Source organism: Rhodoferax ferrireducens, from assembly GCF_049302455.1.
Taxonomy (GTDB): Bacteria; Pseudomonadota; Gammaproteobacteria; order Burkholderiales; family Burkholderiaceae_C; genus Rhodoferax; species Rhodoferax ferrireducens_B.
The window spans coordinates 1-48,450 of record NZ_JBAQMD010000083.1 but is presented as its reverse complement, the minus strand read 5'-3'; the positions used below and the strand labels follow the sequence as shown (position 1 = coordinate 48,450).

Annotated in this window: 47 protein-coding genes and 1 rRNA gene; 29 read left to right on the top strand and 19 right to left on the bottom strand. The window is 61.2% G+C overall.

Annotated features, from left to right (window positions below):
* A 16S ribosomal RNA gene (locus WA157_RS14585) occupies positions 1–771 on the bottom strand; the annotation flags it as partial.
* Positions 772–1,430: 659 nt separating this feature from the next.
* On the opposite strand from WA157_RS14585, the gene WA157_RS14580 reads away from it, so the two are divergent.
* Positions 1,431–2,705, top strand: coding sequence for an acyl-CoA dehydrogenase family protein (locus WA157_RS14580; protein WP_422621654.1), 1,275 nt, complete (start codon positions 1,431–1,433; stop codon positions 2,703–2,705).
* A gap of 99 nt (positions 2,706–2,804) precedes the next feature.
* Here WA157_RS14580 and WA157_RS14575 read toward each other — a convergent pair whose 3' ends face one another.
* The 10 genes from WA157_RS14575 to WA157_RS14530 all read right to left on the bottom strand — a co-directional run bounded on the left by WA157_RS14575 (position 2,805) and on the right by WA157_RS14530 (position 14,460).
* On the bottom strand, positions 2,805–3,998 hold the full coding sequence (locus WA157_RS14575; RefSeq protein ID WP_422621653.1) for a phosphoglycerate kinase: 1,194 nt from the start codon (positions 3,996–3,998) through the stop codon (positions 2,805–2,807).
* Positions 3,999–4,109: 111 nt separating this feature from the next.
* Positions 4,110–5,237, bottom strand: a complete 1,128-nt coding sequence (locus WA157_RS14570; protein WP_422621652.1) for an alanine--glyoxylate aminotransferase family protein — start codon at positions 5,235–5,237, stop codon at positions 4,110–4,112.
* A 133-nt stretch (positions 5,238–5,370) separates the two neighbouring features.
* Positions 5,371–6,315 (bottom strand): M48 family metallopeptidase, encoded by a 945-nt coding sequence (locus tag WA157_RS14565; RefSeq protein WP_422621651.1) that lies wholly within the window; start codon positions 6,313–6,315, stop codon positions 5,371–5,373.
* A 10-nt stretch (positions 6,316–6,325) separates the two neighbouring features.
* A complete protein-coding gene (locus WA157_RS14560; RefSeq protein ID WP_422621650.1) occupies positions 6,326–7,060 on the bottom strand; it encodes a lysophospholipid acyltransferase family protein in 735 nt (244 codons plus the stop codon).
* A gap of 48 nt (positions 7,061–7,108) precedes the next feature.
* The gene (gmhB, locus tag WA157_RS14555; protein WP_422621649.1) at positions 7,109–7,696 is read right to left on the bottom strand and encodes a D-glycero-beta-D-manno-heptose 1,7-bisphosphate 7-phosphatase; all 588 of its coding nucleotides are present in this window, start codon (positions 7,694–7,696) and stop codon (positions 7,109–7,111) included.
* A gap of 33 nt (positions 7,697–7,729) precedes the next feature.
* A complete protein-coding gene (gene glyS, locus WA157_RS14550; RefSeq protein WP_422621648.1) occupies positions 7,730–9,976 on the bottom strand; it encodes a glycine--tRNA ligase subunit beta in 2,247 nt (748 codons plus the stop codon).
* 112 nt (positions 9,977–10,088) lie between these two features.
* Positions 10,089–10,994 (bottom strand): glycine--tRNA ligase subunit alpha, encoded by a 906-nt coding sequence (glyQ, locus tag WA157_RS14545; RefSeq protein WP_422621655.1) that lies wholly within the window; start codon positions 10,992–10,994, stop codon positions 10,089–10,091.
* A 68-nt stretch (positions 10,995–11,062) separates the two neighbouring features.
* A complete protein-coding gene (gene lnt, locus WA157_RS14540; protein WP_422621647.1) occupies positions 11,063–12,787 on the bottom strand; it encodes an apolipoprotein N-acyltransferase in 1,725 nt (574 codons plus the stop codon).
* Positions 12,774–13,640: an HlyC/CorC family transporter gene (locus WA157_RS14535; RefSeq protein WP_422621646.1), complete on the bottom strand. Its 867-nt coding sequence runs from the start codon at positions 13,638–13,640 to the stop codon at positions 12,774–12,776. The genes lnt and WA157_RS14535 overlap by 14 nt, the downstream gene beginning before the upstream one ends.
* Before the next feature lie 88 nt (positions 13,641–13,728).
* Entirely contained in the window at positions 13,729–14,460 is a 732-nt protein-coding gene (locus WA157_RS14530) for a GNAT family N-acetyltransferase (protein WP_422621645.1), read from the bottom strand.
* A 312-nt stretch (positions 14,461–14,772) separates the two neighbouring features.
* On the opposite strand from WA157_RS14530, the gene flhD reads away from it, so the two are divergent.
* From flhD to WA157_RS14475, 11 genes are all read left to right on the top strand, one after another.
* Positions 14,773–15,099: a flagellar transcriptional regulator FlhD gene (flhD, locus tag WA157_RS14525; protein ID WP_011465963.1), complete on the top strand. Its 327-nt coding sequence runs from the start codon at positions 14,773–14,775 to the stop codon at positions 15,097–15,099.
* A 12-nt stretch (positions 15,100–15,111) separates the two neighbouring features.
* A complete protein-coding gene (flhC, locus tag WA157_RS14520; RefSeq protein ID WP_011465964.1) occupies positions 15,112–15,657 on the top strand; it encodes a flagellar transcriptional regulator FlhC in 546 nt (181 codons plus the stop codon).
* A gap of 149 nt (positions 15,658–15,806) precedes the next feature.
* The gene (gene motA / locus WA157_RS14515) at positions 15,807–16,667 is read left to right on the top strand and encodes a flagellar motor stator protein MotA (RefSeq protein WP_041790986.1); all 861 of its coding nucleotides are present in this window, start codon (positions 15,807–15,809) and stop codon (positions 16,665–16,667) included.
* 17 nt (positions 16,668–16,684) lie between these two features.
* Positions 16,685–17,629 (top strand): flagellar motor protein MotB, encoded by a 945-nt coding sequence (gene motB, locus WA157_RS14510; protein WP_422621644.1) that lies wholly within the window; start codon positions 16,685–16,687, stop codon positions 17,627–17,629.
* Positions 17,630–17,690: 61 nt separating this feature from the next.
* Positions 17,691–18,080 (top strand): chemotaxis response regulator CheY, encoded by a 390-nt coding sequence (cheY, locus tag WA157_RS14505; protein ID WP_011465967.1) that lies wholly within the window; start codon positions 17,691–17,693, stop codon positions 18,078–18,080.
* A gap of 4 nt (positions 18,081–18,084) precedes the next feature.
* Positions 18,085–18,732 carry a protein phosphatase CheZ gene (locus WA157_RS14500; protein WP_422621643.1) on the top strand — a complete coding sequence of 216 codons (648 nt, stop codon included), beginning with the start codon at positions 18,085–18,087 and terminating at the stop codon, positions 18,730–18,732.
* Between the two features lie 95 nt (positions 18,733–18,827).
* Complete coding sequence (locus WA157_RS14495) at positions 18,828–19,985, top strand: EscU/YscU/HrcU family type III secretion system export apparatus switch protein (RefSeq protein ID WP_422621642.1); 1,158 nt, start codon at positions 18,828–18,830, stop codon at positions 19,983–19,985.
* Positions 19,982–22,063, top strand: coding sequence for a flagellar biosynthesis protein FlhA (gene flhA, locus WA157_RS14490; RefSeq protein WP_422621641.1), 2,082 nt, complete (start codon positions 19,982–19,984; stop codon positions 22,061–22,063). Before WA157_RS14495 ends, flhA begins: the two co-directional genes overlap by 4 nt.
* Entirely contained in the window at positions 22,060–23,499 is a 1,440-nt protein-coding gene (gene flhF / locus WA157_RS14485) for a flagellar biosynthesis protein FlhF (RefSeq protein WP_422621640.1), read from the top strand. Before flhA ends, flhF begins: the two co-directional genes overlap by 4 nt.
* Positions 23,492–24,247, top strand: coding sequence for a hypothetical protein (locus tag WA157_RS14480; protein ID WP_422621639.1), 756 nt, complete (start codon positions 23,492–23,494; stop codon positions 24,245–24,247). The genes flhF and WA157_RS14480 overlap by 8 nt, the downstream gene beginning before the upstream one ends.
* On the top strand, positions 24,247–24,963 hold the full coding sequence (locus tag WA157_RS14475; RefSeq protein WP_422621638.1) for an RNA polymerase sigma factor FliA: 717 nt from the start codon (positions 24,247–24,249) through the stop codon (positions 24,961–24,963). Before WA157_RS14480 ends, WA157_RS14475 begins: the two co-directional genes overlap by 1 nt.
* A 103-nt stretch (positions 24,964–25,066) precedes the next feature.
* On the opposite strand, the gene WA157_RS14470 is transcribed toward WA157_RS14475, so the two are convergent.
* From WA157_RS14470 to flgA, 3 genes are all read right to left on the bottom strand, one after another.
* Positions 25,067–25,447: a hypothetical protein gene (locus tag WA157_RS14470; protein ID WP_422621637.1), complete on the bottom strand. Its 381-nt coding sequence runs from the start codon at positions 25,445–25,447 to the stop codon at positions 25,067–25,069.
* A gap of 33 nt (positions 25,448–25,480) precedes the next feature.
* On the bottom strand, positions 25,481–25,807 hold the full coding sequence (flgM, locus tag WA157_RS14465; RefSeq protein WP_422621636.1) for a flagellar biosynthesis anti-sigma factor FlgM: 327 nt from the start codon (positions 25,805–25,807) through the stop codon (positions 25,481–25,483).
* Positions 25,808–25,903: 96 nt separating this feature from the next.
* On the bottom strand, positions 25,904–26,644 hold the full coding sequence (gene flgA, locus WA157_RS14460; protein ID WP_422621635.1) for a flagellar basal body P-ring formation chaperone FlgA: 741 nt from the start codon (positions 26,642–26,644) through the stop codon (positions 25,904–25,906).
* Positions 26,645–26,825: 181 nt separating this feature from the next.
* Here flgA and flgB point away from each other — a divergent pair, with 181 nt between their 5' ends.
* The 11 genes from flgB to flgL are packed head-to-tail and all read left to right on the top strand — an operon-like array spanning position 26,826 to position 37,270.
* Positions 26,826–27,278, top strand: coding sequence for a flagellar basal body rod protein FlgB (gene flgB, locus WA157_RS14455; RefSeq protein WP_422621634.1), 453 nt, complete (start codon positions 26,826–26,828; stop codon positions 27,276–27,278).
* A 27-nt stretch (positions 27,279–27,305) separates the two neighbouring features.
* Positions 27,306–27,710: a flagellar basal body rod protein FlgC gene (flgC, locus tag WA157_RS14450; protein WP_422621633.1), complete on the top strand. Its 405-nt coding sequence runs from the start codon at positions 27,306–27,308 to the stop codon at positions 27,708–27,710.
* A gap of 21 nt (positions 27,711–27,731) precedes the next feature.
* Complete coding sequence (locus tag WA157_RS14445) at positions 27,732–28,385, top strand: flagellar hook assembly protein FlgD (RefSeq protein ID WP_422621632.1); 654 nt, start codon at positions 27,732–27,734, stop codon at positions 28,383–28,385.
* Positions 28,386–28,415: 30 nt separating this feature from the next.
* On the top strand, positions 28,416–29,633 hold the full coding sequence (flgE, locus tag WA157_RS14440; RefSeq protein WP_422621631.1) for a flagellar hook protein FlgE: 1,218 nt from the start codon (positions 28,416–28,418) through the stop codon (positions 29,631–29,633).
* Between the two features lie 40 nt (positions 29,634–29,673).
* Complete coding sequence (flgF, locus tag WA157_RS14435) at positions 29,674–30,414, top strand: flagellar basal-body rod protein FlgF (RefSeq protein WP_422621630.1); 741 nt, start codon at positions 29,674–29,676, stop codon at positions 30,412–30,414.
* Positions 30,415–30,448: 34 nt separating this feature from the next.
* Positions 30,449–31,231 (top strand): flagellar basal-body rod protein FlgG, encoded by a 783-nt coding sequence (flgG, locus tag WA157_RS14430; protein ID WP_422621629.1) that lies wholly within the window; start codon positions 30,449–30,451, stop codon positions 31,229–31,231.
* 8 nt (positions 31,232–31,239) lie between these two features.
* On the top strand, positions 31,240–31,971 hold the full coding sequence (locus WA157_RS14425; protein ID WP_422621628.1) for a flagellar basal body L-ring protein FlgH: 732 nt from the start codon (positions 31,240–31,242) through the stop codon (positions 31,969–31,971).
* Between the two features lie 34 nt (positions 31,972–32,005).
* Complete coding sequence (locus tag WA157_RS14420; protein ID WP_422621627.1) at positions 32,006–33,151, top strand: flagellar basal body P-ring protein FlgI; 1,146 nt, start codon at positions 32,006–32,008, stop codon at positions 33,149–33,151.
* The gene (gene flgJ / locus WA157_RS14415) at positions 33,151–34,077 is read left to right on the top strand and encodes a flagellar assembly peptidoglycan hydrolase FlgJ (protein WP_422621626.1); all 927 of its coding nucleotides are present in this window, start codon (positions 33,151–33,153) and stop codon (positions 34,075–34,077) included. Before WA157_RS14420 ends, flgJ begins: the two co-directional genes overlap by 1 nt.
* Positions 34,074–36,011 carry a flagellar hook-associated protein FlgK gene (gene flgK / locus WA157_RS14410; RefSeq protein WP_422621625.1) on the top strand — a complete coding sequence of 646 codons (1,938 nt, stop codon included), beginning with the start codon at positions 34,074–34,076 and terminating at the stop codon, positions 36,009–36,011. Before flgJ ends, flgK begins: the two co-directional genes overlap by 4 nt.
* A gap of 26 nt (positions 36,012–36,037) precedes the next feature.
* The gene (gene flgL, locus WA157_RS14405) at positions 36,038–37,270 is read left to right on the top strand and encodes a flagellar hook-associated protein FlgL (protein ID WP_422621624.1); all 1,233 of its coding nucleotides are present in this window, start codon (positions 36,038–36,040) and stop codon (positions 37,268–37,270) included.
* A 42-nt stretch (positions 37,271–37,312) separates the two neighbouring features.
* Here flgL and WA157_RS14400 read toward each other — a convergent pair whose 3' ends face one another.
* Complete coding sequence (locus WA157_RS14400; RefSeq protein ID WP_422621623.1) at positions 37,313–38,758, bottom strand: PLP-dependent aminotransferase family protein; 1,446 nt, start codon at positions 38,756–38,758, stop codon at positions 37,313–37,315.
* A 133-nt stretch (positions 38,759–38,891) separates the two neighbouring features.
* Here WA157_RS14400 and WA157_RS14395 point away from each other — a divergent pair, with 133 nt between their 5' ends.
* From WA157_RS14395 to WA157_RS14370, 6 genes are all read left to right on the top strand, one after another.
* Positions 38,892–39,503, top strand: coding sequence for a LysE family translocator (locus WA157_RS14395; RefSeq protein WP_422621622.1), 612 nt, complete (start codon positions 38,892–38,894; stop codon positions 39,501–39,503).
* Positions 39,504–39,525: 22 nt separating this feature from the next.
* Positions 39,526–40,257, top strand: a complete 732-nt coding sequence (locus tag WA157_RS14390) for an aspartate/glutamate racemase family protein (protein ID WP_422621621.1) — start codon at positions 39,526–39,528, stop codon at positions 40,255–40,257.
* A complete protein-coding gene (locus WA157_RS14385; protein WP_422621620.1) occupies positions 40,254–41,204 on the top strand; it encodes a DMT family transporter in 951 nt (316 codons plus the stop codon). Before WA157_RS14390 ends, WA157_RS14385 begins: the two co-directional genes overlap by 4 nt.
* Entirely contained in the window at positions 41,201–42,469 is a 1,269-nt protein-coding gene (locus WA157_RS14380) for a PLP-dependent aminotransferase family protein (RefSeq protein WP_422621619.1), read from the top strand. Before WA157_RS14385 ends, WA157_RS14380 begins: the two co-directional genes overlap by 4 nt.
* Positions 42,466–43,401 (top strand): PhzF family phenazine biosynthesis protein, encoded by a 936-nt coding sequence (locus WA157_RS14375; protein WP_422621618.1) that lies wholly within the window; start codon positions 42,466–42,468, stop codon positions 43,399–43,401. The genes WA157_RS14380 and WA157_RS14375 overlap by 4 nt, the downstream gene beginning before the upstream one ends.
* A 72-nt stretch (positions 43,402–43,473) precedes the next feature.
* Complete coding sequence (locus WA157_RS14370; RefSeq protein WP_422621617.1) at positions 43,474–44,142, top strand: histidine phosphatase family protein; 669 nt, start codon at positions 43,474–43,476, stop codon at positions 44,140–44,142.
* 114 nt (positions 44,143–44,256) lie between these two features.
* Here WA157_RS14370 and WA157_RS14365 read toward each other — a convergent pair whose 3' ends face one another.
* From WA157_RS14365 to WA157_RS14350, 4 genes are all read right to left on the bottom strand, one after another.
* A complete protein-coding gene (locus WA157_RS14365) occupies positions 44,257–44,793 on the bottom strand; it encodes a flavin reductase family protein (protein ID WP_422621616.1) in 537 nt (178 codons plus the stop codon).
* A gap of 129 nt (positions 44,794–44,922) precedes the next feature.
* Positions 44,923–45,345: a histone protein gene (locus tag WA157_RS14360; protein ID WP_422621615.1), complete on the bottom strand. Its 423-nt coding sequence runs from the start codon at positions 45,343–45,345 to the stop codon at positions 44,923–44,925.
* Between the two features lie 220 nt (positions 45,346–45,565).
* A complete protein-coding gene (locus WA157_RS14355) occupies positions 45,566–47,710 on the bottom strand; it encodes a phosphocholine-specific phospholipase C (protein ID WP_422621614.1) in 2,145 nt (714 codons plus the stop codon).
* Positions 47,711–47,771: 61 nt separating this feature from the next.
* Positions 47,772–48,450 (bottom strand): phospholipase domain-containing protein (locus tag WA157_RS14350; RefSeq protein ID WP_422621613.1); only part of this gene is annotated, 679 nt, incomplete at its 5' end.

Sequence of the window (48,450 nt, the reverse complement as noted above, 5' to 3'; positions counted from 1 at the left end):
CCCACGCTTTCGTGCATGAGCGTCAGTACAGGTCCAGGGGATTGCCTTCGCCATCGGTGTTCCTCCGCATATCTACGCATTTCACTGCTACACGCGGAATTCCATCCCCCTCTACCGTACTCTAGCTATACAGTCACAAATGCAGGTCCCAGGTTGAGCCCGGGGATTTCACATCTGTCTTATATAACCGCCTGCGCACGCTTTACGCCCAGTAATTCCGATTAACGCTCGCACCCTACGTATTACCGCGGCTGCTGGCACGTAGTTAGCCGGTGCTTATTCTTACGGTACCGTCAGTAGCCCACCGTATTAGGGCAGACCGTTTCGTTCCGTACAAAAGCAGTGTACAACCCGAAGGCCTTCATCCTGCACGCGGCATTGCTGGATCAGGCTTGCGCCCATTGTCCAAAATTCCCCACTGCTGCCTCCCGTAGGAGTCTGGACCGTGTCTCAGTTCCAGTGTGGCTGGTCGTCCTCTCAGACCAGCTACAGATCGTCGCCTTGGTGGGCTTTTACCCCACCAACTAGCTAATCTGATATCGGCCGCTCCAATCGCGCGAGGCCCTTGCGAGTCCCCCGCTTTCATCCAGAGATCGTATGCGGTATTAGCACAGCTTTCGCTGCGTTATCCCCCACGACTGGGCACGTTCCGATATATTACTCACCCGTTCGCCACTCGCCACCAGGATTGCTCCCGTGCTGCCGTTCGACTTGCATGTGTAAGGCATGCCGCCAGCGTTCAATCTGAGCCAGGATCAAACTCTATAGTTCGATCTTGAATTTTTTGCCCGATTGCTCAGGCTACTCATAAATTGGAATCAACGTGAACTTCATTTCTGAATTTCACATCTTTTTTACTTCATGAGCGTTTGTAAGTCAGTTAAGACTTAGTTCCGAAGAACTTGGCTTTTCGCCTCAAACGCCCACACTTATCGGCTGTATGTTTTTAATGATCTCTCGCGCCACTCAACTTGCGTCTTGCTTTGCTTTCTTTGCTCTTCACTGTGATCAGCGGAGCCTCAAATTATAGTACGCTTTTTTGCGTTTTTCTCAGAAATTTTTAAATTTCTGATTTTATTTTTCTTCCTGACTTAGTTGGAAGTTGATGCCAGACCGCATCTAACTCCGTTGCGGCTAGGTAACAAGTACCAACCCCGTTTAATTCAGCGAAGCCTTGAACTATAGCATCTATTTGTTCATTGCGGTTCCTTTTTTGAGTGGCTTACCGTGTCACCATCAAACTTGCCGAGGCTTGCGCGAACCACCTATGCCTTTGCTTCACGTGCACCGCCTGCAAATCAGTACCGAGGTGACAGCCAATTCAGCCCACTTTGGGCAAACTTCGTTCTTCAGATGCCCCCTTAGCCCCAGCACGCAGCACCCAGCCAAATCGCAACGCCTAAGTCATTGCTCAATCAGAAAGGTCCACCATGGATTTTGACTACTCACCACAGGTGCAGGCCTTGCGCCAGCGCCTGGACGACTTCATGGAGCGTTACGTGCTGCCCTACAACGGCGCGTGGCATCGCTCTGTGGCACAGGGCATCTTTCCGCCACCGTTTGTGGATGATCTCAAGGCACTGGCGCGGTCGGAGGGTTTATGGAATCTTTTTTTGCCCAGCCTGCATGACGACGAACCCGGACAACGATTGAGCAACCTGGCCTATGCGCCATTGGCCGAGATCATGGGGCGGCTGCCGTGGGCCTCGGAGGTATTCAATTGCAGCGCACCTGACACCGGCAACATGGAGCTGTTGCACCTGTTTGCCACCCCGGAGCAAAACCAGCGCTGGTTGCTCCCCTTGCTGAACGGTGAAATGCGCTCTGCTTTTGCGATGTCCGAGCCAGACGTCGCTTCATCTGACCCCACCAACCTGCAGACCTGCGTCCGCCATGAAGGCGGGCAGTTGGTGCTTCACGGTCGCAAATGGTTTGTGACGGGGGCAGCGCATCCAAGCTGCCAATTGCTGATTGTGATGTGCCGCAGTGGTGACGAAGGCACCGACAAACATGCCCAGCACAGCATGGTGCTGGTGCCGATCGACACGCCCGGTGTCACGCTGGTGCGCAACATCCCGATCATGCAGCACCATTCGCCCGAGGGGCATTGCGAAATCATCTTCAGAGACGTACGCGTGCCGGCTGCAAACATCCTGGGCCAGGAGGGCGCCGGTTTTGCCATGGCGCAGGCGCGCCTCGGCCCGGGGCGCATCCACCACTGCATGCGCACCATCGGCCAGTGCGAGTTAGCGCTCGCCATGATGTGCGATCGCACTTTGGAACGGCACGCCTTTGGCAAGTACCTGGCCGAATTTGCCAACGTGCAGGAATGGATTGCCGAGTCGCGCCTGGAGATTGACCAGGCCCGCCTGCTGGTGCTGCGTGCCGCCTGGCAACTGGATCAAGGGGCACATGCGCAGAGCCGGGTGGATGTGTCGGCCATCAAGGTGGTGACGGCCCGACTGCAAACGCGGGTGGTCAACCGCGCCATGCAGGTGTTTGGTGCCATGGGCCTGTCGCCCGATACGCCGCTGGCTTATTTCTGGACCTGGGGCCGCGCCATGCAGTTGCTGGATGGCCCGGATGAAGTGCATTTGCGCACCGTGGCCCGCCATGAGCTGGAGCAGACGCGGGCGCACCGTGGTGCGTCTTCGGCTTACTTCACGTTGCCGGAACAGCTATTGGCCGAGCCACGCGTCCGTTGACAGGCTTTGACGCAACGGCCCGCAGTCACAGTGTCCGTGTCAACGCCACGTCAAAGGCCCAAGCCGACGGCCAATGCACACCTGATTTCCGAACGGGCCCTAACCCGCCGCCCGCCGCGTCAAGATCTCAAAGGCTGGCAGCGTTTTGCCTTCGAGCACCTCCAGAAAGGCGCCGCCGCCGGTCGAGATGTAACCAATCTGCTTTTCAATACCGTACTTGGCGATAGCTGCCAATGTGTCGCCGCCACCGGCAATTGAAAACGCGCTGGATTCAGCGATGGCGTGGGCAATCGTTCGGGTGCCATTCTCGAACGCGGGAAACTCAAACACGCCGACCGGGCCGTTCCAGACAATGGTGCCGGCGGCCTTGAGCTGCGTCGCCAGGGCGGCGGCGGTTTGTGGGCCAATATCAAGAATCAGGTCGTCGTCGGCCACGTCGGTGGCGGCCTTGACGGTCGCCACGGCGTCGGCCGCGAAGGTCTTGGCGGTAACGACATCCGTCGGGATCGGTACCGCCGCGCCGCGCGCCTTCATGGCGGCGATCACGGCCCTGGCATCTTCCAACAAGTCGGGCTCGGCCAGACTCTTGCCGATCTTCAAGCCCGCGGCCAGCATGAAGGTATTGGCGATGCCACCACCGACGATGAGTTGGTCCACCTTGCTGGCCAGGCTTTTCAAGATGGTCAGCTTGGTGGAAACCTTGGAACCCGCCACAATCGCCACCAGCGGGCGCTTCGGGTTTGCCAGCGCTTTGCTGATGGCGTCCATCTCAGCGGCCAGCAGCGGGCCAGCGCAGGCCACCTTGGCAAATTGCGCGATGCCGTAGGTGGAGGCTTCGGCGCGGTGTGCCGTGCCAAAGGCATCATGCACAAAAATATCGCACAAAGCGGCCATTTTTTTGGCCAGCGCTTCATTGTTTTTCTTCTCACCGGGGTTGACCCGGCAGTTTTCCAGCAACACCAGTTGGCCTGGCTGGACGCTGACACCGTCGACCCAATTGGCAATTAACGGCACAGCACGGCCCATCAACTCGGCCAGGCGCTGGGCCACCGGCGCCAGCGAGTCTTCCGGTTTGAACGCACCTTCGGTCGGGCGCCCCAGGTGTGAGGTCACCATCACCGCGGCCCCGGCGTCGAGCGCCATCTGGATGCAAGGGATGGAGGCGCGGATGCGAGTGTCTTCCGTGATGTGGCCAGCATCGTCCTGCGGCACGTTGAGGTCGGCGCGGATAAAAACGCGCTTGCCGGAGACTTGGCCTTGGGCGCACAGATCGGAGAAGCGGATGACGTTCATAAAACCCTTGTTGGTAAAAAATTATTCAAATTGTAGGAGCGCATTCGCGCCGCGAACTCAAGTCCCGAGCGTCCAAGCCAGCCGCAATGGGCGTATCGGGATCGCCCAAGGTTACAAAATCTGGTCCAGCGCCGCGGCCAGTTGCCCGACCGTGCGGTCCACGTTGTGCCATTTTTCCAGGCCAAACAGGCCGACCCGGAACGTCGTGAAGTCAGCCGGTTCATCACACTGCAAGGGCACGCCGGCCGCCGTCTGCAGGCCCACCCCCAGGAATTTGCGGCCGGACTGAATCTCGGGGTCGCTCGTGTAGCTCACCACCACGCCGGGCGCCTTGAAGCCGTCGGCCGCCACGCTCGGGATGCCGCGGCGCTCGAACAGCGCGCGCACCTTGGCGCCCAGGTCGATCTGCTCGGCGCGCACGCGATCAAATCCGTAAGCCTGCGTCTCCTTCATGGTGTCGCGCAGGTGCGTGAGCGCATCGGTCGGCAGGGTGGCGTGGTAGGCGTGGCCACCGTTCTCGTAAGCCTCCATGATCTGCAGCCACTTCTTCAGGTCGCAGGCAAAACTGCTGCTGCTGGTGGAGTCAATGGCAGCGCGGGCCCGCTCGCTGAGCATCACCATGGCGCAACAGGGCGAGCTGCTCCAGCCTTTTTGCGGGGCGCTGATCAGCACATCGACACCGGTGTCCACCATGTTGACCCACATCGCCCCCGAGGCAACACAGTCCAGCACAAACAGGCCGCCCACCGCGTGCACGGTATCTGCCACGGCACGCAGGTAGTCGTCGGGCAGCATCATGCCGGACGCGGTTTCAACATGCGGGGCAAACACCACGTCGGGCTTTTTCTCGCGAATCGCGGCCACCACCTCGTCAATCGGCGCCGGCACCCAGGGCGATTGTTTGTCGGTGCCAACCCGGCGCGCCTTGAGCACAGTTGATTCTGCAGCGATCTGGCCCATGTCCAGAATTTGCGTCCAGCGGTAGCTGAACCAGCCATTGCGGATGATCAGCACTTTTTTGCCGCCCGCAAACTGGCGCGCCACCGCTTCCATGCCGAAAGTGCCACTGCCCGGCACCAGCACCGCCGACTTGGCGTGGTAGACCTCCTTGAGCATCCCAGAGATGTCCTGCATCACGCGCTGGAAACTTTGGGACATGTGGTTGAGCGCGCGGTCGGTGTAGACCACTGAGAATTCGAGCAAACCGTCGGGATCGACGTGGGGTAACAAGCCGGGCATAGAGGTCTCCTTTTTCAGTTGAACTGGGCAGGGGCTGGTGGACCAGCGCTTGAGCGTGCCAGCTTAGCACGCAGCGCGCCCGTCAACCAGCTAAAGCCAAAGCGAGCAGCCCAAGCCAGGCCAGCCGGCCGGCTCAAAGGCCGTGCGGCAAGGCCTCCTCCTTGAGTTGCCGACGCAGGGCGACGTAATCGGGCGCCACCGAGCGCACGGTGGCCCAGAAACGCGGGCTGTGGTCCATCACCCGCAGGTGACTGAGCTCATGCACCACCACGTAGTCGATGACCGCGGGCTGAAAGTGCATCAGGCGCCAGTTGAGCCGGATGGCGCCGTCAATGCGGGCGCTGCCCCAGCGGGTGCGGGCGTTGCTCAGAGCCAGCGTGCGCCACTGCACTCGCAACTGCGGGGCAAAGTGATCGAGCCGCGCCTTGAACAGCTGCTGCGCCTGACACCTCAGCCAGGCTTGCACGGTGTCACGAATTTGATCTGGCGCGGCGCCCTCTGGCAGTGCCACGCGCAGGGTCGGGCCCAACGCATCGGCCACCATGAACTCGGTCGTGCCGATGCCCCCGGCTTTCAACCTGGCGCCCGTGTGACCTGCGGCTTGATGCGGCACCAGCAGCAGCCGCAGCGACTGCCCCAGATAAGGAATCAGCGTGCCGTCGCACCACTCGATGCGACGCGCCAGCAGGCGCTGCTGGCGCGCCTGCGTTTCACCCAGCTTCTGGATGATCCATTGCGATTTATCCTGCAGCGCCGCATCGACCTGATGCAGCGGCACCCATTTGGGCGCGCTCACCACCAGCCCTTCGGGTCGAATGACAAAACCAATGCTGCGGCGCTGGCCGCGCTTGAACTCGTAGGCCACCACCACTTCGCACAGCCGGGCTTCGCGATTGGCGCGCGGGTGGCGCAAGCTGGTGGGAGGGCAGGCCAGGGCGGGCGGTGCCAGCGGCTCCGGCGCAATAACACGCCGCGCCTCTGGCACTACTATTTCAGTAGCTTGTGGCGCATGATTGACGGGGGCTAGCGCCTTATTTGGCTCAAACAAATCAAGCGTAAAGCGGAGCAAGGGATGCATCGCGCCACGCCTACAAATAGGCTTCGGGGTCGATCCGGCGCATTTCGGCTTCGATCCAGGCCTGCACCTCGCGCATCAGCTCTTTGGGCTCGCGCCCGACGCTGGCAATGGCCGGGCCAATCGAAACATCCACCACACCGGGGTATTTGATGAAGCCCTGGCGCGGCCAGCACTTGCCCGACGACACCGCAATCGGCACCACCGGCGCCCCGGTCTCCACGGCCAGCCGGGTGCCCGCAGTTTGGTAAGTGCCGGTTTGGCCGCGCGCAATACGCGTGCCCTCGGGGAACATGATGACCCAGGTCCCTTGCGCCAGGCGCCGCTTGCCTTGCTCAATGACGTGTTTCATCGCCAGGGCGCGGGATTCGCGGTCGATATGGATCATGTCGAGCCGCGCCATCGACCAGCCAAAAAAAGGAATGCGCAACAACTCGCGCTTGAAGACAAACGCCAGCGGGCGCGGCATCAGGGTCGGGATCAGCAGCGTCTCCAGCGTGGACTGGTGTTTGGACAGCAAAATCGCGGGCGCGGTAGCACCCGCCGGCAAATGCTCCATGCCGGTAACCCGCACCCGCACCCCCAGAAACACGCGCGTACCCCAGATGACCAGCCGAAACCAGTTAACGGCAAACCACCACAGCGTTGTGCGGCGTACCCAGAGCGAAATCAGCACCAGCGTCAGCCCCCACGGAATCACCGTGATCAGCAGCCACGCCATGTGCAAAATGGAGCGAATCAATAACATTTAGACGTTTTAGGCCTCTAGCCCCCGTGGATACTGCGTAAGCAGCTATTATTGTGATAGCTTCGCAGTCGCCAACTCAGCCTTTTCGGTGTCCCGCGCAATCAGAAAGTCAGCAAAGGCCGCCAGATCTTCATGCACCTGCGTCGCTTTCGGAAAGTTATGCGGCAAGCGCCGGCCCCGGTAGGTCGCGCCCTTGCCGGTCAGCACCAGATGCGGCTCGCAGCCCACGCGCACGCCCGCCAACACATCACGCGCCGTGTCGCCCACCGTCGGCACGCCCTGCAGGTCAATCCCATAACGCTCCCCAATCTGTTCAAACAGGCCGGGTTCGGGCTTGCGGCAGTGGCAGCCCTCATCGGGCGCGTGCGGACAATAAAACACGGCATCGACCCGGGCGCCGACGGCCGCGAGCATTTTGTGCATCTTGGCGTGGATCGCATTGAGCATCGACACATCAAACAAGCCGCGCCCCAGACCGGACTGGTTGCTGGCAATGACCACATGCCAGCCTTCGTGATTGAGCCGGGCAATGGCCTCCAGCGCCCCGGGCAAAGGCAGCCATTCTTCCGGGGTCTTGATAAATTCAGCACTGTCCTGATTCAGGGTGCCGTCGCGGTCGAGGATGACGAGTTTCATGGTACCCATTTGTTTGTAGACCCAGCAGGCGGCTCAGGCCGCCAGCCGCGCCAGGTCGGCCACGCGGTTCATGGCGCTGTGCAGGCTTTTGAGCAAGCCCTGGCGGTTCAGGCGCAGTTCTTCGGCGTTTTCCACATCAGTGACATTGACCATCACGCCATCAAAAAAGGCGTCGACCGGTGCACGCAGTGCGGCCAGGGTTTGCAGCGAGGCGGTGTAGTCACCCTCTTCAAACTGCGCGTTCGCAAGCGGCGCCAGTGACTGCATCGCGGCAAACAGGGCCAGTTCCGCCGGTTCCGTCAGCAAGACTTCACTGACATGGGGATCAACGTCGGGCACCTTTTTCAGAATGTTGCTGATGCGTTTGTTGGCGGCAGCCAGCGCGGGCGCTTCAGGCAAGGCGGCAAAGGCGCGCACGGCGGCGAGGCGCTTGGGAATGTCGCCCAGGCGCTGCGGCTGGAGCGCCAGCACGGCATCGACTTCCTGCGCGCTGTAACCCTGCTCACGCAGGGAACCGGCGAGGCGGTCAAAAATGAAGTCTGCCAACGGTCGTGCGGCGTCAAACTTCTGGTAGATGCTGGGCGCAGCAGCACCAAGGTCGGTGCCGGCCTTGAAAGCAGTGCCCCATCGGGGCTCCTCAAAGGCACTGGTCAGCAGGCCATTGAGGTCCAGCGGCAAATCTTTCTCGACCAGCATGCGGATCACGCCCAGCGCGTGACGGCGCAGCGCATAGGGATCCTTGTCGCCGGTCGGCACGTTGCCGATGCCGAACATACCGACCAGTGTTTCCAGCTTGTCGGCCAATGCCACCACCAGGCCGGTGGTGTTGCGCGGCAACTCATCCCCGGCAAAGCGCGGTTTGTAATGGTCTTCAATGGCGAAGGCAATGTCTTCACGCAGGCCATCGTGGCGCGCGTAGTAGCCGCCCATGATGCCTTGCAGCTCGGGAAATTCGCCCACCATGTCGGTCAGCAAGTCGGCCTTGGCCAACATGGCCGCGTTGTCTGCGTTGCCGTCGAAGGCATCCGCTACTCCAGCGTCTGCGAGCTGACGGGCAATGGCGCTGGCAATGGACTGCACGCGCTCCGTACGTTCACCCTGCGTACCCAGCTTGTTGTGATAAACGACTTTAGAGAGTCCTTCGACACGCGATGCGAGCGTCTTCTTGCGGTCCTGGTCGAAGAAGAACTTGGCGTCGGCCAGGCGCGGGCGCACGACCCGCTCGTTGCCGCCAATCACTGCACTGGCGTCAAGCGGGCTGATGTTGCTGACCACCAGGAACTGGTTGGTCAGCTTGCCGGCGGCGTCAAGCAGCGGGAAGTACTTCTGGTTGGCCTTCATCGTCAGAATCAGGCACTCCTGCGGCACGTCGAGGAACTGCGCGTCGAACTCGCAGACCAGCACGTTCGGGCGCTCGACCAGACCGGTGACTTCGTCGAGCAAGGCCTCGTCCATCAGCACCTGGTAGCTCGGTCCCAGGCGCTCGGCGGCCTGCGCGAGCTGTTGCACGATGGCAAAGCGGCGCTGCTCGAAACCGGCAATCACCGCGCCGTCCTGCTCCAGCGTGGCGGCATAGCTGTCGGCGTCCGCAATCACGACCGGTGATACCTTCGCTTCAAAACGATGACCTTGTGTGCTGTTGCCAGCCTTGAGCCCAAGCACCTTGACCGGCACCACGGTGCTGCCGCGCAGCGCCACCAGACCATGCGCCGGGCGCACGAAGTGCACACTGCTCCAGCCGGGCAGCTCGCAATCGGTCTCCAGCTGGTAGCTCATGACCTTGGGGATGGGCAGCTTGGCAATGGCTTCTTCCAGCGCCTTTTGCAGGCCCGCGTCGAGCGTGGCGCCAGTGGCCAGGCTGTCATAAAACAAGGCCCCGACCTTGCCGTCCGGTGCTCGTCTGAGCGCAGCCACGGCCGCAACCGGGTCCGACACATCGGCACCCAGCGCCTGCAATTTCTTGATGAGTGCCGGCGTGGCCTGGCCGGCGGCGTCAAGCCCCACGGTGACGGGCATGAGTTTCACCAGCTTCTGCGTGTCAGGTGCCTTTAGTAAAACTGACCGGATAAGCACACCCAAGCGCCTTGGCGACGCAAAAACATCCATCGCAGGTGGATCAGCTTGGTCAGAATCTTGTGCAATTGTTCCAGGCATCGAGATCAGCCATTGATCGCTAAGAGATGCGTAAATCTGCTGGGCAAACGCCTCGCCCAGCTTCTTGAGCGCCTTGGGTGGCAGCTCTTCGACAAACAATTCAACGAGAAGGTTTTGAGTCGTCATGGTTATCTGTTCTTTTATGCCGTTCGGGCTGAGCCTGTCGAAACCTTGCGGCCCTTCGACAGGCTCAGGGCGAACGGATGATGGTTACTCAGGGCACACGGATGTTGGTTGATCACGCGGCCTTCTTGGTCATCTGTTCCACCCACTCGCGCGGTGCCAGCGGGAAGCCCAGGCGCTCGCGGCTCTCGAAATAGCTCTGTGCCACGGCCCGCGCCAGGTTTCGGATGCGGCCCATGTAAGCAGCGCGCTCCGTCACGCTGATGGCGCCGCGGGCGTCCAGCAAGTTGAAGCTGTGGGCACACTTCAAGACCTGTTCGTAGCTTGGCAGCGCGAGCTGCTGCTCAATCAGGTGTTTGGCCTGTTTTTCGTGGGCCGTGAAGGCGGTGAACAGGAAATCGACGTCGCTGTGCTCGAAGTTGTAGGCCGACTGCTCTTTTTCGTTTTGCAGGTAGACGTCGCCATAACGCAGGCCGTCGGTCCATTGCAGGTTATAGACGTTGTCCACGCCCTGCAGGTACATCGCCAGGCGCTCCAGGCCGTAGGTGATCTCGCCCGTGATGGGCCGACAGTCAATGCCGCCGACCTGCTGAAAATAGGTGAACTGCGTGACTTCCATGCCGTTGAGCCAGACCTCCCAACCCAGGCCCCAGGCGCCCAGGGTCGGGTTTTCCCAGTCGTCCTCGACAAAACGAATGTCGTTCTGCTTCAGATCAAAGCCCAGGGCTTCGAGCGAGCCCAGGTACAACTCCAGAATGTTGCTCGGGGCGGGCTTCAAGACCACCTGGTACTGGTAGTAATGCTGCAGGCGGTTCGGATTTTCACCGTAACGGCCGTCCTTCGGGCGGCGGCTCGGCTGCACGTAGGCCGCCTTCCAGGGCTCCGGCCCCAGCGCTCTTAAAAATGTCGCTGTGTGCGAGGTGCCGGCGCCGACTTCCATGTCATAGGGCTGCAACAAGGCGCAGCCCTGGTCGGCCCAGTAGGACTGCAGTTTCAGAATAATTTGCTGGAAGGTCAACATAACTGGGGTGCGGGTATGGGCTACGCCCTGGATTTTGGAAAACGACACGCTGGCTCGCGCGCAACAGTTCATTTTACGGGGCTTGCAAGCTGCCCAGCCTGGCACGACCGATGGACCGCCGACTGGCGTTGGCGCAAGTTGCTGCGGATGCCGAGCAGAACCAGACTCAGGGCCAGCAGCCACAGCGGCCACAAGCCATAGCGCGCAACCCACCAGCCATAAGCACTCACGTCGCTTTGCCCCTGCACCTCACCCACCAAAACGCCGCGCGTATTGCGCGCCAGCGTGTGTGTGACGCGACCCCGGTGGTCCACAATCGCCGTCAGCCCGGTGTTGGTGGCCAGCACAAAGGGGCGCGCAAATTCCAGCGCGCGCATGCGCGCGATCTGCAGGTGCTGGTCCATCGCCAGGCCATCGCCAAACCAGGCCAGGTTGCTGACGTTGACAAAAATCGTGGGCGCCTGAGCCGGGTCACTGAACAGCAGCCCCAGTTCTTCGCCATACAGGTCCTCCACGCAGATATTGGGCGACAGCCGTTGCCCCTGCCATTCAAACGGGGCCTGCTTGGGCGCACCGCGGTTGAAGTCACCCAGCGGAATGTTCATCATCGCGGTGAACCATTTGAACAAGGGTGGGATGAACTCTCCAAACGGCACCAGGTGGTGCTTGTCGTAGCGCCAGGGCTCTGACTGCCCCGGCTTGAGCCCGACCACGGAATTGGTATAGCCGTCCTGCTCGTTGCCCAGCGGCGTGCCAATGATGGCCGCTTGCTGACCGGTGGCAAAACGCTGTTGCAGCGCACCCCAATACGCAGGTGGCAGCTGCTGAGGCAGAACGGGAAGCGCCGTTTCGGGCGCGATCACCAGCGCGGTGCGACTGCTTGTCAATTGCTCGCCGTACCACTGCAAGGCCAGCGGCACGCCACTGCCCGGCTCAAACTTTTCGTTCTGCGGTATGTTGCCCTGCAACAGGGTGACGGCCAGGCGCCCCGTTGACTGTGAGGCCCCCGCATCGCCCATGCGCTGCAGAGCGGGCAACGCCAGCAGCCCCAGTACGGCCACCAGGGTGATGGCCTGCTGGCGCCGGGACTGATCCGGCTGAACCAACTGCACCATGCTCATCGCCAGCCACGCCGCCAAGGCGCACAAGCCGTAGGCACCCACCCACGGGGCGTAGCCCGCCAGCGGCCCCTGGACGTGGCCGTAACCCGCCGCACCCCAGCCAAACCCGGTCAACCAGATGCCGCGCGCCAATTCAGCCAGCAGCCAAAGTGACGCAAAAACAATAGCTGCAAACGACCTGTTGACGGGGGCTAGCGCCACAAATAGCCCACAGACTGCGGCATAGTACAAGGCCAGCAGACCGGCCAGAGCCAACACCGCCAACGCCGCCAGCAGGCTCGGTAAACCGCCATAAGTGTGCATGGCGACAAAGGTCCAGCCAAAGGAGCCGATCAGCCAGGCAGTGCAAAACAGCCAGGCCCACAGCGCGCCCAAGCGCCAGTTGCCGCGCGAATCCGTGTTGCTGGCGGCGCTGGTAGGGCCGGCCTGGCGGCAGCTTTCGAGCAGCCAGGCCAAAACGCCCAACGCCAACAGTTGCAGCCACCAAACCGGCTGCCCCGGGCGTAAGCCCAGCAAGCCAAAAGGAAGCTCCGGCCACGACCAGGGCCAAGCCAGACTGGCCGCATGGCCGAGCCCAGCCAGAACGGCCAGCACCACGCGCCACAGCGTGACCGCTGGCGCTGGCGTCACTTGCAGGGCCGACCAGCGGGACGCCTCGCTAGGCGGATTCATCGGGCACCGGTGACACCTTGAACCATTTCACCGCCCCGCCCTGGGTCAACATCACCACAAAATTGAATCCGGCCAGCACATGTCGTTCACCGCGCTTGGGGACATGACCCATTTCATGGGCAATCAAGCCACCGATGGTGTCAAACTCGTCGTCCGGGTCGGTGCCGGTGAACCGGACGCCAAAGGCGCTCTCAACGCGCTCGATCGGGGTGTCGCCGCTGACGCGGTAAGTGCGGTCGGCCAGACCATAAATGTCGCCTTCATCCTCGGCAATATCGAACTCATCTTCAATCTCGCCCACAATTTCTTCCAGCACATCCTCAATCGTGACCAGTCCGGCGACCCGGCCAAATTCGTCGATCACGATGGCCATGTGATTGCGGTTACTCTGGAAATCGCGCAACAAATCGTTCAGCCCCTTGCTTTCCGGCACAAACACCGCCGGACGCAGCAGGGCCCGGATATTGAGCTCGGGCGCGCGCTGGAGTTTGAGCAAGTCCTTGGCCATCAGGATACCGATGATGTTCTCGCGCTCATCGTCATAGACCGGAAAACGCGAGTGCGCCGTGTCAATCACACCATGCATCATCACGTCATACGGGTCGGCGATATTGACCAACTCCATCTGGGTGGCGGGCACCATCACATCACCGGCCGTCATGTCGGCCATGCGAATGACGCCTTCGAGCATGCGGCGCGACTCCGCACCAATGATGTCGTTGTCTTCCGCGTCCGCCAAAGTGGCAATCAGCTCGTCGGTCGAGTCCGGCCCGGGGTGAATGAACTCGGCAAGTTTTTGCAGAAAGGTGCGTTTATCTTCCCGATCAGGACGCGAGGGATGGGGGTCTGACACAGCCAGGAGAGCAGGACATGCGGTTGTTTGCGAGCCTCAAGGATAGCGGATATGGCGTGACCCGTCGGCGCCATGCGCCAAAACCACGTTATTTACGGCTGCTTCGCTGTGCGTCTGACACCGCGCTGCGGTGCGCCATCATCCCGCCCAGGGCGTCGCGAAACTGTTTCACCTGCACCTTGATACGGTAGTCGGTCAGGGCCAACTGCTCGGCAAGCAGCTCGGTCAAACGGGAGTCAAACGTGGCGGGCAGCAACAACAAATGAGCCTCGGATTCGGAGCCATCGCGCTCCACTGTAGCGCCGGCTTTACTGGCAATTCGCAGCATGGTGGTGTTCTCGCTCAGGGCGTGAATGAACATCCGGCCAATGCCGGCATTGCGGGCGTGCATCGCAGCCCGGTCAAACAGACGCCCGCCGTAGCCACGCCCGCGTGCCGATTTCAACACCGACACGCCAAACTCGGCGCAGTCACTCGGTTTGCCGTCAGCGCAAAAGGCCAGGTGTGCCATGGCAATCAGGTCCAGCCGACGGTTGTAAATGCCAAAGATTTCGTCCCGCTCAAAATCAAGGCTGTCGGCATAGCGCTGAATTTGCGCGTCATTGGCCGAAAAACCAAAACGCAGATAACGGTCATGCGGCTCAAGCGCCAGCAAGTGGCGGGCGATGCGCGCGCGGTGATTCGCCCCGAGCGAGCGGATCGGCACCATCAAAGGTGATGCCCGGCCAGCCGTCGGCGCAGTCTCACCCTCCATGGGCGAATACCACAGCGCCGGATCCCGGTCCGGCGGTGGGCTAACTCTTTCTTTTACTTCAGTCATGCGCTGCACTATAAGGGTTTTCCCTTAGACTTACCAATCCAAAGTCAAAATCAACCTTTTACTGATCTCCGTGTCGGCATTCATGCGTCCAGTTCAGCGCAGCTGTTTTGTCAACACCCTGGCGCCATTTTCTGCACCGTGGCGCCACCATCTAGTCGGCCTTTGACGCCTGATGTAAGAATTTCCCTTACAAGCCTGCGGCGCATCGCTGACAGCCCATACAGGCAGATGCCGATTCAAGTTCCTGGCGGCCCCGTTCAGAATCAACTCCATCGCGATCCCAAAGGGTTTCGCCCAACGCAGGAGCCGAACATGACTGACGAGCAACTCACCACTGAAATCCGCGAAGCCAACCTCACCTATCTGATGCTGGCGCAAAACGTGATTCGCAAAGACAAGGCCGAGGCGCTGTTTCGGCTGGGTGTATCCGAAGAGTCGGCAGATCTGATTGCCACCTTGTCGCCCGCGCAAATTTTGAAAATTGCCGCCAGCCCCATGCTGCTGTGCCGGTTTCGGGTTGACGACGATATGGTGTGGAGCCTGCTGACCAACCACACCGCAACCAAGGTCGACAACGACGCCACCACCAAACTGCACGCCAGCATTTTGATGGCCGGTCGTTTTGCCGAAGCGATGTAAGGAGCACCGACCATGGCCACCGCATCCACCAAAAGCGTTCTGAATGATTCCCGGCAAGTTGAGCGCGCTGTGGCGCTGATTCAACTCGGCGCCCGCCTGCAGGTGTTGGAGAGTGAAACCAGCCTGTCGTATGAGCGTTTGCTGCGTCTGTACAAGGAAGTGGCCGGACGGTCCCCCAGCAAAGGTCAACTGCCGTTTTCGACTGACTGGTTTCTCACCTGGCAGCCCAATATTCATGCCTCGCTGTTTTTGAACACTTATGAATACATGAGCAAAGTGAGCGAGTTGGACGACATTGACGCCGTCATGAAGGCCTATCGGCTCTATAGCGAGCAAATTGCCGCCTGCGGCGTCGAACCTCTGCTGTCCATCACGCGCGCCTGGCGGCTGGTCAAGTTCGTCAACAACAACATGTTGGCCATGACCAAATGCAGCAAGTGCGGTGGCCACTTTGTGACCGAGGCGTATGAAAATGCCCGCCATTTTGAATGCGGTCTGTGCACGCCCCCGGCACGTGCAGGCAAGAGCGCCAGCGTCGGCGGGATATTGCTGCACTGAACCACCCGATGCATAAGCACCGATGAAAGGGCGCCTTTAGCGCCCTTTTCTTTTTCTTGGCCCCCGCTTTTGTTCCTTAGAATGATTCAGCCCACGCTATAGTCAACGATCAACCCAAGACTGCAATTTCTCATTTTGACGCGATAAACATGATAGTTATTATTGGTTATGCAGTCTCCATGGGTTGCATTTTTGGGATGTACATCCTTCACGGTGGCAACATCGGGGTGATTCTCAAGGCCTTGCCGTTCGAGCTGGTCACGATTTTTGGGGGTGCGCTAGGGGCTTTTGCGGTCAACAACCAACCCAAGGTGTTGCGGGCCACTCTCAAACTGATTCCCCAGGCAGTCAAGGGCTCCAAGTACACCAAGGCGCGCTACCTGGAGTTGATGGCCTTGCTTTACGATATCCTGCAAAAGGCCCGCAAAGAGGGTTTGATGGCGATCGAAAAAGATGTCGAAGAGCCGCACGGTTCGGCAATTTTCAAAAAATATGCCACCGTGGGAAGTGACCACCATGTCGTGGAGTTCATGACCGATTACCTGCGCATGATGGTCTCGGGAAATCTGAACGCACATGAGATTGAGTCCTTGATGGACAGCGAGATTGACACTCACCATGCCGAAGCCCACGCCCCCGTTGCCGCCATTGCGCGCCTGGCAGGTGCCTTGCCGGCGTTCGGCATTGTGGCTGCGGTATTGGGCGTCGTGAACACCATGGGATCGGTCGGGCAGCCCCCGGCGGTGCTGGGCGGCATGATTGCCTCGGCCCTGGTTGGTACTTTTCTGGGCATTCTGCTGGCTTATGCCGTGGTCGAGCCCTTGGGCGGCGTGCTGGAACAAAAAATCGAAGACAGCGCCAAGGAGTTGCAGTGCATCAAGACCACGTTGCTGGCCAGCATGCAAGGCTACAACCCCGCGACCGCGATTGAATTTGGTCGCAAAGTTCTGTTTTCCACCGAACGCCCCACCTTCCTGGAGCTGGAGAGCTATGTCCGTGGAAAAAAATAGGCGCTCGCTAGGCTGCTATGGCCACTGACGGCAAAAAGCTGCAGCCGATCATCGTCAAGAAGATCAAAAAAGGCGGCCACGTCGTGCACGGCGGCGCCTGGAAGATTGCCTACGCCGACTTTGTGACAGCCATGATGGCGTTCTTCTTGCTGATGTGGCTGCTGGGCTCCACCTCGGAAGGCGATAAAAAAGGCCTGTCTGACTACTTTTCGGCGCCGCTGAAGGTCTCCATGCAGGGCGGCAGTGGCGCAGGTGGCAGCAATACCATTTTGCCCGGTGGCGGCGCTGACTTGACACAGAAAAGCGGACAAAACCGCCGCGGCGACGGCAGCGACCCCATTCAAAAGAGGATGGCGGCCAATGCCGTCAAGGCCGAAGTTGCCAAGCAAGACGCGAGGAAGCTGGCCGGCATCAGCGCCAAAATCAGCGCCCTCATTTCCGGCAACACAAAACTAGCCGAGTTCAGCAGGCAAATCAGACTGGAAACCACGGCCGATGGTCTGCAAATCCAGATTGTTGACGATCAAAAACGTCCGATGTTTGACAGCGGCAGCGCGGTGGTGAAACCCTATATGCGTGACATCTTGCGGGAAATCGGCGGTGCCCTGAACGGCGTTGAAAACAAAATCAGCCTGGACGGCCACACCGACAGTTCACCTTACAGCAGCGCCCAGCGTGGTTACAGCAACTGGGAGCTCTCGTCTGATCGAGCCAACGCGTCCCGGCGCGAACTCGTGGCCGCCGGCATGCCGGACGACAAACTGGCGCGGGTGGTTGGATTGGCGTCAAGCATTCTTCTGGATCCCGAGAACCCAACCGGCGCGGTGAACCGTAGAATCAGCATCACCGTGATGACGCGTGAAGCCGAAGAGCGGCTGATGGGCACGGGGCGCCCGCCGGTTAGCTCCGGCCCGGACCCGCAAGCGGCGCCAGTCAAAACACCAACCAGCCCATCGCAGTGAGACATCATGATTGAGCATCTACTATTAACTGTACGGACAAACGCCATTGAAAGGGTGACCCATGGCAAATGAGCTTCGATTTTTGGTTGTTGACGACTTCTCCACCATGCGGCGGATCGTGCGCAACCTGCTCAAGGAAAGCGGCTATACCGAGGGCGATGAGGCCGAGGATGGCGTGGTGGCGCTGCAAAAATTGCGCAACAGCAATTTTGACTTTGTCGTCAGCGACATCAACATGCCCAATATGAATGGTTTTCAACTGCTGTCTGAAATCAAGAAAGACGAGAAGCTCAAACATATTCCGGTGCTCATGGTGACGGCAGAAGCGCGCAAGGAAGACATCGTGCTGGCCGCGCAGTCGGGCGCTGCGGGCTACATCGTCAAACCGTTTACCAAGGCCACTCTGGAAGACAAAGTCAGCCTTATTCTCACCAAGCTGGGACTGAAGTAACACCATGCATAGCACCACGACACACCCTGGCGCAAGCTCCTTATTGCCGGCCGACATTCATCAATCCATCGGCGTTCTGACGCGTCAATTGCATGACGCGCTCAATGGGCTGGGTCTGACCGACAAGGTCAAGGGCTGGGCCGGGGAAATACCCGATGCAAAAAGTCGCCTCTCCTACATTGCACGCCTCACCGGTGAAGCCGCCGAAAAGGTGCTGAACCGGGTGGACATGGCCAAGGCGCAACACGATCACATCGCCGCGGAGACCCGACGTATTGGCACCTTGATCGTGAAAGACCCGGTGGGCGCCGTGGCCAAGGGTCATGTGATGAATTTTTTGACCGATGTTGAACAGTCCACCCAGCAGATTGACCAGCACCTGACCGAAATCATGATGGCACAGGACTTTCACGACCTGACCGGCCAGGTGATTGCCAAGGTCGTCACTCTGGTTGCCAACGTGGAAGAACAGTTGGTTCAATTGCTGATCCAGACCGCCCCGGCGGATGCAGTGGTCAAGGCGCCGACCCATGTTGCAGCAACCGAACTCAAACCAGTTCTGGAAGGGCCGGTTGTCTGCCCTGAAGGCAATCCTGACGTGGTGAAGGGCCAGTCTGAAGTTGATGACTTGTTAGCCAGCCTGGGCTTCTAAAATTTGCCTGAAGTGGCGGGTTAAACCCCTTCTTATTACCCTTTAGTTAGGGATTCGCGTCGCGACAATGGTGGGAACTCAACAGCCTCCCCGCCATGGAACCAAGCAGTCAGGACCGCAATTTACCCGCCTCTGAGCGCAAGCTGCAAAAGGCGCGGGACGACGGGCAGGTCAGCCGCTCACGGGATCTGGGGCATTTGGCGGTATTGGGTACCGGCGCCCTGAGCCTGATGGCGCTGGCACCCCTGATGTTTGACCGGCTCAGGGTGCTGCTGCGCCAGCAACTCTCGTTTGACGCGCTGGCGGTCAGCAACCCCACCACCATGATCACCCGCATGCAGGACATGGCCACGGCCGGGCTGATCGGTTGTGTGATTTTTGCCGCCATCACGACCGTGGCGGTGCTGCTCAGCAGCATCGCGACCGGTGGCTGGGTGAGCAGCCTGAAACCCATCACGCCGGACTTCAGCCGCCTCAATCCTTTGACGGGCCTGGGGCGCATGTTCACCAAGGAAAAGTTCACTGAAGTGCTCAAGATGAGCTTTGTCGCCGCCATGCTGATCGCTCTGGGCACCACGTATTTGAACTCCACCATGCACGCATTGGCGATGCTGGTTTTGCAACCCTCCCGCGCGGCCCTTCCCATGCTGACGGAGTGGCTGACTTCGGGGATGGCTTTGTTGCTGCTGGTGATTTTGCTGGTGGCGATGGTCGATGTGCCGTTGCAGGGTTTCTTGCACAAGTCCCGGATGAAGATGTCACATCAGGAAATGAAGCAGGAACACAAGGAGTCAGACGGCAACCCGCAAATGAAAGGCAAGCTGCGCCAGCGGCAACGCGAGATTTCCCAGGGCAACAGTGTCGGTGCGGTGCCCAAAGCCGACTTCGTGCTGATGAACCCAACCCACTTTGCGGTGGCCATCAAATACGACGATAAAACCATGCGTGCGCCCCAGGTCGTCTCCAAAGGCGCCGACCTGCTGGCGATGAAGATCCGCGACATCGCCAAAAATAACGCCATTCCAGTGCTGCAGTCGCCGATGCTGGCGCGCGCGCTGTATGCCCATGCCGAGCTGGACCAGGACATTCCGGCCAGCCTGTACACCGCGGTGGCTCAGGTGCTGGCCTATATTTACCGGCTCAAAGCCGCTCTGCGCGGCGACGGCCCGATGCCGGGCGAGGCACCGCAACCGTTTGTACCGCCCGAGCTTGATCCCCTGTCCAAGGTCGTGGCCAACACGAGCGCAGCATGAACACCCAACTCAAGGTCTTCCAGCAATGGTTTGGCGGTAATTCAGCCCTGATCAAGGGCGCGGCAGCGCCGATGCTGGTGGTGGCGATTCTGGCCATGATGGTGTTGCCGCTACCCCCGTGGCTGCTCGACACTTTTTTCACCATCAATATCTCGGTGGCGCTGATGGTGATGATGGTGGCGGCCTACATGATTCGCCCGCTCGACTTCGCCGCGTTTCCTGCGGTGCTGCTGCTGACCACGTTGATGCGCCTGTCCCTCAACGTGGCATCCACCCGCGTCGTGCTGCTGGAAGGCCACAGCGGACCGGGCGCCGCCGGCGCGGTGATTGAAGCCTTCGGGCACTTTTTGATCGGCGGCAATTTCGCTGTCGGTTTGATCGTTTTCTCGATTCTCGTGGTGATCAATTTTGTCGTGGTGACCAAGGGTGCGGAGCGTATCGCCGAGGTGTCGGCGCGCTTTGCACTGGACGCCATGCCCGGCAAGCAGATGGCGGTGGACGCCGACTTGAATGCGGGCCTGATCAATGAAGAAGAGGCCAAACGGCGCCGCGCCGAGGTGTCGGAGGAAGCGGACTTTTTTGGTTCGATGGACGGAGCCTCCAAGTTCGTGCGCGGCGACGCGGTGGCCGGCATTCTGATTCTGCTGATCAATATTTTTGGCGGCTTTATGGTGGGTGTCCTGCAACACGGCTTGACGGCCGGGCAAGCCGCCGACACCTACATCCTGCTGGCTGTCGGCGACGCGCTGGTGGCGCAGATTCCAGGCCTGTTGATCTCGGTGGCGGCGGCGATGGTGGTGTCACGCGTCGGCAAGGACCATGACCTGGGCCGTCAGATCGTTGACCAAATGTTCATTTCGCCCCGCGTGCTGGGCATTACCGCAGCCATCATGGGCATTTTGGGTCTGATTCCCGGCATGCCGCACGTGGTCTTCATCGGTATCGCGCTGGTGCTGGGCTACGGCGCCTGGGAACTGGCCCACAAACCCTTGCCGCCGGACCCGGCCGCAACGGCACCGGTGGTGGCGTCCGACGGCGAAGCCTCCTGGGACGACTTGCAACCGGTGGACCAGTTGGGCCTTGAGTTGGGTTACCGGCTGATCGCACTGGTGGATAAAACGCGCCAGGGCGACTTGCTGACCCGCATCAAGGGCGTGCGGCGCAAATTTGCCCAGGAGGTCGGATTCTTGCCGCCGCCGGTGCATGTGCGCGACAACCTGGAACTCAAACCCAGCGGCTATCGCATCACCTTGCGCGGCGTGATTGCGGGCGAAGGCGAAGCGTTTCCCGGCATGTACCTGGCCATCAACCCGGGCGGCATCACGACGCCCCTGATCGGCACCGCCACGACGGACCCGGCCTTTGGTTTGCCGGCGCACTGGATTGACGAACAACAGAAAGAAGCCGCGCAAATGGCCGGCTTTACCGTGGTTGATTCCGAGACTGTGATGGCCACGCATTTGTCACACTTGATGCAGGTTCAGGCCTCCAAATTACTGAGCCGCACCGAAACCCAGCAACTGGTTGAACACGTGAGCAAACTGGCCCCGAAACTGATTGAAGAAGTGGTCCCCAAAATGGTCCCGATCGCTGTGTTCCAGAAAGTCCTGCAACTGCTGCTCGACGAGTCGGTGCACATCCGCGATATTCGCACCATCATTGAGTCCCTCGCCGAACACGCGGGCAGCGTGACCGACCCGGCGGAGCTGGCACGGCGGGTGCGCATCGCCTTGTCGCCCGCCATCGTGCAGCAAATTTATGGCCCGGCGCGTGAACTCAATGTGATTGCCATTGATCCGCCCCTTGAGCGGCTGTTGGTGCAGGCGCTGGGCAACACCGCCGGACCCGCGCTCGACCCCGGTGTGGCCGACATCTTTTCCCGCAACGCGGCTGCCGTCGCCCTCAAACAGGAAGAAATCGGCATTCCAGCTTGCTTGCTGGTGCCCGATCAAATTCGCAGCGCGATCTCCCGTCTGGTACGACGCGTTGCACCCCGGCTTCAGGTCCTCGCGCACAGCGAAATTCCAGAGTCCCACACCATCCGCATCGGTCCGATTCTTAAAGGTGCCTCATCATGAATATTCAACGCTTTAATGCACCCACGGCGCGCGAGGCGCTGGCCAAGGCCCGTCACGCTTTTGGGGACGGCACGCTGATTCTGTCGAATCGCCCCACCGCCACCGGCGTCGAAGTGGTTGCCACCGGCGAAGAGACCCTGTCGGCACTGGATACCCCGGAATCTTTTGCCGATCGAAGCAAGGACCAGCCCGCGCTGCGTCGCGCGACGCTCCCCAGCGTGCCCGAGACCAGCACCCCGGTGGAAGAAGACGCCACCCAACTGGCAATGAGCACCTTGTCGTTTCAGGACTATGTACGCGAGCGCATGCTGCGCCGCCGCCACGAATCCATGACCGGCCCAACAGCGGCAGCGGGTCAAGAGGCAGCGCCAGAGCGCGCGCCCAAAGCGGCTGCACTACCGAGTCCACGGCAAATCGAGATTCAGCCGCCGATCAAAGTAACGGCCGTTCCCAAGCCCGCCCCGGTGCTGGCCGCGCCCCACGCGCCCGCCCTGTCGCAAGGCATTGTGAACGAGTTGCACGCCATGAAGGCCCTGATTGAAGACCGCTTCAACACCCTGACCTGGCTGGGCCAGGCGCGCCAGAGCCCGATTCAGTCGAACTTGATGCTCAAGCTGATCCGCGCCGGTTATTCACCCACGCTGGCGCGCACCATTCTGGAGCGCATGCCCGAAGAGATGGGTGCCACCGACTCGGTGCGCTGGGTCATGGATATCCTGGAACGCAACCTGAAAACCGACGTCGCGACTCGCCCTATCCATGAAGAGGGCGGCACTTTTGCGCTGGTCGGCGCCACCGGTGTTGGCAAGACCACCACCGCCGCCAAATTGGCCGGTCTGTGTGCCCGCACCCATGGCCCCGCCAGCGTCGGGCTCATCACGCTCGATACCTACCGGGTGGGAGCCCACGAGCAGCTGCGCGCTTTTGGCCGCATGCTGGGCGTGGTGGCCCATCTCGCGCATGACCGCGCCGCGCTGCAAGACCTGCTGAACTTGCTGGGCAACAAAAAAATGGTTCTGATCGACACCACCGGCCTGGCGCCGAACGATCCACGCAAACGCGGCATGCTCGACGTGCTGGACTTGCCGGGCGTGAACCGCTTGCTGGTCCTGAACGCGGGCGGGCACGGCGACTCGCTCGATGATGTGGTCTCTTCTTTCAAATCCACCGGCGCGCAGCAGGCGGTGCTGTCCAAAACCGACGAAGCGGCCAAACTCGGGCCGGCACTCGATGCGATCATTCGCCACCAGTTGGTCCTGCGCGGCGTCACCATGGGCCAAAAAGTGCCCGAGGACTGGGAGGCAGCCGATGCTGCCAAGCTGGTCCGCCAGTCCATGCGCTCGCCGGCCAAGTCGGCGTTCGACCCGAAACCGGCGGACCTGGACTTCTTCTTTACCCCGGCCAGCGCCTCGCAAGCAGGACGGCTTGATGCTTGACATGGGCGTCAACCAGGGAGCCGGGCTGCACCGCATTGCCTTGCAGGCGGCGCCCCGCGTCATGGCCGTGGCCAGCCATGGCCAGCAGCAGGGCGAACTGCCCCTGCTGTGGAGTCTGTGCGCCACCTTGGTTGATCTTGGGCACTCGGTTGCGGTGCTGGACGCCACCACGGTTGAATCAGCCGACAACCCTGGGCTGGCGCAACTGCTCGAAGATGCCCAGCTGCAGGGTGACGAGAACAGTGCGCCCTTGTCCTGGTCGGTGATCCCTGCCGCAATGGGCTTGGCGCAGCTTTGCCAACCAATGGCGCGCCCGGGCGGGCCGCTGGCGCCGCTGAGTGAATTGTTTCAGCGCTTTGGCGTCGTTGTCATCTATGCCCAGGCCGGGCTTTTGGCTGATTTGTTGCCCGACAGCGGTATTGAGCCTTTGCTGACCGTGGCCCCTGTGAAAATGTCGGCTGTCACCGCTTACCAGGCGCTCAAGCAGATGTTGCTAAACACCAGACTAAGACCTACCATGGCCGCTATTGTGGGTGAGCCCAGCTTGAACAACGCTGCGGCCAGCCACTCGCCGGTCACCAATTTGCAGCACTGCGCCATGACCTTCCTGGGCTACCGGCTTGACGCCTTGGCCGTGCGGGCCCTGCAGCCGGCCGAGTGCCGGTCTGACGACATGTACCGACTGGCCTTGCGACTGCTGGAAAACGCCATGCCGCTGCACCGTCACCAATTTATGGGGAGTCATTGATGTACACCGCCAAGGGGCAATTGGACCGCAACGCCATGATCCGGCAGTACCAGCCGCTGGTACGGCGCCTGGCCCACCACATGATGGCCAAATTGCCGGCCAACGTCGAAGTCGATGATCTGATCCAGGTCGGCCTGATCGGCTTGTCAGAGGCCTTGACCCGCTACGAGGCCGCGCAGGGTGTTCAATTTGAAACCTTTGCCACGCAGCGCATTCGCGGCGCCATGCTCGACGAGCTGCGCGGCAACGACTGGATGTCGCGCGGCTCGCGCAAGAGCCAGAAAGATATCGAACAGGCGCTGCGTCGGCTGGAGCACAAGCTCGGTCGCACACCGCTGGAGAGTGAAATCGCCGCCGACCTGGGCTTGAGTCTGGTCGACTACCAGACGCTGCTGGGCAAAGTGCGAGGCACCCAACTGGTGTACCTGGAGGACATGGCGCGTGGCAACGACGAGGAAGACAGTTTTCTGGATCGCCACGTCGGTGACAGCGACGCCGACCCGATGAACATGCTGCGCGACCAGCGCTTGCGCCAGGCACTGGTGGCTGCCATCAAGAACCTGCCCGAGCGCGAGCAGTTCATCATGAGCATGTACTACGAGCAGGACATGAATCTGAAAGAGATCGCGGCCGTGCTGGATGTCACCGAATCGCGCATTTGCCAGCTGCACAGCCAGTCGATCGCGCGCTTGCGCGCCAAGATGCGGGCTCATTGAGGCCCCTAAATACTATTATATTTATAGCTATATGCGCTTATTCCACGGGGGCTAGAGCCCGATTTGGCATATATTTCCCGCGCACGGAAAAATACCGGGGCGCTCAGGCTGCCAGGTACTTGAAGGCGCCTGTTTGACGGCCCAGGCTGGCATAGGGTCCGACCGTTTGCGCATAGGTGGCATGGGGAGCGGTGGGCATCACCGTATCCAGAGCCATCTCCACCAGGGCGGTGCGCCGCAGCAGACTCTCGCGCTGGAGCACCAGACCATTCGAAATCTGCGTCAGGCGTGGTTTCAGGTCCTTGTGCTGGACATCGTCCGGGGTCAGACGCTGCAGCAAGGCCGAAAAATCAATCGCAGCCTGCCGCAAGACCGCACTGGCGCTTGTGAGTGCCAGCGGCTCACCACTGACCAGGGCGGCTGACACAGCATTGAAATGAAGTTCAACGTCAGTCAGCGCTTTTTCCAGGTGAGCAGGCAACATCATTCGGACTGTAAAAAATAAAGGGATTCGGACTCAGCTCGTGGTGCGCTTCAACATTTCCTGGGCATTGGCCAGCAATTTGTCGGCAATCGCCTCCGCGTTCACCACAAAAGTGCCCTGCTCGATGGCGGAACGTACTTGAGCCACCTTTTTGACGTCAATCACGGACGCTTCACCGGCCTTGTCAGCGCCGAGCGAACGCGCCAGGGTGGACACCGTCACCGCCACGCCTGCCGACTGGGCATTTTTGGCTGCGGTGGCTGTGGCAGTCGCGGCGGGGCTCTGACCGCTCTTGGGCGGAGCCGGCGTTGCGTTGCTGCTGACCGGGATCGGATTATCTGAAGGTTGACCTATTTTCATGATGCTCTCCAAAACTACTGCAAATGTAGCCTCGTATGCTCACTATCGGCGTAATTCGGTCGAGCTTTAGCCCTGATTGCGCACGATTGAAAAGTCTCATATTTCCAGCCTGACGGTACGGCTGTCCAGAACCTCGCCGGACATCACATGCCCGTTGCCCATTTTGACCCGGGCCGGCTGCCCCACCACACCGGCCGACAAGGCTTGCCCGTCCGACGTGATCTCAAAGCCCGCTCCCTGCACCTGCACCCGAATCTGGGCTCCGGCCCGAAACACCTGGGCCGGTCGGATCATGCCCTGGCGCAAGGCCTGGCCGCTGGTCAACGCCCGGTTCGCCACCTGCCCCAGCCATTGATCCGGGTTGCTGATGATGGCTTCGCGCTGCTCGGCCCAGTCGACCTCCGCCTCCATCACATCGTCCTGCGTCAAGGCGGCGCCAGCGCTCACCTGGCCCTTGACGACCCAAGCCTGGCCATACGCCTTGATGGTCACCGGCAAAAACACATTCCACTTGGCACTGCCCTCCAGACAGCGCAGACCCAGGCGGGTCTTGCCCCACAGGCGGGTCCCCGGCGGCAGATAAGGCTCCACCCGGGCGCATGGCGCCAGCCGCAGCCGACTGTCGAGTTCGCCCACCGTGATCTCCATGCGCAGCGGCGAGCTGCCCGACGGGAGGTTGCCCGCCACCGCTTTGTCCAGCCATTGCTGCGTGCTGTCCATGAACTCAGGCCGCACACCATCGGCCTGGGCCAGCGCACCCACGGTGAAAAAGACGGCGCCCGCCAGCGCCGCGGTCTGCAGCAGACAACGGGTCGAATTTAGAAATTGCTTGAACATGGCAGCCCTCCTGAGCGTTTGTTTGACTATAGGCAGCACCGGCCGGGACAAAACAGGCAAGTGGCGGCTATTTACCTTGTTATTTGAAGTTTAGAAAACCAAAGTACTTTCCATAATCGCTTCACGTCGAACCCACTGGCTGATGGCGGTGGCAGCAGATAACTGAAAGTTGAGGTGTTTCATGATCACAAATATGACCAGCGGTTTGGACTTCCAGGCGAAGGCCCTGGTGTTGCGCGCCGAGCGCCAGCGTGTGATTGCCAGCAACATTGCCAATGCCGACACACCCGGCTATGTGGCACGCGACCTCAATTTCAAGGACGCCATGCTGCAGGCCACCGGCGCCGACAGCAGTTCCGGCTTGCGCACCGGCAACAGCAACTCTCAAGGCGGCGGCGCCAACGGCATGACGCACCCCGCTCACATTGCGCTGTCGGGCGGCGCCGGCGGTAGCCTGGGCGGATCGTCCCACTTGGCCTACACCGTGCAAAGCCAACCCAGCCTGGACGGCAACAGTGTGGATCTAGACCGTGAGCGCGCCAATTTCACCGACAACGCCGTGCGTTACGAGGCCACCCTGCGTTTTATCAACGGCCAGTCCAAGACGCTGCTCAGCGCCATTCAGGGTCAGTAAACGGCACCTTGCCTGCGGAGATTTCCCATGTCCATGTTTTCCATCTTCAATGTGTCGGGCAGCGCCATCAGCGCCCAGTCCCAGCGCCTCAACGTAGTCGCCAGCAATCTGGCCAATGCCGACGCCGTGGCCGGCCCCGACGGCCAGGGCTACAAAGGTCGGCAAGTGGTGTTCGAGACCGTCCCGATGGGCTCGGACGCCTCGGCCGGCGTGCGCGTCAGTAGCGTCAGCGAAAGCAATGATCCGCTGCGCAAAGTGCACAACCCCAGCCACCCGTCGGCTGACGCCGATGGGTATGTGACGCAATCGAACGTGAACCCCATCGAAGAAATGGTCAACATGATTTCAGCGTCGCGCTCGTACCAGAACAACGTCGAAGTCATGAACACCGCCAAGACACTGCTGCTCAAAACCCTGCAAATGGGTCAGTAATATTACCAAAAGGTCCTCACCATGCTTTCCGCCACTTCCTCCGCCACCAGCGCGACGAACACCACGTCGTCCACCAGCACCACGGCGGCCAGCGATGCCAACGCGTCGCAAGACCGCTTTCTGAAACTGCTGGTGGCGCAGCTCAACAATCAGGATCCGATGAATCCGATGGACAACGCGCAAATGACCAGTCAAATGGCGCAGATCAACACCGTCACCGGCATTCAGCAGGTCAATGAAACACTCAAAAGCATGGCGGCGCAGTTCACTTCGCTGCAGGTGCTGCAGGGCGCTTCCATGGTCGGCCATAACGTGCTGGTTGAAAGCAACACCTTGACCCGCAACGCCGGGGTGGCCAGCGGCGCGCTTGATTTGGACGGCAAAGCCGATGCGGTCAAAGTGGAAATCCTGTCGCCAGGCGGTCAGGTGCTCGACACCCTCAACCTGGGCGCGCTGGGCGCGGGCCGGCATTCGTTTGACTGGGATGCCGCCAGCTATCAGGGCACCGGCGAGCCCAGCTTCAAGGTCACCGCCACACTGGGGGGCAAAGCCGTCACCAACACCGCACTGGCGCGCGACACGGTGCTGTCCGTGGGTAGCGACAACGGTGCCATGACGGTCCAGCTGCAGGGGCGCGCCGCCGTGGCCTACAGCAGCGTCAAGGCCATTCTTTGACCAACAGAACTTCATTGAAGAGGAAAAATCATGTCATTTCAAACCGGACTCTCAGGACTCAATGCCTCCAGCCGCAGCCTGGATGTCATCGGCAACAACATTGCCAATGCCAACACCACGGGCATGAAATCATCACGCGCCGAATTCGGCGACCTGGTGGCATCTTCCCTTAGTACGGGGGGCACCGGTGGTGGCGCCGGCATCGGCGTGGCGGTGGGCTCCATCTCCCAACAGTTTTCACAGGGCAACATCAACATCACCGGCAACGATCTTGATGTGGCCATCAACGGCGGCGGCTTCTTCCAGTTGGCCCTGCCCGATGGCTCGGCCGCTTACACGCGCGACGGCTCGTTCAAGCTCGATGCCAACGGCTATATCAAGACCAACAGTGGCGCCAACGTATTGGGTTATCCCACCGACAAAACCGGCAAGACAACCAGCGTCAAGCCTGAAATATTGCAGCTCCCCACCAGCGCGCCAATTGCCGCCAGCGCGACCACGGCCATCTCCGCCGAACTCAATTTGGATGCGCGCGCCCCGATCGCCTCCTCTGTCATACCACCCACACCAAGAAGCACCTACGGCACCTCCTTGACCGCCTATGACTCGCAAGGCGTGACGCTGCCGGTCAACCTCTATTTCAGCAAGGTAACGCCCACCACGGCAGGAACGGACGAGTGGGCGGTTTACGATTCGCCCACGGGCGCCTCCGTGGGGTCGCTGGTATTTGACGCCAGTGGCGCACTGCAAAGCTCGACCATGGGCTCGTTGACCCTGACCCCCGCACCACCGAGCATCGTGCCCGCCTTTCCGGTCACGGTGGACGTGAGCAAAGTGACGCAGTTCGGCGCTGCCTTCGCGGTGTCCAACCTGACCCAGGACGGCTATGCGCCGGGCGAACTCACCGGGTTGAAAATCGGCGAAAACGGGCAAATCACGGCACGCTATTCCAATGGCCAGACCCAGATCGCAGGTCAATTGTCATTGGCCGATTTCCGCAATGTGCAAGGGCTATCGCCCATCGGCGGCAACAGCTGGGTTGCAAGCTATACCTCAGGAGACCCCGTGTTGGGCTCGCCTGGCGTCGGCAAATTTGGCGCCCTGCGCTCAGGTGCCCTGGAAGAATCGAACGTCGATCTGACGGCCGAGCTGGTCAATATGATGACCGCGCAGCGCGCCTATCAGGCCAACGCCCAGACCATCAAGACGCAGGATCAGGTGATGTCAACCCTGGTCAACCTGCGCTGACGGCAACTGGCCGTCAAGCCCTTACTGAACAGGAGCCGCCATGGACCGTCTGATTTACACCGCGATGTCGGGCGCCAACGCCGCTGCCCATCGGCAGGCGGTGCTGTCGAACAATCTTGCCAACGTCTCCACCAATGGTTTTCGGGCCGAGCTGTCGACCTTTCGCGCCGTACCGGTACGCGGCGACGGCGCCAGTACCCGCGTCATGGCGATCGAAGCGACCGCCGGTTACGTTGATACACCCGGTTCGGCGCAGCGCACCGGGCGCGGCCTGGACGCCATGACCACGGGCAACGCCTGGTTTGCCGTGCAGGGTCTGGACGGAACCGAGTCTTACACGCGCAGCGGTTCTTTTGAGGTCTCCCCCGACGGCACGCTGGTCACCAACAGCGGCCTGACGGTCCTGGGCGACGGCGGCGCTCCCATCAGCATCCCCACCGGTGCCGAAGTCACCATTGGTTTTGACGGCAACCTGAGTGCCAAGGTCGGCAACCAGCCGCCCACCGGGGTGGGCCGCCTCAAACTCGTGACCCCGGGCGCCGATGACCCCTTGAAGCGCAGCGAAGATGGCCTGTTTCGGGCCACATCCGGCGAACCCCTGCCCAACGACACCAACGCCCGCGTGCAGGTGGGCTCGCTGGAGGGCTCCAACGTCAACGCAATCGAAGCCATGGTCGGCATGATCCAGACCGCACGCCAGTTTGAAACCCAAATGCGCCTGCTGCAAACCGCCGAATCGAATGACCGCTCGGCGGCCCAACTGCTGGGCCTGCAGGGCTAGGCCCCTTCACATTTATTGAGCCAAGGACAGCATCATGATCAACTCCCTGTGGATATCCAAGACCGGCATGGAAGCCCAGCAAATGCAGCTGGATGTCATCTCCAACAACCTGGCCAACGTGTCAACCAACGGCTTCAAACGCGCCAGCGCTGTGTTTGAGGACCTGATGTACCAGAACCTGCGTCAGGTGGGCTCCAACAGCTCCGAGCAATCACAACTGCCGACCGGTCTGCAGGTGGGCCTGGGGGTGCGCACGGTGGCCACCAGCCGCTCGTTCGCGCAGGGCAATTTGCAGCAGTCGGGCAACAAGCTGGACGTCGCAATTCAGGGCAACGGTTTCTTTCAGGTCACCATGCCCGACGGCACCACCAATTACACGCGTGATGGCTCATTCCAGGTCGATTCGGCGGGGCAACTGGTCACCGCGACCGGGCTGCCCATTGCCAATGGCGTCACGGTGCCGGCCAATGCCACCAGCATCGCCATTGCGGGCGATGGCACGGTCACCGCGCAGATTCCGGGCACACCCACGCCGCAAGGCATTGGCAGCATCAGTCTGGCCAGCTTTGTCAATCCGGCCGGTCTGGACCCCAAGGGGCAAAACCTGTACGCCGAGAGCACGGCGTCGGGCCAACCCAACAGCGGCACGCCGGGCGCCGACGGCATGGGCGCGTTGATGCAGGGTTATGTGGAAACCTCCAACGTCAACGTGGTGCAGGAGCTGGTGACGATGATCCAGACGCAGCGCGCTTACGAGATGAACTCCAAGGCGATCCAGACCTCGGACCAGATGCTGCAAAAGCTGGGGCAGTTGTGAGGCACCGCATGAACATGACTCAGCGCACTATCCGCCTGCGCGAGCGGGCCCGCACCCTGTGGAGCGGCGCTCTGACACTGGCTCTTGGCTTGACTCTGTCAGCCTGTGGCTCCCTGCCACAACCCGTGAACGTCGACTTTGTCCAGGCGGATACGGTCCCCCCCATGGCCGCTGCACCCACCGCCAGCCAGGCGGCAAGCGGCAGCCTGTTTCAAAAAGTGAGCTACCGCCCCTCTTTTGAAGACCCCCGCGCCCGGATGATCGGCGACGTGGTCACGATCAGGATCGTGGAAAACGTGGCCGCCAGCCAGGTCTCGAAGTCAACCGCCAATCGCACCACGTCTGGCGCTGCCAGCATTTCCGCCTTCCCCTTGGTATCACCCGCCGATCTGCTGAATCTGAAGGCCGGGGTCGGCACCTCATCGGCCAATGACTTTTCCGGCAAAGGCGGCACCGAGAGCGCCAACACCTTTACCGGCACCATTACCGCGACGGTGGTCAGAGTGTTGCCCAACGGGCATTTGGTCGTCGCTGGCGACAAGCAGATCGGGGTCAACCAGAATGTGGATGTGATGCGCTTCTCGGGCACCATCGACCCGCACCTGATACAACCGGGCAACCTGATCAACTCAAGCCAGGTCGCCAACGCCCGCATCGAATCCAAGGGCCGCGGCGCGCAGGCCGAAGCGCAAACAGTTGGCTGGTTAACACGGTTCTTTTTCAGCTTTCTCCCCTTCTAAAGCTGATGAGAATAGTGCCGAGGGGTCAACATCCATGCAATTTTTCAACACGCTACACCCAACCCGCCCGCACTGGCTGCTGGCGGCGTTGTGCTTGATCGCCAGTCTTTTGGGCGCAGGCACGGCCCAGGCCAGCCGGATCAAGGAAGTGGCGGCGGTTGAGGGTGTGCGCAGCAACCAGCTGACCGGTTTTGGCCTGGTGGTGGGACTCGACGGCACCGGTGACCAGACCACCCAAATGCCTTACACGGCCCAGGGGCTCACCAATTATTTACAACAGCTCGGCATCACGCTGCCAGAGGCACAGGTTTCCAAGTTGCAGCTCAAGAACGTGGCGGCGGTGCTGGTCACGGCGCAACTGCCGGCCTTTGCCCGGCCGGGGCAGGCCATCGACGTCAACGTCTCTAGCATGGGCAACGCCAAGTCGCTCAAAGGCGGCACGCTGATCACGACGCCGCTCAAAGGCGCTGACGGTGAGGTCTATGCGCTGGCCCAGGGCAGCCTGGTTGTGGCCGGCGCCGGTGCTGCCGCTGGCGGCAGCAAGGTGCAAATCAACCACCTCAGCGCCGGGCGCATTCCGGGTGGTGCACAGGTAGAGCGGATTGTTCCCACGCCGCTGCTTGAAGGCGCCAGCATTACCCTGGGGCTGCAGGCCTCGGACTTTCAAACCGCGCGGCGGGTTGCTGAAGCCATCAATCGGCGCTTTGGCGCTCACTCGGCCCGGGCGCTCGACGGGCGCACCATTGATGTCACCGCCCCCAGCGAGTCCAACGCCCGCGTGTCCTTCATTGCCGAGATGGAAGAGTTGCAACTGGAGTCTTCCATCCCCTCGGCCAGAGTTGTGATCAATTCCCGCACCGGTTCGATTGTGATGAACCAGGCGGTCACACTGGGCGAGTGCGCCATTGCCCACGGCAACCTGTCGGTCAGCATCACCACCACACCGGTGATCAGCCAGCCCAACCCCTTGTCCACCGGCGGCAAAACCGTGGTAGCCGAGAAAAGCAATATCCAGATCCGGCAAGAGCCCGGCATGTTGATTCAACTGCCCAAATCAACGCAGCTCTCCGACGTGGTGCGCGCACTCAATGCCCTGGGCGCCACGCCGCAAGACCTGCTGGCCATTTTGCAGGCCATCAAGGCGGCCGGCGCGCTGAACGCGGAGCTGGAGGTGATCTGATGAGCTACGGCCAGATCTCTTCAAGCAACAACACGCTGGCGGCCGATGCAGGGTCTTTGAGCCAGCTGAAGCTGGCCGCAGGTCAAAACACACCCGCAGCCATCAAGGAAGCGGCGAAACAGTTTGAGTCTCTGTTCATGCGTGAACTCATGAAGAGCATGCGCGAGGCCACCATGAAGTCCGGCATGCTGGAGAGCTCGGGCGGCGACCTCGGTACCGATCTGCTGGACCAGCAGTTTGCGGTGCAGATGTCGGGCCAGCCCGGCGGGCTGTCCGATCTGATTGCAGCCCAACTGACACGCCAGATGGGTGGCACCGAGCCAGTTGCGGCAGATGCCACAAAGAAAACAGGCGCTTCATCTTTCGGCGCTCTTGGCAAGGCGTCAGCGCTGGCCGCCTACGGTGCCAACAGCGTGGCACCCCGTAGCACCCCCACGATGAGTCAGAGCCAATTTGTGCAACACCACACGGCCGCGGCGATCAAAGTCGAGAAGTCCACGGGCATCCCGGCCAGCTACATGGTGGGCCAGGCCGGTCACGAAACCGGCTGGGGTCGGCATGAAATCAAAATGAAGGGCGGCGCGCCTTCGTACAACCTGTTTGGCATCAAGGCCGGCGCAGGCTGGACCGGCAAGGTGGCCGAAGTGAGCACCACGGAATTTGTCAATGGCGTCGCGAAAAAGACAATGGCCAAATTTCGCGCCTACGATTCCTACGAGGCGTCATTTCAAGACTACGCGCGCCTCATTACCCAGACCCCGCGCTACGCCCAGGCCAGCCAGCAAACCGGCTCGGCTCACGCGTTTGCCAGCGGCCTGCAAAAAGCCGGTTACGCCACCGACCCGCATTACGCGGCCAAGCTGAGCCGCGCCATCGACACCACGCAAAGGCTGCAACGCGCGCAAGTCGTTGCACAAAATATATGAGCGGACTTCTCAGCGTTGGCACCCGCGCCCTGCAGGCCAACCAGGTCATGCTGCAGACGGCAGGCAATAACATTGCCAACGTCAATACGCCGGGTTACTCGCGCCAGAGCGCGGTCCTGCAAACCACAACGGGCCAGTTCACCGGCGGTGGCTACATCGGCAAAGGGGTGGACATCCAGACGATTCAGCGCAACTTCAGTGCGTTCCTGACGCGCCAGTCGGCACTGGCGAGCGCAACCGGTGCGGCCGACAGCAGCCGGGCCGATAAATTGAAGCAACTTGAAGGCCTCTTCCCAGGTGGCACGGCCGGACTCGGTGCGACGATTAACGACATGCTCAATGCGTTCTCGGACGTTGCCAACGCGCCCACCGATCTCACGGCGCGCACGGTGGCGCTGACGCGCGTGGACGAAGCGGCCAAGCGCATGCGATCTGCGTCGCAAAACCTGGACGACTTGCAGTCCGGCGTCGCGCAGGAGCTCGGCCAGAAGGTCAGCAACATCAACAGCCTGGCGCAAAGCATCGCCGAAATCAACGACAAAATAGCGCGCACCCAAGGCTCTGGTCAACCCCCCAACGACCTGCTGGACCAGCGCGACCAGTTGGTGCGAGACCTCAACCAATATGTGCAAACCAGCTCGATCACAGCCAGCGACGGCACCGTCGGTATTTTCTTGGCTGGCAGCCAGGCCCTTGTATTGGGCAGCACCGTGTCACCGGTTTCCATCGTCAAGGACGACTTCGGCGACCCGCTGAAAAGCAAACTGGCGATCAGCCGTGGCGGGCAAGTCATCACGCTGGATGAAAACGCGCTGGGCGGTGGCGAGGTGGCTGGCTTGCTGCGGTTCCAGAACAATGATCTGGTGGAAGGACGCAACCTGCTGGGTCGGCTCACGCTGGCCATCAGCACCAGCATGAACAACCAGCACCAACTGGGGCTGGATCTGGATGGCAATGCAGGTGGTAATTTGTTCACCCCCACCGTTTTTGGCGCCGGCAACATACTCAAGCCCTCGGCGCCCGCCACACTCAATACCGGCACGGCCAGCCTGGCCCTGAGCATCAGCGATGTCACCCAATTTGTCGCTTCTGACTATGAAATGAATTTCACGTCAGCCACAGCGGGCACTATGACCCGGCGCTCCGATGGCGTCGTCACTGCGTTTACATCGGTACCCGTCACCATCGATGGTCTGAACCTCTCCATCCCTTCTGGCTCGGCCAACCCGGGCGACCGCTTTCTGCTCAAGCCCTTCAGCACCACCGCCAGCAACATCAGTGCCGAGTTTTCAGCGCCGCGCGCTTTGGCTGTGGCCAGTCCGGTGGCGGGCAGCCTGGGCACCGGCAACACCGGAAGCATGCAGCTCAGCAGTCTGCTGGCCCGCAGCAACCCGGTGGCTTTGACACCCGTTGTGTTGACCTTTACCGGTGCCAACAGCTACACCCGCAGCGACGAGTTGCCAACAGCCAATGCCACCACATTCGCCTACACATCAGGCCAGGTGATTGAGGGCACCACACCGGCTACCAATCCCCTGAGCCAATGGTCGCTGACGCTGCAAGGTGTTCCCAAGGCGGGTGACACCTTCACCGTGCAGCAACAGCCTGCCGCTTTTCGCAACCTCAACGCCGGCAATGCCAGCGCCATGACCGGCCTGCGCGACGTCGCCATGTTTGACGGATCCGCCCTGAGCGATGGCTATGCCAGCCTGATCGCGCAAATTGGCATCCGGACCCAGAGCGCCAACTACTCGGCCGAGGTGTCGAGCTCGATAGCGGCCAATCTTGAGCGGGACCGCACGGGCGTCTCGGGCGTCAACCTGGACGAAGAGGCGGCCAAATTGCTGCAGTACCAGCAGGCTTACCAGGCGTCGGCCAAGATGATGCAGATCGCACAGGGCATTTTTGACACCCTGATTCAAACCCTGCGCTGAGGCCACGCCATCCAGGAGCCAACACCATGACAAGTTCACTGACCCGACTCGGTTCTGCCAACACCTACGACAACGCGCTGCGCAATCTGTCAATGCGGCAATCGGCACTGTCGAACCTGCAGGAAAACCTGACTTCCGGCAAGAAAGTGGTGCGCGCCAGCGACGACCCGACCGGCGCCGCCCAGGCGGAGCGGGCCATGACCCGCATCAGCCGCATCGCCACCGACCAGCGCGCGCTCGAATCTCAACGCAACTCGATTGCCATGGCTGAAGGCACCCTGGGCGACGTCACCGACGCCCTGCAGAACTTCCGCGAGCTGGTTGTCAGTGCCGGCAATGGCGTGCTCAGCCCGGCGGAGCGCAAGTCCATCGCCATCCAGCTGCAAGGTCTGCGCGATCAGGTGTTTTCGCTCGCCAACCGCAAGGACAGCAACGGGCAGCCCCTGTTCAGCGCGCTGGGCAGCGCGTTGGCGCCCTTTGTCGGCCCCAATGCGCCACCGCAGGACTACGCCTTCAACGGCCTGCCCGGGCAATCGGCCAGCAGCGAAGTGGCGATTCCGTTCACGCTGGATGGCGACAGTGCCTTCATGCTCCAGACCAATCGCGACGGGGTCTACAACGTCAGCCTGGGAAGCAGCACGACCAATCTGAAAACCGGCCCGGCAACCTTGAACCCGCCCACCGCAGCGACTGGCGCGTCCTACAGCATCAGCTTCACATCCGTCACTGCTGCGGCCGGCAACACAACGGCCAGCTATGACATCATTGACAGCGGATCGGGCGTCCCCGTGGCAACAGGCACAAAAACCTACAGCACCGGCCAGAGCTTTACCGTAACGGAAATGCCGGGCCTGTCCCTCACCATCACCGGAACCCCCGCGGTGGCTGACACGGTCAAGGTCGAGTCCAGCCCCAGCCTCTTCAGCGTGCTCGACGACGCCATCAGCAACATTGGCAGCGCGTCCAGCAACGCCACTGCCAGCCAGGCCGTCAGCCAGGCACTGGGCAACATCGACATTGGCATGAGCCGCGTGTCAGCGGTACGCGGCCAGGCCGGTGACTTGCTCAACCGCGCCGACCGCATCACGTCCAACCAGGAGGCGCGCAGCATCCAGCTGGAGGCCGACCGCTCGCGCGCCGAAGACCTCGACATGGTCAAAGGCATCTCTGACTTCCAGAACCAGCAAACCGGCTACCAGGCGGCGCTGCAGTCGTACGCACAAGTGCAAAAACTCTCGCTCTTCAATTACATCAGCTGATCTGACCCGGGCCAGCGCTGGCGCGCCAGGACGATATCCAAGCTACATCCCCGCCCTGACGGTCTGAAACACCTGCCAGAACTGGGCATCCTGCGTGGTGCAAAAGTTGATCCGCATCAGCGTACTGGGCGCACGACTGGCATGAAACAGGGCACCTGGTGCCAGCAGATAACCTGCGTCCAGCATGCGCTGCGAAAGCAGCTCGGTGTCCACACCCGTATCGACCCAGCCAAACAGCCCGGCCGGTGGCGCGGCAAAGGTGCAGCCCGCCGCCAGCGCCAGCCGGGCGCTTCGCCCCCGGGCCTGATTGAGTCGCGTGCGAATACGCTCGGCATGGCGGCGCAACTGGCCCTGGTCAATACACCAGGCCAGGGCTTTTTCGAGCAGCGCGGGGGTGGTCAGGGTGGCGAGCAACTTGGTGTCAAGCAGCCGCTCCACCAGCGCGGTGGGCGCCGCCATGAAGCCCACCCGCCAGCCGGGTGCCAGAATTTTGGCAAAGCCGCTGACATAAATGGTGCGTTGCAAGCCATCCAGCGCGCACAGGCGGGTGGCGTGCTCGGGCGCAATGTGGCTGTAGGTGTCATCTTCAGCAATATAAAAGTCATGCTGATTGGCCAGTTGCAGCACGCGGTGGGCGCTGCCCGGCGTCAGGCAGTAGCCGGTTGGGTTGTGGAACACGCTGACACTGACAAACAGCTTCGGGCTGTGCAGCTCGCAATAACGCGCCATCACCGCCAGGTCCGGCCCGTCCGGGCCGCGCGGCACCGGCAGAATGCGCATGCCCAGGGCATCGAGCCGGGCAAATTCAATCGCCCAGCCAGGCTCTTCAACCATCACGTAATCACCGGCGCGCAGCAGCGTGCGACTCACAATGTCCAACGCGTGGGTGGCCCCCACGGTGGTGATGATCTGCTGCGGCGCGGCGTGAATGGCCAGGGTGTTGAGCTTGGTGGAGAGCGACTGGCGCAAGCCGCCGTCGCCAGCGGGCTCGCCATATTGCAGCGAGAACGCCTGCAACTGCTTGCCGCTGGTGACGCGGCGCACGGCAGCGGCCATGAAAGTGGTTTGCAGCCAGTCCGGTGGAAACGCCCCCATGCCGGGTTGCGGCTGCTCGCTGCTGCCGTGAAACATGCCGCGGATCAGGGCCGTGGCATTCACCGGCACGTGCTGGGCTTCAAGCGTGGTTTTGGCCCTTGTTGGCGCACCCCCAGTTACTACTGAATTGATAGCATACTGCGCACTATTGACGGGGGCTACAACCCTATTTCTTATATAAAACCCGCGATTTTTAAGCGCTTCAACCAGCCCCTGCGCCAGCAACTGGTCGTAGGCCGCGACCACGGTAGAGGGGCTCACGCCCTGCTGCTGCGCGCACTGGCGCACCGACGGCAAACGCGTGCCCGGCGCCAGCAAGCCGGTGCGAATGCGCTCGGCAAAACGCTCAGCCAGTTGTTCGGCCAAGGACTGCGACGCGGCTTTGACTAACATGCAGATGCCCTTTCTTCCAAACCTGTGTTGCCATGGCAGCCAATACAGCTCAGGCAAATGTTTTTACAAGTGTACTGCCAGTGTATTGTTTTTGACGATAAAGTGAGCCCCATGAACACCCGCAAGCCACCCCATGAGCAACACTGAACTCAGCGCTCTGCTGCTGCTGTGCACGGCGGCGAGTTTTACGCCCGGCCCCAACACGACCTTGTCGACGGCGCTGGCGGCCAACCTGGGTTTGCGGCGCGCGCTGCGCTTTGTGGTGTCGGTGCCCGTCGGCTGGGGCCTGCTGTTCAGCCTGTGCGCGGGGGGCGTGGGGGCGATGGTGTTGGCACTGCCGGTGCTCCGGCTGGCGGTTCAAGCGCTTGGCGTGGCCTACCTGTTATGGCTGGCTTTCAAGCTGTTTAAAACCGACACACTGGCGCAGGCCGATGCCACACAACTCGATGTCACGTTCTGGCAAGGTGTCATGCTGCAGTTTCTCAACATCAAGGCCTGGATGCTGGCCCTGACCGTGGTGGCCGGTTGGCTTGCCGGGCGCGCCGACCTGCTGAGCCGCTTTGCCGTCATCCTGCCGCTGATGCTTTTGTTTGGCCTGTGCAGCAACCTGACCTACGCGCTGGTGGGCTCGCTACTTCGCCAATGGCTGGCCGACCCCGAACACGCCGGCAGACGCTTGCGCTGGTTCAACCGCAGCATGGCCGCCGTGCTGGTGGCAACCGCCGGCTGGATGAGCACGTTTTAACGCTGACAAGAAGGGCTTCAACATGAATTCCATGGGTCTGAAAACACTTGGCCTGATCGGGGGCATGAGCTGGGAGTCCACCGTGCCGTATTACCGCGAGATCAACGAAACCGTCAAAGCCCGGTTGGGCGGGCTGCACTCGGCCAAGATTATTTTGTACAGCGTTGATTTTCATGAAATTGAACAACTGCAAGCCAGCGGGCAATGGGACGCAGCCGCTGCCATGCTGGCCGGCATTGCCCAGAAGTTGGAGGGTGCCGGGGCCGACGCGCTGGTGCTGTGCACCAACACCATGCACAAGGTCGCTGCGGCCATTTCAAACGCCGTGCAGATTCCCTTGCTGCACATTGCCGACCCCACTGCAGTGGCCATCAAACAGGCCGGTCACACGACGGTTGGTTTGCTGGGCACGCGCTTCACCATGGAGCAGGACTTCTACCGCAGCCGTCTCGAACAGGAGCACGGCCTGACCGTGCTGACCCCCACGCCGACCGACCGGGACCTGGTCCACCGGGTGATCTATGACGAGTTGTGCCTGGGCCAAGTGCTGCCGGCCTCGCGCGAGACTTACCTGCGGGTGATCGCCGACCTGGGCGCACGCGGCGCGCAGGCCATCATTTTGGGCTGCACCGAAATCGCCATGCTGATTGGCCCACACGACTGCGATCTGCCGCTGTTTAACACCACGCAATTACACGCCCAAAGCGCAGCCCAATGGGCGCTGGGCGTCCAGCCACTGGAAAACAAGGCATGACCACACAGCCGCACGCCATTCGCAATGGCTTACTGCTGGGCACGCTGGGGGTGGTGATTTTTGCCCTGACACTGCCCATGACGCGGCTGGCGGTTGGCAGCGCCGCAGTGCCGCAGATGTCCGGCGTTTTTGTGGCCGCCGGTCGCGCAACGGTGGCCGCCATTTTGGCCATCGTGTTTTTGGCGGCCACCCGCGCGCCAGGGCCCAAGCGCGGGGACTGGCTGCCGCTGGGCGTGGTGGCGCTAGGGGTTGTGTTTGGCTTTCCCCTGTTCTCATCGGTGGCGATGCGCCATGTCGAAGCGGTACATGCCAGCGTGATTCTGGGTGTTTTGCCACTGGCGACCGCCTCGGTCGGCGCCTGGCTGCATCGTCAGCGCCCGTCCGCCGGGTTTTGGGCCTGTGCCGGTTTGGGCACCGCACTGGTGGTGGCGTTTGCTGTGCTGCGCTCAGGCCAGAGCGGCCTGACGCTGAAGGGCGCTGACCTCTTGCTGCTGCTGGCCATGGCCTGTGCGGCGGTCGGCTATGGCGTGGGTGCTTTGCTCTCGCAGCGCCTGCGCGCTGACCATGTGATCTGCTGGGCGCTGGTGCTGGGTTTACCGCTCAATCTGCCCATCGCCCTTGCTGAGTATCCACAAGAGGCTATCAAAATGGAAGCGTGGGCGGCTTTTTTCTATGTCGCGGTGTTCTCCCAATGGCTGGGCTTTTTTGCCTGGTACCGGGGGCTGGCGCTGGGCGGCACGGTGCGGGTCAGCCAGGTGCAATTGCTGCAACCTTTTTTGAGCATGGTGTTTGCCGTGCCGATTTTGGGCGAACGGCTGGACGCGCTCACCGTGGGCTTTGGTCTCGCCGTTGTCACCGTCGTCTTTGTTGGCCGCACCATGCCGGTACGCAACACCCTGTCCACATCAAAACCAACATCACCAACGCTTGGAGCCAGGTCATCATGAACAACAACATCCCACCCATCACAGCCCCCTCCCGCTGGCAACTGGCACGCCGCGCCGCGCGCATGAACCCGTCAGTGATCCGCGAAATTCTCAAGGTGACCGAGCGCCCCGGCATCATCAGTTTTGCCGGTGGCTTGCCATCAAGCAAGACGTTTCCGGTGGCCGAGTTTGAAGCGGCTTGCGCCAAGGTCTTGCGCGACGACCCCGCAGCGGCCCTGCAATACGCCGCCAGCGAAGGCTTTGGCCCCTTGCGCGAGATGGTGGCCGAAAACTTGCGCGTTCAGGCCGCATCCGCCGGACTGACCTGGCAAGTGGACCCGGCCCAGGTACTGATCACCACCGGCTCACAGCAGGGCCTGGACCTGGTAGCCAAAGTGCTGGTGGATGCAGGCAGCCGCATTCTGGTCGAATCACCCACCTACCTGGGCGCCGTGATGGCGTTCACGCCGATGGAGCCTGAGGTGGTGAGCGTGGCCAGTGATGATGACGGCGTGGACATGGAGGCGCTGCGGCAAGCCGCGGTTGCCGTGGGAACGGGTGAGGCGGCCCGCTTTCTTTACGTGCTGCCCAACTTCCAGAACCCCACCGGCCGCACCATGAGCGAAGCACGCCGCGCCGCTTTGAGCACCGAAGCCGCGCGCCTGGGCCTGCCCCTGATCGAGGACAACCCCTACGGCGACCTGTGGTTTGATGCGCCGCCGCCCGCGCCCCTGACCGCGCGCAACCCCGATGGCTGCATCTATTTGGGCTCATTCTCCAAAGTGCTGGCACCGGGTTTGCGCCTGGGCTTTGTGGTGGCGCCCAAAGCGGTCTACCCCAAACTGCTGCAAGCCAAACAGGCCGCCGACCTGCACAGCCCCGGTTTTAACCAGCGCATGATTGCCGAGGTGATGAAAGACGGCTTTCTGGACCGCCACGTGCCCACCATCCGCGCGCTCTACAAATCCCAGCGCGACGCCATGCTGGAGGCTCTGGCGCAGCACTTTCCGTCCTCCAATAGCCAGCCCGACCAGTCGCTGACCTGGAACACCCCGGCAGGCGGCATGTTTTTGTGGGCGCGTCTACCCAAGGACATGAACGCAGTGGACTTGCTGCCCTTTGCAGTCGACAAGGGTGTGGCCTTTGTGCCCGGCGCGCCGTTCTACGCCGACCATGGTGACCCGCGCACGCTGCGCCTGTCGTTCGTCACCCCCAGCGTGGCGGAGATTCACCAAGGTGTGGCTGCATTGGCGCTTGCACTGAAAACCTACGCCGCCACCCTATGAAAACCCGACCCTTCAAACAAGTTGACGTCTTTACCGACACGCCTTATCTGGGCAACCCGCTGGCCGTGGTGCTCGACGGCACGGGCTTGAGCGACGAAGAAATGCAGCATTTCGCGCACTGGACCAATCTGTCGGAAACCACGTTTGTGTTACCCCCCAGCGCCGAGGCCGCTGCTGCGGGTGCGGACTACCAGGTGCGCATTTTCACGCCCGCCGACGAACTGCCCTTCGCCGGCCACCCGACACTGGGCAGCTGCTGCGCCTGGCTGCAAGCCGGAGGACAAGCCCAAGCAACTGATCGCATCATTCAGGAATGCAAGGTTGGCCTGGTCAGTATCCGGCGCGACGGCGAGCGTCTGGCCTTTGCCGCGCCAGCGCTCAAACGCAGCGCGCCGGAACCCACCTTGCTGGAAAAAATCACCGCTGCGCTCGGACTCCATCCAAGCCAGATCATCGCAAGCCAACTGCTCAACAACGGACCCGTCTTTCTGGGCCTTTTGCTCGACAGCCCACAAACCGTGCTGCAACTCATGCCCGACTACATGGCGCTCAAGACTTCAGGCATCTTGGTCGGTGTTGCCGCCGTCGACACCCCTGGGTTCGCGACACCTTTGATCGCGCGCTCCAACCGCGAAGCCCGCGCTTTTGGCCCACGTTCCAAGTCCGCCAGCGCTCAGGAAAATGCGCCCGGACTGGAAGTGCGCGTCTTCACGTCACCCGTCGGCATCAACGAAGACCCGGTCACCGGCAGCTTCAACGCCAGCCTGGCCCAGTGGCTGATTGCCGAGGGCCTCGCGCCCAGCAGTTATATCGCCGCGCAAGGCGCTTGCCTGGGGCGCGCCGGGCGCGTGCACATTGAACAAGACGCCACCGGCCAAGTCTGGGTCGGTGGCGAATCCGTCACCTGCATCGATGGCCACGTGAGACTCTAAACGCTATTTTATTTATAGCTATCGTCGCTTGTGCGACAAGGGCAACACTTCTATTTGGCTTAGATTCACGGCATGGGAATCCTCTATCTTGTACGCCATGGCCAGGCTTCGTTTGGCGCCGAAGACTACGACCAGCTCAGTGCGCTGGGCCAGCAGCAAAGCGTGCGGCTGGGCGAATACTTCCGTCAGAAAGGCCTGACCTTTGATGCCGTGCTGACCGGCACCCTGCGCCGTCACCTGCAGACCTATACCGCTATTCGTGAAGGCGGCGCCTTTGACAGGGAAGCCCTGCTCTGGCCAGGCCTGAACGAATTCGACAGCGCGGCGGTCATCGCCACGGTGCATCCGTACAAACTCGAAAAGCCCGACACGCCCGAGTTGTACCGCCATCACTTTCGCCTGCTGCGCGACGGCCTGACGCAATGGATGAACGGCGTGGTCAGCCCCCAGGGCATGCCCAGCTATCGCGAGTTCCTGGCCGGCGTGACCAGCGCACTGGACCACATCCGTAAAAACTGTGAGGGCAATGTGCTGATCGTCTCCAGCGGCGGGCCGATTGCCACCGCCGTCGGCCATGTGCTGGGCACCACGCCCGAAACCACGATCGAGCTCAATATGCGCATCCGCAACAGCGCCATTACCGAGTTCGCCTTCAACCCGAAGCGCCACACCTTGGTCACTTTCAACACGCTGCCGCATCTGGAGCATGCGGACCACGCGGACTGGATCACCCACGCTTGAACTGGACCCTGAACCGCGGCAAGCAGTCACGCGCGCCCAGACGCCGGGTCTGTCGGTACGGCAAATTGGATATCGTTTGCCAGAACCGGGCCGGGGAAATGAGGCCTTGGGCGTCTACTTCATCTTCGACGGCAACTTGATCGTCTCGCCAGCCACCATGAAAGCGCCACGCCCCCGGTGATGGAGTGTGCGCGGGTCCTTGCAAGCCGGGTCGATCCAGGCCTTGAGCACTTCAAGCACAAAGAAGTTGTAGCGGTTCATCAGCCGCGTATCGACCACGCGGCATTCCAGGTTGGCGTAGCACTCGGCGATCAATGGCGCGTCGACCAACGCAGCCGGCGCCGGCGTGAGGCCGAAGTCTTTGAATTTGTCCACGCTTCGGCCAGATGTATTGCCGCAGCCGACCACCGTCGCTTTCAGCTCCACGGTCGGAATGTTGAGCACGCATTGCCGTGTCGCCTTCAAGGCATCAAAGCTGAAATCGCGGCCGCTGACGATGCAGCCCACCAGCGGCGGCTCGAACTCCATCATGGTGTGCCACGACATCGTCATCACGTTGGCACGGCCTTTGTGCGCCGTGCTCAGCAGCACAACCGGTCCGGGCTCAAGAAGGCCGTAGACCTTGGACAGGGGATAGGAACGTTTGGCCATGCCGCCAGTTTAGGTGAAGGGCTCGGCCAGGATTGAAATATCAAACGACTGCATAAATGGCAATTGGTTTGAGCAAAAAAAAGACCCCGAAGGGTCTTTTTCGCAAAGCGACAGTGTCGCCAAAGAATATTACTTCTTGGCAACAGGCTTGGCAGCTTTCTTGGGTGCTGCACCTTTAGGGGCGGCCTTTGCTTTTGGCGCTACAGCGGCAGGAGCCACTGGAGCAACTTTCAGCGCTGCACGTTGATCACGCAGGGTTTTGATTTCCGCATTGATTTTGTCTTTGCGTTCGGTCAGCTTCGCAATGCTTGTGCCAAGTTTGGCAATGGCATTGGCCGTTTTGGAAACGGGAGCCTTTTTCACCGATGCCTTGGCAACGGGCTTCACCACTTTCGCAGGAGCCGTTACCTTCTTTGCAGTTGCCGCGGCCTTTGGAGCCATTTTTTTCGCAGTTGCCATTTTCAAGTTTCCTTTTTTATTTAGCTGGTTGAAATATTTCACCAGCACCGTATTGTCTCCAATATTTTCGTTCGTCACCGCATGGGCATTCAAACGTCAGGAAATTTCTCGGCAAATTGCCGCTATTAAGCAATTGACGAGTCGATCTCTCCCTCCCAAACAGCCATCATGCTGGCTTGCGCGCTCGTTGCTGTCATTCGCGGCGACGGACCGCAGAGGCGAAGCAGTCACGCCTATCGCGGCATCTGGGTCAAAACTGGATCGACGCCAAGGATGCATTCCTGAATGCTTGCCCCAGGCGTCGACAGACGTCTTACGCAGTCCCCATCGCCGGGTCGCTGAGCCCATGCTGACCGGTTTCGACCCGGCCTGCAAAGCGGCGCAGATAACCCTTGCTCGTGTCAGCAGTCACGCTGAAGTCATACCAGTTTCCGCTCTTGCGCAGCGCCCAGTATTGCTCCACTACCTTGCCGGGCTCGACCTTCACCACCAAGGGTCCGTCACTGCCGTAAGCATTGTCCTGAATCGTTAGCGTGCTGGCCTGCACCCCGGTGTTGCTGAGTTTGACGTAGACATCCCCGTTCGCGATGTCATAACAGACCCGGCACTCCGGGCTGGCAGCGGTTGGCGCGTCGTCCTTGAATACGCGGACAAAACCGTTCGGTCCGTACACCCACAAGTCATGCTTGCCCAGGTCAGCCGACACATCCCAACTGTCGGTCAGCGTCTTTCCGGCTTCAACGGTGTAGCGGCGCGGAATGCGGTCAAGATGCAATTTGTCATAGACGTGGTACACGACGCCCTGCGTACCGGTGTTGCTGAACGACAGAAGTACGCTGATGCCGGCCGTGACGGTGGCATTGACATGCAGCTCATACGGCAGCTTGCGCGAAAAGCGCGTGCCAGACTCCTGGAACAGCGGCTGGTGCTTCGCCGGAAGGCTGTAGGCCAGCATGGTTCTTTGCTGCGCGTCCAGCACGGCGTAGTTGCTGGTATCGGGCAACTTTGGCACCACCGCATCGGCTGGATGCGTGAAATCAAACGCCGAGGTTAGGTCGCCGCAGACGGCGCGATGCCATGGGCTGACGTTCGGAACGCTGATGTCGAAGCGTTTTTCCAGAAACATTGCCATGGAGGTGTGGTCGAACACTTGCGACGTGACCCAGCCACCCTTGCTCCACGGCGAAACCACGTACATCGGGACGCGTGCGCTCAGCCCGTACGGTCGGACACTGCCCGAAATGGTGTCGGTCGCATCCCTGTATTTTCCTGCCGGGTCCGAAAAGTACTCGCCGTCGAGCTTGAGGGTGGCCTTCCCTGCCAGGGTGCCGTCCAGGTTGTAGGACGGAACAGCCGGCGGGGGCACGTGATCGAATAGACCGTCGTTCTCGTCAAAGGTCAAAAAGAACGCCGTCTTGCTCCAGACTGTGGTGTTCGCGGTCAGTGCATTCAACACCTGCTCGGTGAAGTTGCTGCCTTTCAGGGGGCTCGACGGCCCGCCGGGATGCTCGGAAAACGCCCGGGATGGGAGCACCCAGCAGACTTGCGGCAGCGTGCCGTTCCTGACATCCGTGGCAAGGTCGTCAAGCGTCCAGAGCGACATGCCGTTCTTGTAGATGGATGAGCCGGGTTGTGCCGTTCTGAAGCTCTCGAACGCGAGACATCCATGCATCGCGCCGGTCCAGTTGTCGTTGGGGTCCTGGTAGATGCGCCAGCTGATGCCGGCTTGCTCCAGCAGGTCCGGCAGCGTCGGCCATTTGAACGCCGTATCCTTGTAGGTGTAGCCCGGCACCGGCCACTTGTCGACGGCCGGGTTGCCGATCCAGCAGCGCACATTGACGGGCTCCGCATCGGTGTCGGTGCAATTGATGCCCTGGGCGCCCAGCACGGGATTGAAATTCGAACCGCTGAAGAACGGGATTCGATTTGGGTCGGTCCCGGATGTGATCGAGCAATGGTAGGCGTCACAAAGCGTGAAGGCTTCGGCCAGAGCGAACTGAAACGGAATATCTTCCCGCTTGTAGTAACCCATCGAATTATCCTTTTTGTACTTCGGCCAATTGCCGAACTTGCCCTGGTTCCACGCTGCCTGCGAGTCCGCGAAGCTGTGTGTCGTGCTGGGCGCGAGCAAGGCGTTGAATAGTTTCGGGTCGAGATGAAATGGCGCAATTTCGGTCGTGCCATTGGACTGGTACCAGACCGGCTTGCCACTCTCGAGTGGTACCGGAAAGCGGTCGCCAAACCCGCGTACGCCTTTCATGGTGCCGAAATAGTGGTCGAAGCCGCGGTTCTCCTGCATCAAGATGACGATGTGTTTGACGTCCTTGATGGTGCCGGTTTCAACGGCGGGTTCAACGGCGAGGGCTTTGCGGATGCTCAAGGGCAGCGCGGCGAGTGCGGCGGCGGCGGCGCCCGTGTGGGCGGTCATGCGCAGGAAATTACGGCGATCGATGCTCATAAGTTTTTTGCTCCTAAGGGTGGAAAAGTGAAGATGGCGGCGGGAGACAGAGTAGTTGCGCTCAGGCGATGCTGATCTGATCGCCGATCGCAACGCCGCCCATGGCCGGGTCGCTGATCGTGGCATCACCGGTTTCCACACGGCCCGCGAAGCGCCGTGAGTAGCCAGGCAAGCTCTTCACCGTCACCGTAAAGTCGTACCAGTGACCACTGGACTGCAATGGCCAGTGTTGTTCGAACTGGCCCTTGGCCGCCACCGTGCCGGTCCAAGGACCATCGGTCCGGTAGGCGTTCGCCGTGATCGTGTAGTTTGCCGCGACGCTCGCGCTGTTGGACAGCTTGAGATAGACGTTGCCGTTGGCGATGTCATAGCAAACCTGCACTTCGGGCATCGGGTCGGCCGCCGTCGTCACCGCCGTACCCGTGAAGTGGCGGTGGTAACCGACGGGGCCGAGCACCCAGAGGTCATAGGCGCCGCTGTCGGCGCTGAGGTCCCAATTACCGACGAGCTGTTTGCCGGCCTCCACCGTATAGCGACGCGGAATCTGGTCGAGGTGCTTGCGATCGTAGACATGGAACACCGCGGCCGCGCTGCCGGTATTGCTGAAGGTCAGCCCAATCGAGGTGGCCGATAGCACCTTGGCGGCGGTGTGCAATTCGTACGGCAGCGCGCGCGACGGCCGGGTGCCGGCGGCTTGCGTCGGCAGATCGGGCAGCGCGGGCGTCGGTGGTGTCGTCTTC

Coding starts and splice junctions, on each gene's coding strand:
- WA157_RS14580 (WP_422621654.1), top strand. CDS start 1,431: ATGGATTTTGACTACTCACCACAGGTGCAGGCCTTGCGCCAGCGCCTG.
- WA157_RS14575 (WP_422621653.1), bottom strand. CDS start 3,998: ATGAACGTCATCCGCTTCTCCGATCTGTGCGCCCAAGGCCAAGTCTCC.
- WA157_RS14570 (WP_422621652.1), bottom strand. CDS start 5,237: ATGCCCGGCTTGTTACCCCACGTCGATCCCGACGGTTTGCTCGAATTC.
- WA157_RS14565 (WP_422621651.1), bottom strand. CDS start 6,315: ATGCATCCCTTGCTCCGCTTTACGCTTGATTTGTTTGAGCCAAATAAG.
- WA157_RS14560 (WP_422621650.1), bottom strand. CDS start 7,060: ATGTTATTGATTCGCTCCATTTTGCACATGGCGTGGCTGCTGATCACG.
- gmhB (WP_422621649.1), bottom strand. CDS start 7,696: ATGAAACTCGTCATCCTCGACCGCGACGGCACCCTGAATCAGGACAGT.
- glyS (WP_422621648.1), bottom strand. CDS start 9,976: ATGACGACTCAAAACCTTCTCGTTGAATTGTTTGTCGAAGAGCTGCCA.
- glyQ (WP_422621655.1), bottom strand. CDS start 10,994: ATGTTGACCTTCCAGCAAATTATTCTGAAACTGCAGTCCTACTGGGCC.
- lnt (WP_422621647.1), bottom strand. CDS start 12,787: ATGAATCCGCCTAGCGAGGCGTCCCGCTGGTCGGCCCTGCAAGTGACG.
- WA157_RS14530 (WP_422621645.1), bottom strand. CDS start 14,460: ATGACTGAAGTAAAAGAAAGAGTTAGCCCACCGCCGGACCGGGATCCG.
- flhD (WP_011465963.1), top strand. CDS start 14,773: ATGACTGACGAGCAACTCACCACTGAAATCCGCGAAGCCAACCTCACC.
- flhC (WP_011465964.1), top strand. CDS start 15,112: ATGGCCACCGCATCCACCAAAAGCGTTCTGAATGATTCCCGGCAAGTT.
- motA (WP_041790986.1), top strand. CDS start 15,807: ATGATAGTTATTATTGGTTATGCAGTCTCCATGGGTTGCATTTTTGGG.
- motB (WP_422621644.1), top strand. CDS start 16,685: ATGGCCACTGACGGCAAAAAGCTGCAGCCGATCATCGTCAAGAAGATC.
- cheY (WP_011465967.1), top strand. CDS start 17,691: ATGGCAAATGAGCTTCGATTTTTGGTTGTTGACGACTTCTCCACCATG.
- WA157_RS14500 (WP_422621643.1), top strand. CDS start 18,085: ATGCATAGCACCACGACACACCCTGGCGCAAGCTCCTTATTGCCGGCC.
- WA157_RS14495 (WP_422621642.1), top strand. CDS start 18,828: ATGGAACCAAGCAGTCAGGACCGCAATTTACCCGCCTCTGAGCGCAAG.
- flhA (WP_422621641.1), top strand. CDS start 19,982: ATGAACACCCAACTCAAGGTCTTCCAGCAATGGTTTGGCGGTAATTCA.
- flhF (WP_422621640.1), top strand. CDS start 22,060: ATGAATATTCAACGCTTTAATGCACCCACGGCGCGCGAGGCGCTGGCC.
- WA157_RS14480 (WP_422621639.1), top strand. CDS start 23,492: ATGCTTGACATGGGCGTCAACCAGGGAGCCGGGCTGCACCGCATTGCC.
- WA157_RS14475 (WP_422621638.1), top strand. CDS start 24,247: ATGTACACCGCCAAGGGGCAATTGGACCGCAACGCCATGATCCGGCAG.
- WA157_RS14470 (WP_422621637.1), bottom strand. CDS start 25,447: ATGTTGCCTGCTCACCTGGAAAAAGCGCTGACTGACGTTGAACTTCAT.
- flgM (WP_422621636.1), bottom strand. CDS start 25,807: ATGAAAATAGGTCAACCTTCAGATAATCCGATCCCGGTCAGCAGCAAC.
- flgA (WP_422621635.1), bottom strand. CDS start 26,644: ATGTTCAAGCAATTTCTAAATTCGACCCGTTGTCTGCTGCAGACCGCG.
- flgB (WP_422621634.1), top strand. CDS start 26,826: ATGATCACAAATATGACCAGCGGTTTGGACTTCCAGGCGAAGGCCCTG.
- flgC (WP_422621633.1), top strand. CDS start 27,306: ATGTCCATGTTTTCCATCTTCAATGTGTCGGGCAGCGCCATCAGCGCC.
- WA157_RS14445 (WP_422621632.1), top strand. CDS start 27,732: ATGCTTTCCGCCACTTCCTCCGCCACCAGCGCGACGAACACCACGTCG.
- flgE (WP_422621631.1), top strand. CDS start 28,416: ATGTCATTTCAAACCGGACTCTCAGGACTCAATGCCTCCAGCCGCAGC.
- flgF (WP_422621630.1), top strand. CDS start 29,674: ATGGACCGTCTGATTTACACCGCGATGTCGGGCGCCAACGCCGCTGCC.
- flgG (WP_422621629.1), top strand. CDS start 30,449: ATGATCAACTCCCTGTGGATATCCAAGACCGGCATGGAAGCCCAGCAA.
- WA157_RS14425 (WP_422621628.1), top strand. CDS start 31,240: ATGAACATGACTCAGCGCACTATCCGCCTGCGCGAGCGGGCCCGCACC.
- WA157_RS14420 (WP_422621627.1), top strand. CDS start 32,006: ATGCAATTTTTCAACACGCTACACCCAACCCGCCCGCACTGGCTGCTG.
- flgJ (WP_422621626.1), top strand. CDS start 33,151: ATGAGCTACGGCCAGATCTCTTCAAGCAACAACACGCTGGCGGCCGAT.
- flgK (WP_422621625.1), top strand. CDS start 34,074: ATGAGCGGACTTCTCAGCGTTGGCACCCGCGCCCTGCAGGCCAACCAG.
- flgL (WP_422621624.1), top strand. CDS start 36,038: ATGACAAGTTCACTGACCCGACTCGGTTCTGCCAACACCTACGACAAC.
- WA157_RS14400 (WP_422621623.1), bottom strand. CDS start 38,758: ATGTTAGTCAAAGCCGCGTCGCAGTCCTTGGCCGAACAACTGGCTGAG.
- WA157_RS14395 (WP_422621622.1), top strand. CDS start 38,892: ATGAGCAACACTGAACTCAGCGCTCTGCTGCTGCTGTGCACGGCGGCG.
- WA157_RS14390 (WP_422621621.1), top strand. CDS start 39,526: ATGAATTCCATGGGTCTGAAAACACTTGGCCTGATCGGGGGCATGAGC.
- WA157_RS14385 (WP_422621620.1), top strand. CDS start 40,254: ATGACCACACAGCCGCACGCCATTCGCAATGGCTTACTGCTGGGCACG.
- WA157_RS14380 (WP_422621619.1), top strand. CDS start 41,201: ATGAACAACAACATCCCACCCATCACAGCCCCCTCCCGCTGGCAACTG.
- WA157_RS14375 (WP_422621618.1), top strand. CDS start 42,466: ATGAAAACCCGACCCTTCAAACAAGTTGACGTCTTTACCGACACGCCT.
- WA157_RS14370 (WP_422621617.1), top strand. CDS start 43,474: ATGGGAATCCTCTATCTTGTACGCCATGGCCAGGCTTCGTTTGGCGCC.
- WA157_RS14365 (WP_422621616.1), bottom strand. CDS start 44,793: ATGGCCAAACGTTCCTATCCCCTGTCCAAGGTCTACGGCCTTCTTGAG.
- WA157_RS14355 (WP_422621614.1), bottom strand. CDS start 47,710: ATGAGCATCGATCGCCGTAATTTCCTGCGCATGACCGCCCACACGGGC.